49 protein-coding genes are annotated in these 57,024 nt (G+C 63.8%); 26 read left to right on the forward strand and 23 right to left on the reverse strand.

What is annotated here, in order from left to right:
* The first annotated feature begins 207 nt into the window (after nucleotides 1–207).
* From J2Y63_RS26145 to J2Y63_RS26175, 7 genes are all read left to right on the forward strand, one after another.
* Nucleotides 208–1,179 carry a septal ring lytic transglycosylase RlpA family protein gene (locus J2Y63_RS26145; RefSeq protein WP_435268504.1) on the forward strand — a complete coding sequence of 324 codons (972 nt, stop codon included), beginning with the start codon at nucleotides 208–210 and terminating at the stop codon, nucleotides 1,177–1,179.
* Nucleotides 1,180–1,250: 71 nt separating this feature from the next.
* Nucleotides 1,251–2,414, forward strand: a complete 1,164-nt coding sequence (locus J2Y63_RS26150) for a D-alanyl-D-alanine carboxypeptidase family protein (protein ID WP_435268468.1) — start codon at nucleotides 1,251–1,253, stop codon at nucleotides 2,412–2,414.
* A 109-nt stretch (nucleotides 2,415–2,523) separates the two neighbouring features.
* On the forward strand, nucleotides 2,524–3,207 hold the full coding sequence (gene tmk, locus J2Y63_RS26155; RefSeq protein WP_435268469.1) for a dTMP kinase: 684 nt from the start codon (nucleotides 2,524–2,526) through the stop codon (nucleotides 3,205–3,207).
* Nucleotides 3,204–4,235: a DNA polymerase III subunit delta' gene (locus J2Y63_RS26160; protein WP_435268470.1), complete on the forward strand. Its 1,032-nt coding sequence runs from the start codon at nucleotides 3,204–3,206 to the stop codon at nucleotides 4,233–4,235. Before tmk ends, J2Y63_RS26160 begins: the two co-directional genes overlap by 4 nt.
* 77 nt (nucleotides 4,236–4,312) lie before the next feature.
* Nucleotides 4,313–5,863 carry a methionine--tRNA ligase gene (gene metG, locus J2Y63_RS26165; RefSeq protein ID WP_435268471.1) on the forward strand — a complete coding sequence of 517 codons (1,551 nt, stop codon included), beginning with the start codon at nucleotides 4,313–4,315 and terminating at the stop codon, nucleotides 5,861–5,863.
* Between the two features lie 7 nt (nucleotides 5,864–5,870).
* Entirely contained in the window at nucleotides 5,871–6,650 is a 780-nt protein-coding gene (locus J2Y63_RS26170) for a TatD family hydrolase (protein ID WP_435268472.1), read from the forward strand.
* A 2-nt stretch (nucleotides 6,651–6,652) separates the two neighbouring features.
* A complete protein-coding gene (locus J2Y63_RS26175) occupies nucleotides 6,653–7,480 on the forward strand; it encodes an MBL fold metallo-hydrolase (protein WP_435268473.1) in 828 nt (275 codons plus the stop codon).
* Here the strand turns inward: J2Y63_RS26175 and J2Y63_RS26180 are convergent.
* The gene (locus tag J2Y63_RS26180) at nucleotides 7,468–8,412 is read right to left on the reverse strand and encodes a phosphoribosylaminoimidazolesuccinocarboxamide synthase (RefSeq protein WP_435268505.1); all 945 of its coding nucleotides are present in this window, start codon (nucleotides 8,410–8,412) and stop codon (nucleotides 7,468–7,470) included. The genes J2Y63_RS26175 and J2Y63_RS26180 overlap by 13 nt on opposite strands.
* Nucleotides 8,413–8,706: 294 nt before the next feature.
* Between J2Y63_RS26180 and J2Y63_RS26185 the strand changes: the two genes are divergently transcribed.
* Together J2Y63_RS26185 and J2Y63_RS26190 are read left to right on the forward strand one after the other, a co-directional pair.
* Nucleotides 8,707–9,252 carry a GNAT family N-acetyltransferase gene (locus tag J2Y63_RS26185; RefSeq protein ID WP_435268506.1) on the forward strand — a complete coding sequence of 182 codons (546 nt, stop codon included), beginning with the start codon at nucleotides 8,707–8,709 and terminating at the stop codon, nucleotides 9,250–9,252.
* A gap of 186 nt (nucleotides 9,253–9,438) precedes the next feature.
* Nucleotides 9,439–9,861, forward strand: a complete 423-nt coding sequence (locus tag J2Y63_RS26190; RefSeq protein WP_435268474.1) for a DUF4864 domain-containing protein — start codon at nucleotides 9,439–9,441, stop codon at nucleotides 9,859–9,861.
* A gap of 10 nt (nucleotides 9,862–9,871) precedes the next feature.
* On the opposite strand, the gene tgt is transcribed toward J2Y63_RS26190, so the two are convergent.
* The 6 genes from tgt to coaD all read right to left on the reverse strand — a co-directional run bounded on the left by tgt (nucleotide 9,872) and on the right by coaD (nucleotide 14,279).
* Nucleotides 9,872–11,002, reverse strand: coding sequence for a tRNA guanosine(34) transglycosylase Tgt (gene tgt, locus J2Y63_RS26195; protein ID WP_435268475.1), 1,131 nt, complete (start codon nucleotides 11,000–11,002; stop codon nucleotides 9,872–9,874).
* Nucleotides 10,999–12,060, reverse strand: coding sequence for a tRNA preQ1(34) S-adenosylmethionine ribosyltransferase-isomerase QueA (gene queA / locus J2Y63_RS26200; RefSeq protein ID WP_435268476.1), 1,062 nt, complete (start codon nucleotides 12,058–12,060; stop codon nucleotides 10,999–11,001). The genes tgt and queA overlap by 4 nt, the downstream gene beginning before the upstream one ends.
* Before the next feature lie 8 nt (nucleotides 12,061–12,068).
* The gene (locus tag J2Y63_RS26205) at nucleotides 12,069–12,518 is read right to left on the reverse strand and encodes a DMT family transporter (protein WP_256115915.1); all 450 of its coding nucleotides are present in this window, start codon (nucleotides 12,516–12,518) and stop codon (nucleotides 12,069–12,071) included.
* 78 nt (nucleotides 12,519–12,596) lie between these two features.
* A complete protein-coding gene (locus tag J2Y63_RS26210) occupies nucleotides 12,597–13,112 on the reverse strand; it encodes a peptidylprolyl isomerase (RefSeq protein WP_256115916.1) in 516 nt (171 codons plus the stop codon).
* Nucleotides 13,113–13,193: 81 nt separating this feature from the next.
* Nucleotides 13,194–13,754, reverse strand: a complete 561-nt coding sequence (locus tag J2Y63_RS26215) for a peptidylprolyl isomerase (protein ID WP_256115917.1) — start codon at nucleotides 13,752–13,754, stop codon at nucleotides 13,194–13,196.
* A 33-nt stretch (nucleotides 13,755–13,787) separates the two neighbouring features.
* Nucleotides 13,788–14,279 carry a pantetheine-phosphate adenylyltransferase gene (gene coaD / locus J2Y63_RS26220; RefSeq protein ID WP_256115918.1) on the reverse strand — a complete coding sequence of 164 codons (492 nt, stop codon included), beginning with the start codon at nucleotides 14,277–14,279 and terminating at the stop codon, nucleotides 13,788–13,790.
* Nucleotides 14,280–14,527: 248 nt separating this feature from the next.
* Here coaD and J2Y63_RS26225 point away from each other — a divergent pair, with 248 nt between their 5' ends.
* Nucleotides 14,528–14,653: a hypothetical protein gene (locus J2Y63_RS26225; RefSeq protein ID WP_256115919.1), complete on the forward strand. Its 126-nt coding sequence runs from the start codon at nucleotides 14,528–14,530 to the stop codon at nucleotides 14,651–14,653.
* A gap of 9 nt (nucleotides 14,654–14,662) precedes the next feature.
* Nucleotides 14,663–14,809, forward strand: coding sequence for a hypothetical protein (locus J2Y63_RS26230; protein ID WP_435268477.1), 147 nt, complete (start codon nucleotides 14,663–14,665; stop codon nucleotides 14,807–14,809).
* 167 nt (nucleotides 14,810–14,976) lie between these two features.
* Here the strand turns inward: J2Y63_RS26230 and gyrA are convergent, their stop codons facing one another.
* Nucleotides 14,977–17,763, reverse strand: coding sequence for a DNA gyrase subunit A (gene gyrA, locus J2Y63_RS26235; RefSeq protein WP_435268478.1), 2,787 nt, complete (start codon nucleotides 17,761–17,763; stop codon nucleotides 14,977–14,979).
* A gap of 238 nt (nucleotides 17,764–18,001) precedes the next feature.
* Between gyrA and J2Y63_RS26240 the strand changes: the two genes are divergently transcribed.
* Together J2Y63_RS26240 and J2Y63_RS26245 are read left to right on the forward strand one after the other, a co-directional pair.
* Entirely contained in the window at nucleotides 18,002–18,631 is a 630-nt protein-coding gene (locus tag J2Y63_RS26240; RefSeq protein ID WP_256115922.1) for a MarC family protein, read from the forward strand.
* A gap of 62 nt (nucleotides 18,632–18,693) precedes the next feature.
* On the forward strand, nucleotides 18,694–20,448 hold the full coding sequence (locus J2Y63_RS26245) for a hypothetical protein (RefSeq protein ID WP_435268479.1): 1,755 nt from the start codon (nucleotides 18,694–18,696) through the stop codon (nucleotides 20,446–20,448).
* 79 nt (nucleotides 20,449–20,527) lie between these two features.
* On the opposite strand, the gene J2Y63_RS26250 is transcribed toward J2Y63_RS26245, so the two are convergent.
* Nucleotides 20,528–21,052 (reverse strand): single-stranded DNA-binding protein, encoded by a 525-nt coding sequence (locus J2Y63_RS26250; protein WP_256115924.1) that lies wholly within the window; start codon nucleotides 21,050–21,052, stop codon nucleotides 20,528–20,530.
* Between the two features lie 286 nt (nucleotides 21,053–21,338).
* Between J2Y63_RS26250 and uvrA the strand changes: the two genes are divergently transcribed.
* The 3 genes from uvrA to J2Y63_RS26265 are packed head-to-tail and all read left to right on the forward strand — an operon-like array spanning nucleotide 21,339 to nucleotide 25,725.
* Nucleotides 21,339–24,257 (forward strand): excinuclease ABC subunit UvrA, encoded by a 2,919-nt coding sequence (gene uvrA, locus J2Y63_RS26255; RefSeq protein ID WP_435268480.1) that lies wholly within the window; start codon nucleotides 21,339–21,341, stop codon nucleotides 24,255–24,257.
* A 3-nt stretch (nucleotides 24,258–24,260) separates the two neighbouring features.
* Nucleotides 24,261–24,884 carry a glutathione S-transferase family protein gene (locus J2Y63_RS26260; RefSeq protein WP_435268481.1) on the forward strand — a complete coding sequence of 208 codons (624 nt, stop codon included), beginning with the start codon at nucleotides 24,261–24,263 and terminating at the stop codon, nucleotides 24,882–24,884.
* 37 nt (nucleotides 24,885–24,921) lie between these two features.
* Nucleotides 24,922–25,725, forward strand: coding sequence for a DUF72 domain-containing protein (locus J2Y63_RS26265; protein WP_435268482.1), 804 nt, complete (start codon nucleotides 24,922–24,924; stop codon nucleotides 25,723–25,725).
* A gap of 83 nt (nucleotides 25,726–25,808) precedes the next feature.
* Here the strand turns inward: J2Y63_RS26265 and J2Y63_RS26270 are convergent, their stop codons facing one another.
* A complete protein-coding gene (locus J2Y63_RS26270; protein WP_435268483.1) occupies nucleotides 25,809–27,296 on the reverse strand; it encodes an NAD(P)H-hydrate dehydratase in 1,488 nt (495 codons plus the stop codon).
* A 363-nt stretch (nucleotides 27,297–27,659) separates the two neighbouring features.
* On the opposite strand from J2Y63_RS26270, the gene J2Y63_RS26275 reads away from it, so the two are divergent.
* Entirely contained in the window at nucleotides 27,660–27,998 is a 339-nt protein-coding gene (locus J2Y63_RS26275; RefSeq protein WP_003515720.1) for a P-II family nitrogen regulator, read from the forward strand.
* Between the two features lie 60 nt (nucleotides 27,999–28,058).
* Nucleotides 28,059–29,468 (forward strand): type I glutamate--ammonia ligase, encoded by a 1,410-nt coding sequence (gene glnA / locus J2Y63_RS26280; protein ID WP_256115929.1) that lies wholly within the window; start codon nucleotides 28,059–28,061, stop codon nucleotides 29,466–29,468.
* Nucleotides 29,469–29,563: 95 nt separating this feature from the next.
* Here glnA and J2Y63_RS26285 read toward each other — a convergent pair whose 3' ends face one another.
* Both J2Y63_RS26285 and J2Y63_RS26290 read right to left on the reverse strand, forming a co-directional pair.
* On the reverse strand, nucleotides 29,564–30,598 hold the full coding sequence (locus J2Y63_RS26285; protein WP_435268484.1) for a TAXI family TRAP transporter solute-binding subunit: 1,035 nt from the start codon (nucleotides 30,596–30,598) through the stop codon (nucleotides 29,564–29,566).
* 44 nt (nucleotides 30,599–30,642) lie between these two features.
* Nucleotides 30,643–31,839: a hypothetical protein gene (locus tag J2Y63_RS26290; RefSeq protein ID WP_435268485.1), complete on the reverse strand. Its 1,197-nt coding sequence runs from the start codon at nucleotides 31,837–31,839 to the stop codon at nucleotides 30,643–30,645.
* A 155-nt stretch (nucleotides 31,840–31,994) separates the two neighbouring features.
* On the opposite strand from J2Y63_RS26290, the gene hspQ reads away from it, so the two are divergent.
* Complete coding sequence (gene hspQ, locus J2Y63_RS26295) at nucleotides 31,995–32,327, forward strand: heat shock protein HspQ (RefSeq protein WP_256115932.1); 333 nt, start codon at nucleotides 31,995–31,997, stop codon at nucleotides 32,325–32,327.
* Between the two features lie 76 nt (nucleotides 32,328–32,403).
* On the opposite strand, the gene J2Y63_RS26300 is transcribed toward hspQ, so the two are convergent.
* Nucleotides 32,404–33,030 carry an invasion associated locus B family protein gene (locus J2Y63_RS26300; protein WP_256115933.1) on the reverse strand — a complete coding sequence of 209 codons (627 nt, stop codon included), beginning with the start codon at nucleotides 33,028–33,030 and terminating at the stop codon, nucleotides 32,404–32,406.
* 303 nt (nucleotides 33,031–33,333) lie between these two features.
* On the opposite strand from J2Y63_RS26300, the gene J2Y63_RS26305 reads away from it, so the two are divergent.
* Entirely contained in the window at nucleotides 33,334–35,130 is a 1,797-nt protein-coding gene (locus J2Y63_RS26305; RefSeq protein ID WP_435268507.1) for an extracellular solute-binding protein, read from the forward strand.
* A 155-nt stretch (nucleotides 35,131–35,285) separates the two neighbouring features.
* Nucleotides 35,286–35,957 (forward strand): DsbA family oxidoreductase, encoded by a 672-nt coding sequence (locus J2Y63_RS26310; protein WP_435268486.1) that lies wholly within the window; start codon nucleotides 35,286–35,288, stop codon nucleotides 35,955–35,957.
* Between the two features lie 3 nt (nucleotides 35,958–35,960).
* Here J2Y63_RS26310 and mfd read toward each other — a convergent pair whose 3' ends face one another.
* Nucleotides 35,961–39,464, reverse strand: a complete 3,504-nt coding sequence (gene mfd, locus J2Y63_RS26315) for a transcription-repair coupling factor (protein ID WP_435268487.1) — start codon at nucleotides 39,462–39,464, stop codon at nucleotides 35,961–35,963.
* Nucleotides 39,461–39,769, reverse strand: a complete 309-nt coding sequence (locus tag J2Y63_RS26320) for a succinate dehydrogenase assembly factor 2 (protein ID WP_256115936.1) — start codon at nucleotides 39,767–39,769, stop codon at nucleotides 39,461–39,463. Before J2Y63_RS26320 ends, mfd begins: the two co-directional genes overlap by 4 nt.
* Before the next feature lie 108 nt (nucleotides 39,770–39,877).
* On the opposite strand from J2Y63_RS26320, the gene recG reads away from it, so the two are divergent.
* The gene (gene recG, locus J2Y63_RS26325) at nucleotides 39,878–41,983 is read left to right on the forward strand and encodes an ATP-dependent DNA helicase RecG (protein WP_435268488.1); all 2,106 of its coding nucleotides are present in this window, start codon (nucleotides 39,878–39,880) and stop codon (nucleotides 41,981–41,983) included.
* 75 nt (nucleotides 41,984–42,058) lie between these two features.
* Entirely contained in the window at nucleotides 42,059–42,274 is a 216-nt protein-coding gene (locus J2Y63_RS26330; RefSeq protein WP_256115938.1) for a hypothetical protein, read from the forward strand.
* 103 nt (nucleotides 42,275–42,377) lie between these two features.
* On the opposite strand, the gene J2Y63_RS26335 is transcribed toward J2Y63_RS26330, so the two are convergent.
* The 8 genes from J2Y63_RS26335 to J2Y63_RS26370 all read right to left on the reverse strand — a co-directional run bounded on the left by J2Y63_RS26335 (nucleotide 42,378) and on the right by J2Y63_RS26370 (nucleotide 51,794).
* Entirely contained in the window at nucleotides 42,378–43,820 is a 1,443-nt protein-coding gene (locus J2Y63_RS26335) for a M20 family metallopeptidase (protein ID WP_435268489.1), read from the reverse strand.
* Between the two features lie 131 nt (nucleotides 43,821–43,951).
* The gene (locus tag J2Y63_RS26340) at nucleotides 43,952–45,496 is read right to left on the reverse strand and encodes an ABC transporter substrate-binding protein (protein ID WP_435268490.1); all 1,545 of its coding nucleotides are present in this window, start codon (nucleotides 45,494–45,496) and stop codon (nucleotides 43,952–43,954) included.
* Nucleotides 45,497–45,522: 26 nt separating this feature from the next.
* Complete coding sequence (locus tag J2Y63_RS26345) at nucleotides 45,523–46,377, reverse strand: serine hydrolase (RefSeq protein WP_435268491.1); 855 nt, start codon at nucleotides 46,375–46,377, stop codon at nucleotides 45,523–45,525.
* A gap of 13 nt (nucleotides 46,378–46,390) precedes the next feature.
* A complete protein-coding gene (locus J2Y63_RS26350; protein WP_435268492.1) occupies nucleotides 46,391–48,019 on the reverse strand; it encodes an ABC transporter ATP-binding protein in 1,629 nt (542 codons plus the stop codon).
* Nucleotides 48,016–48,834 (reverse strand): ABC transporter permease, encoded by an 819-nt coding sequence (locus J2Y63_RS26355; RefSeq protein WP_435268493.1) that lies wholly within the window; start codon nucleotides 48,832–48,834, stop codon nucleotides 48,016–48,018. Before J2Y63_RS26355 ends, J2Y63_RS26350 begins: the two co-directional genes overlap by 4 nt.
* On the reverse strand, nucleotides 48,831–49,775 hold the full coding sequence (locus J2Y63_RS26360; protein WP_435268494.1) for an ABC transporter permease: 945 nt from the start codon (nucleotides 49,773–49,775) through the stop codon (nucleotides 48,831–48,833). The genes J2Y63_RS26355 and J2Y63_RS26360 overlap by 4 nt, the downstream gene beginning before the upstream one ends.
* A gap of 177 nt (nucleotides 49,776–49,952) precedes the next feature.
* Nucleotides 49,953–50,858 (reverse strand): LysR family transcriptional regulator, encoded by a 906-nt coding sequence (locus J2Y63_RS26365; RefSeq protein WP_256115945.1) that lies wholly within the window; start codon nucleotides 50,856–50,858, stop codon nucleotides 49,953–49,955.
* A 27-nt stretch (nucleotides 50,859–50,885) separates the two neighbouring features.
* Entirely contained in the window at nucleotides 50,886–51,794 is a 909-nt protein-coding gene (locus tag J2Y63_RS26370; RefSeq protein ID WP_435268495.1) for a LysR family transcriptional regulator, read from the reverse strand.
* Nucleotides 51,795–51,904: 110 nt separating this feature from the next.
* On the opposite strand from J2Y63_RS26370, the gene J2Y63_RS26375 reads away from it, so the two are divergent.
* The 3 genes from J2Y63_RS26375 to J2Y63_RS26385 all read left to right on the forward strand — a co-directional run bounded on the left by J2Y63_RS26375 (nucleotide 51,905) and on the right by J2Y63_RS26385 (nucleotide 56,882).
* On the forward strand, nucleotides 51,905–53,251 hold the full coding sequence (locus J2Y63_RS26375) for an MmgE/PrpD family protein (RefSeq protein WP_435268496.1): 1,347 nt from the start codon (nucleotides 51,905–51,907) through the stop codon (nucleotides 53,249–53,251).
* Between the two features lie 87 nt (nucleotides 53,252–53,338).
* On the forward strand, nucleotides 53,339–54,850 hold the full coding sequence (locus J2Y63_RS26380; RefSeq protein WP_435268508.1) for an ATPase domain-containing protein: 1,512 nt from the start codon (nucleotides 53,339–53,341) through the stop codon (nucleotides 54,848–54,850).
* Nucleotides 54,851–54,878: 28 nt separating this feature from the next.
* A complete protein-coding gene (locus J2Y63_RS26385) occupies nucleotides 54,879–56,882 on the forward strand; it encodes an ATP-binding protein (protein ID WP_435268497.1) in 2,004 nt (667 codons plus the stop codon).
* Nucleotides 56,883–57,024 lie beyond the last annotated feature (142 nt).

Below are 57,024 nucleotides of genomic sequence, written 5' to 3' on the forward strand. Positions count from 1 at the left end.
TATGGAAACCATAATTCATCGAAGCTGGCCGCGGGCTTCCTATCCATTCGCAATTTTGCCATGTTATTGGCATGATTAACGTACTGTTATTTACTGAGTGGCATTGACGGCCGGCTTGCAGGGGCAAGGCAGGTTGGCTGGCGCACCGTCGGGGACAATAGCGGCGTGGGACATAAAAACTTCGAGAAGAACGTGACCCGGTTTGGCATGGGCCTGCGGTTGCTGGCTATTCCGCTGGTCTGCGCGGGCCTTGCGGCCTGTGCCACGACGACACCGGCGCCCACCAAGAAGAAGGTGCGCGGCAAGGAATATTTCTCCGAATCCGAATATGGCGTGAAGGCGAGCCCGCGCGTCGTCGAGGACGGGCAGGCCGTGCCGAAGGGCGGCGGCCGCTACCAGCTCGGCAAGGCCTATCAGGTCCGGGGCAAGTGGTACAAGCCGCGCGAAGAGCCCGGTTACAACAAGACCGGCCTCGCATCCTGGTACGGCTCCGCCTTCCACGGTCGCCGGACGGCGAATGGCGAGGTCTACGACCGCTACCATCTTTCCGCCGCGCACCCGACATTCCCGCTGCCGAGTTATGCCCGCGTCACGAACATGGAGAACGGCACGTCGGTCGTCGTTCGTGTCAACGATCGCGGTCCGTTCCATGAAGGCCGGGTGATCGACGTTTCCTCGAAGACTGCCGACCTGCTCGACATGAAGCGCACCGGCACGGCCAAGGTGCGCGTGCAATATGTCGGCAAGGCGCCGCTCGAGGGCAACGACATGCCCTATCTGATGGCTTCTTACGTCACCAAGGGCTCGCGCGTGCCGGCGGTCGATCCGGGCGGCCAGATCGCGACGGGCGTCATGGTGGCCTCCGCCGACGACAGCGCGCTGCCGGGCGTGGGTGAGGGCACGCTTACCGTTCCCGAACAGAGCACGATGACGGCGCTCGCCAAGACGACGCCGACGACGGATGCCTTCCAGGCGATGGAACAGTTCGTCATGCTGCCGGAAATCGGGCCGCTGCCGATGGAACGGCCGAATTTCGTGCCCGACCTTTCGACCGAGCCGAGCTATGCCGCCGCCTATGCGGACGAGCGCGTGCGCGACGCCGCCGGCGCCTTCGACGCCCTCCTGACGATCGACGGAAAACTCACGCCGCTCTCCGCACTCGCCGACAACGCGGGCTGATCGCCCGCGTCCCCGAAGCCGTTTGCGCAATGCAGGCGGCTGTGGGAGTGTGACGACATCCCGGAGTCGCCATGCATCGCCGCCTTTTCGCCGCCGTCGTTTTTTCCCTGTTTTTCATCAGCGTTGCGCACGCCCAGTCCGCGGCGCCGCAAGCCGGCTTCGACGTCAAGGCGAAGCAGGTCTATCTTATAGAGGCGCAAACCGGCACGGTGCTGTTCGCCCGCGCCGAGGACGATGCCGTTCCGGCCGCCTCGCTCGCCAAGCTGATGACCATGGCAACGGTGTTCAAGGCGCTTGCCGAGGGCGGCATCACGCTTGAGACGCAATATCCGGTGACCGAATATGCCTGGCGCACCGGCGGCGCGCCGTCGCGCACCTCCACCATGTTTGCCTCGCTGAAATCGAATGTGCGCGTGGAGGATCTGATCCGCGGCGTCACGGTGCAGTTCGCCAACGATGCCTGCATCATCCTGGGCGAGGGCATTGCCGGCTCGGAGAGCGCGTTCGCCGAACGCATGACGGAGGAGGCGCGGGCGCTCGGGCTGGTGAAATCGAACTTCGCCAATTCCACCGGCCTACCGAACCCGGAAAACCGGGTGACGATGCGCGAGATGGTGCTGCTCGCGCGCCACCTGCAGACGACCTACCCGCAGCACATGCGCTACTATCTCGAACCGGAATTCGAGTGGAACAAGATCAAGCAGCGCAACCGCAATCCGCTGCTGGCGCTGAATATCGGCGTGACGGGCTTCGTCACCGGCTTTTCGGAGGAGGGCGGATATTCGATCGTCGCGGCGGTGAACCGGGATGGCAAGCACCTGCTGCTCGCCATGGGCGGCCTGGAAAACGAAAAGACGCGCATCGAGGAATCCCGCCGCATCATCGAATGGGCGCTCTCTTCCTTTGAACGGCGCACGCTGTTCAAGGAGGGCGAGGCCATTGCGGATGCGAGCGTCTATGGCGGCGATGCCTCGACGGTGCCGCTGGTCGCCGGCGAGCAGGTGGACGTGTTTCTGCCGAAGGACAATTCGCAGCGCCTCGTCGCGCGCGTCGTCTATAGCTGGCCGGTGCGCGCGCCCGTCACGCCGGGGCAGGCGGTCGGCACGCTGAAAATCTGGAACGACAAGCAGCTTTTGCGCGAGGTGCCGGTGAAGACGGCGGGCACGGTGGGCGAGGGCACGCTGCGGGCGCGCGCGCTCGATGCGCTGATCGAACTCTTCTTCTTCTGGATTTGAAAGGGCGAAGCGGGGCGAAAAGCGTTTCGCCGGCCGGAAACATGGGTTAGTAGTGATCCCGAGTCATTCCGGCCTTTGCCGGATATTGCCAGGGAAATGGAAGTAGGATTTGTCTGCCGCACCGGGTTTGTTTGTCACGTTCGAAGGCGGCGAGGGCGCCGGAAAGTCGACGCAGATCCGGCTTCTGGCGGCAGCCTTGCGTGAACGCGGCCTCACCGTGCTGATGACGCGCGAGCCCGGCGGCTCCAAAGGGGCGGAGGCCGTGCGCCATGTTCTGCTTTCCGGGGCCGCGGAACCCTACGGCATTCGCATGGAGGCCGTGCTCTTTGCCGCCGCGCGCAGCGATCATGTCGAGCAGGTCATCCGCCCGGCGCTTGCGGCAGGCACGGTCGTGCTGTGCGACCGCTTCATGGATTCCTCCCGCGTCTACCAGGGCATCACCGGCAATCTGGAGCAACCCTTCATCGAGGCGCTGGAGCGCGTGGCCATCAACGGCGTCGTGCCGGATTGCACGATCATCTTCGACCTGCCGGCCGCCATCGGCCTGGAACGCGCCCGCAAGCGCAGCACCGGGGCGGGCGAGAGTGCCGAGCCCGATCGCTTTGAGAAGGAAGAGCTGGAGACGCATGAAAAACGCCGCGAGGCCTTCCTCGACATCGCCGAGCGCGAGCCGCTGCGCTGCCGCGTGGTGGATGCGACCGAAACGCAGGAGGTGATCGCGGCGCAGGTGCTTTCCATCGTCGAGACCCTGCTGCCGATCACGGCCGAGGGTCGGCCGGAGCATGTCTCGTGAGCGACGAGCGGCCGGGCATTCTCGACGGCGCGGTCCATCCCGCCGAGCAGACGACGCTTTTCGGCCACGCCGAGGCCGAAGCCTTCCTGGCGCGCTCCTACCGCTCCGGCAAGGGGCACCACGCCATCCTGATCGAGGGACCGCAGGGTATCGGCAAGGCGACGCTCGCCTTCCGCTTCGCAAACCACGTTCTGCACCATCCCGAGCCCGCCGAGGCGCCGGAGACCATGGCAGACCCATCGCCCGCAGCCCCCATCACCCGTCAGCTAGCGGCCGGCGCTTCGCACAACCTGCTGCATCTCTCCCGCCCGGTAGACGAGAAAACCGGCAAGATAAAATCGGCCATCACGGTGGACGAGGTGCGCAAGGCCGGCAAATTCCTGGCGCAGACCTCGGGCACCGGCAACTGGCGCATCATCGTCATCGATCCGGCGGACGACCTGAACCGCAACGCTGCGAACGCGATCCTGAAAATCCTGGAAGAGCCGCCCAAACGCTCGCTGTTCCTCGTGCTGACCCACGCGCCCGGAAAACTGCTGCCGACGATCCGCTCGCGCTGCCTGCCGTTGACGCTCTCGCCGCTTTCGGAAAACGACCTTGCCGCCGCGCTGGAAAGCCTCGGCGCAGCACCTTCGGGTCCGCGGGCAGGGGATGTGCTCTCCGCCGCCCGGGGCAGTGTTTCCGAAGCATTGAAGCTGGTGAACTACGGCGGCTTCGACATCGTCGAGGCTTTTCGCACCATCGTCGCAGCCCCGGCGGAGCCGCCGCGCCGCGACGTGCACAAGCTTGCCGACGTGCTTTCGGCGAAGGACAGCGACACGGTCTTCTCCTTCTTCTGCCAGCACGCCACCGATTTCGTGACCGACGCCGCCCGCGCTGCCGCCCTTACCGGCGACATTTCCCGCGCCGACCGCCTCGCCCAGCTCACCTCGCTGCTCAACGAGCGCATCACCCTCGCGCAGGCCTATAATCTCGATCGAAAACAGACGATCATCAGCGTGCTCGACGACATCCGCGCCTCGCTTTAAGTCAACTTGCTGTTTCCCTCTCCGCCCGCATGGTCTAATACCTTGCGGCATTGCACAACCGAAGACAGAACGCACCCATGACCGACACGTCCCGTTTCTACATCACGACCGCCATTTCCTATCCGAACGGCAAGCCGCATATCGGCCATGCCTACGAGCTGATCGCGACGGATGCCATGGCGCGTTACCAGCGGCTCGACGGACGCGACGTGTTCTTTCTGACGGGAACGGACGAACACGGCCAGAAGATGCAGCAGACGGCACGCAAGGAGGGCATTTCCCCGCGGGAGCTTGCCGATCGGAATTCGAAAGAATTCAAAGATATGGCCGTTCTTCTTAATGCGTCGAACGATGATTTCATCCGCACGACCGAAGAGCGCCATTACGAGGCCTGCGCCGAGATCTGGCGCCGCATGGCCGCCAATGGCGACATCTACAAGGACAGCTATGCCGGCTGGTATTCCGTGCGCGACGAGGCCTATTACCAGGAAAACGAGACGGAAAAGCGCGACGACGGCGTGCGTTACGGACCCCAGGGCACGCCTGTCGAATGGGTGGAGGAGGAGAGCTATTTCTTCCGTCTTTCCGCTTACCAGGACAAGCTCCTCAAGCACTATGAGGACAACCCGGACTTCATCGGCCCGGCCGAGCGCCGCAACGAGGTGATCTCCTTCGTGAAGTCCGGCCTCAAGGACCTCTCCATGTCGCGCACGACCTTCGACTGGGGCATTCCGGTGCCGGGCGATCCGGCGCATGTCATGTATGTCTGGGTCGACGCGCTGACCAACTACATTACCGCGACCGGCTACCTGACCGACCCGGAAGGCCCGCTGGCAAAATACTGGCCGGCGAACATCCACATCATCGGCAAGGACATCATCCGCTTCCACGCCGTCTATTGGCCGGCCTTCCTGATGTCGGCCGGCGTGCCGCTGCCCGAACGCGTCTTCGCGCATGGCTTCCTGCTCAACAAGGGCGAGAAGATGTCGAAGTCGCTCGGCAACGTGGTCGATCCGGTCAACCTGGTGAACCATTTCGGCCTCGACCCGATCCGCTACTTCTTCCTGCGCGAAGTCTCTTTCGGCCAGGACGGCAGCTATAGCGAGGAGGGCATCGCGACCCGCATCAATTCCGACCTTGCCAACGGCATCGGCAATCTTGCCAGCCGCTCGCTGTCGATGATCGTGAAGAACTGCGACGGCAAGGTGCCGGAGTGTGGCGAACTCACCGACGCCGATCGTGCGATGCTCGCGTCCGTCGATGCGCTCTATGCGCTGACCCGCGAGGAAATGGGCCGGCAGCAGATCCACAAGGCGCTGGCCGCGATCATCGCCGTCGTCTCGGAGGCCGACCGCTATTTCGCCGGCGAGGCGCCCTGGGCGCTGAAGAAGACCGATCCGGTCCGCATGGGCACCGTGCTGTATGTGACGGCGGAAGTCGTGCGCCAGATCGCGATCCTGCTGCAGCCGTTCATGCCGAAATCCAGCCGCAAGATGCTCGATCTCGTCGCTTCCCCCGTCGAAAAGCGCCATTTCGCGGCGCTCGGCGAGGCCGGCCGTCTTGTCAGCGGCACGCCGCTGGAAGCGCCGACGCCGGTCTTCCCGCGCTACGTGGCGCCCGAGGCCTGACGCGGCGATGCTGATCGACACCCATTGCCATCTGGATTTTCCGGATTTCGAAGCGGAGCGCGACTACATCGTCGCGCGGGCGCACGCGGCCAGCGTGAAGCAGATGATCACGATTTCGACGCGGGTGCGGAAATTCCCGACGATCCTGGCGATCGCCGAAAGATACCCGTCGGTCTTCTGCTCGGTCGGCACGCATCCGCACAATGCGGACGAGGAGCTGGACGTCTCCGTGGCGGAGCTTGTCGAGCTCTCGAAGCATCCGCGTGTCGTGGCGATCGGCGAGGCGGGTCTCGACTATTTCTACGACAACGCGCCGCGCGACGCGCAGGCGACCGGCCTCGTCAACCACATCGCCGCCGCACGCGAGACCGGCCTGCCGCTCGTCATCCACAGCCGCTCGGCGGATGAGGACATGGCGGCGATCCTGACGGCGGAAACGGGGAAGGGCGCCTTCCCCTTCCTGCTGCATTGTTTCTCTTCCGGCCCGGACCTTGCGCGCATCGGCGTCGAACTCGGCGGCTATGTTTCGTTTTCCGGCATCCTGACCTTCCCGAAATCGGAAGAGCTGCGCGAGGTCGCCAAGACCGTGCCGCTGGAGCGCATGCTGGTGGAAACCGACGCGCCCTACCTCGCGCCAAAACCGTTCCGCGGAAAGCGCAACGAGCCGGCTTACGTGGCGCACACTGCCGCCGTGCTCGCCGAGACCATCGGCGTCAGCGCGGAAGAGATCGCCCGCATCACGACCGAAAACGCCTTCCGCGTCTTCTCGAAGATGCCACGGGTGTAGCGGTGGTCTACCGGCGGCGCTTCACCATTCTCGGCTGCGGCTCGTCGCCCGGCGTGCCGCGCATCACCGGCGACTGGGGCGCCTGCGATCCCGCCAACCCGAAGAACCGCCGCACCCGCGCGGCCTTCCTCGTCGAGCAGTTCGGGCCGCTCGGCTGCACCACCGTCGTCATCGATACGGGGCCGGACTTCCGCACGCAGATGATCGCCGCGGGCGTGGAAAACATCGACGCGGTGCTCTACACGCACGCCCATGCCGACCATATCCACGGCATCGACGATATCCGCGGTTTCGTGCTGCTCAATCGCAAGCAGGTGCCGATCTGGGCGGATGCCATCACGATGGAGCGTATCCGCGAGGGTTTCGGCTATTGCCTGAAGACGCCGGCGGGCAGCATGTATCCGCCGATCGTGACGGAGAACCTGATCGAGCCGATGGACTCGCCGGTGACGATAACGGGAGCAGGGGGCTCGATTGTGTTCCAGCCCCTGCTCCAGGTGCACGGCTCGATCCATTCGCTGGGGTTTCGCATCGGTGACATCGCCTATTGCAGCGATATCAGCGACTTTCCGGACGAGACGGTCCCACGGCTGCAAGGCCTCGACGTGCTGATCGTCGATGCGCTGCAATATCGCTTCCATTCGAGCCATCTGTCGCTCAGCCAGGCGCTGGAATGGATCGAACGCCTGAAGCCGGCGCGCGCCATCCTGACCCATATGCATGTGCCGCTCGATTACGACAACGTGCAAAAGGAAACGCCGGCCCATGTGGAACCGGCGTTTGATGGCTTGAGTTTCGAGGTCGAACTCGCCGACGATCAGGCGAAGTAAGGTGCCAGATTGTTGCGGATACGGTCCAGCACCGTCTTTCCGGAAAGATCCGGCACAAAAGTCTTTCCGGTAATCTGTTCAAAGGCCTGGATGTAGACCTTCGAGGTCTGCTCGACCAGGTCGCGCGGGATTTCCGGAATCGGGTCCTTGTAGGGATCGCAGCGCTCGGTGACCCAGGCGCGCACGAAATCCTTGTCGAAGCTCGCCGGGCGGCCGCCCTTGGCAAAACTCTCTTCGTAGCTCTCGGCGATCCAGTAGCGGCTCGAATCCGGCGTGTGGATCTCGTCGGCCAGCACGATGCGGCCGTCCTTGTCCGTGCCGAACTCGTATTTGGTGTCGACGAGGATGAGGCCGCGCTCGGCCGCGCGCGCCTGGCCGCGCGCAAAGAGCGACAGTGCATATCGCGACACCGTTTCCCATTGCTCCGTTGTCAGCAGGCCCTGGGCAAGGATTTCCTCGCCGGAAAGCGGTTCGTCATGCCCGCCGTCAAAGGCCTTGCTGGTGGGCGTGATGATCGGCTCGGGCAGTTTCTCGTTGTCGCGAAGACCGTCCGGCAGCGTGATGCCGTACATCTGGCGTTCGCCCTTGCGGTATTTCGTCAGGATCGAGGTGCTGGTCGTACCGGCGAGATAACCGCGCACGACGACCTCGACCGGCAGGATATCGAGCCGGGTGCCGATGACGACGTTTGGGTCTGGATAGGCCAGCACATGGTTCGGGCAGATGTCGGCGGTTTCCTCGAACCAGTAGCGCGCCGTCTGCGTCAGCACCTGGCCCTTGAAGGGAATGGCCGTCAGGATGACGTCGAAGGCGCTGAGCCGATCCGTCGCGATAATGATGCGGCTGCCATCGGCCAGGTCATAATTCTCGCGGACCTTGCCGTTGTAGCGGTTCGGCAGTTCCGGGATATGGGCGTCGGAGAGAATGCGCAACTCGCTCATCGGTGCAGGCTTTCGCTGTTGGTTCCGTCTGCCGTTTCGCTTAAAGCTGCGAGAGGTGCCGGGTCAAGGCGGAAACGGGTTTCCAGCGTCTTTGGGCGTTTCGGCACACCATTTAGTTCCATAATCTATCTTATCCGATTTATGGATAGGGTCTTCTGGCAGCCCACCATGCCCGCTCCCAGACCACAATCCCACGTTTCAGATGTCGACTATCCCACGCGCTCGAGAGTAGATTGCCTCCAGATTCGGCGCGCCGCCCTTCAACTTTTTCACCGCGATATCCAGATGCCCGACATTCCTCTGCTCGAAACCAATCGCCTCGTCTTGCGCGGCTTTCAAATTGACGACCTCGACGCGACGGCGGCGATGTGGGCCATGCCTGAGGTCGTGCGCTACATAGGCGGAACGCCCTTGTCTCGCGAGCAATCCTGGGCCCGCATGCTCCGCCATATCGGCATGTGGAGCGTCATGGGTTTCGGGTTCTGGGCGATCACGGACAAGGTCTCCGGCCAGCTTATCGGAGAAGCCGGGTTCCATGAGATGCGCAGAGCCCTCACGCCCAGCATCGAGAACACCATGGAAGCCGGCTGGGGACTGATCCCCGATGTCCAGGGCCGCGGCTATGCCAGCGAAGCCCTCGATGCGATGTGGTCCTGGGCGAAGACGAACAAGGCCGGCGTTCCCGTCACCTGCATCATCGACGCGCAGAATGCGGCCTCCATACGCCTAGCCGACCGGCACGGGTTCCGGGCGTTTGCCCGGTCGACATATCAGGGGTCCGAAATCGTGGTCTTCCACAAGGACCGGATTGCTTCATCGGAAAGCGCTTAAAAGCTGCCCTGCCCGCGCCATCACGAATTAGTGATATTATATATTTACTTTAAGTAATTACTATATTATTTTGTTTTAAAAAGAAAAATTCTATAAAATTTCTGCGAAAAGCAGCCGTACGTATCTCATGCGGCTCTTTGCAAGTTCCCGTGCTACTCTAGCTTTCGCCGAAAAGGAGTGTGCGCCATGAAATTGCCTGCCGCCGTGTTCCTTTGCGTTTCCCTCTGTCTCCTTCCGCTGGAAGCCGTGCGGGCCGATGAGCCTGTCGATACGGCGCAAACCGTCATCCAGAGCCAGATCACCGCCTTCTTGAATGACGATGCCAAGACGGCCTATTCCTTCGCCTCGCCGACCATCCGGGGAAAATTCCCGAGCGAAGACGTCTTCTTCGACATGGTGAAGAAGGGCTATGCCCCGGTCTATCGGCCGGGCAATTTCGCCTTCGGCCGCTCCAAGGTGACCGGCGACATGGTGGTGCAGGAGGTGCTGATCTCCGCGCCGGATGGCAAGGACTGGACGGCGCTCTACCAGGTCGTGAAGCAGCCGGACGGCAGCTACAAGATCAACGGCGTGCACATGGTGCGTTCGGCGCCGGGGCCGGAAATCTAAGCCTGAAGCATCAGAGCGGGGCGATGTCGCCCCTCGCCCAGCCTTCCTGCGTCTCCGCCATGAAGTCGGCGAAGCGGCCTTCCTCGATCGCCTTGCGGATGCCGGCCATCAGGTCCTGATAGTAGGCCAGGTTGTTCCAGGTCAGCAGCATGCCGCCGAGCGATTCATTGGCGCGCACGAGATGGTGCAGGTAGGCGCGCGAATAGTCGCGGGCGGCCGGGCAGTTCGATTCCTCGTCGAGCGGGCGCATGTCTTCGGCGTGGCGGGCGTTGCGCAGGTTGATGCGGCCGCGGCGGGTGAAGGCCAGGCCGTGGCGGCCGGAGCGGGTCGGCATCACGCAATCGAACATGTCGATGCCCCGGGCGACCGATTTCAGCATGTCGTCCGGCGTGCCGACGCCCATCAGGTAACGCGGTTTTTCGGTCGGCAGGTGCGGAACGGTCGTGTCGATCATGTCGAGCATGACCTCCTGCGGCTCGCCCACCGCGAGGCCGCCGATGGCGTAGCCCTTGAGGCCGAGGCCGGACAAGGCATCCGCCGAGCGCACGCGCAACTCGGGGATATCACCGCCCTGCACGATGCCGAACATCGCCTTGCCGGGCTGGTCACCGAAGGCCACCTTGCAGCGTTCGGCCCAGCGCAACGACATTTCCATGGCGCGCTCGATTTCCTTCGGCGACGCGGGCAGTGCCACGCATTCGTCGAGCTGCATCTGGATATCGCTGCCGAGCAGGCCCTGGATCTCGATCGATCGTTCTGGCGACATATGGTGCAGCGCGCCGTCGACATGGCTCTTGAAGGTGACGCCCTGCTCGTCGAGCTTGCGCAGGCCCGAGAGCGACATGACCTGGAAACCGCCGCTGTCGGTGAGGATCGGATATTGCCAGCGGATGAGCTCGTGCAGGCCGCCAAGCCGCGCGACGCGCTCGGCGCCCGGGCGCAGCATCAGGTGGTAGGTGTTGCCGAGGATGATGTCGGCGCCGAGGTCGCGCACCTGGTCGAGATACATCGCCTTAACGGTGCCGGCCGTGCCGACGGGCATGAAGGCCGGCGTGCGGATCGTGCCGCGCGGCATGGAGACCTCGCCGCGCCGCGCCTTGCCATCGGTGGCCAGCAGTCTGAACTCAAAGTTTTCGGTCATCGGTCGTTCCGGAAAAGCAGGCTGGAGTCGCCGTAGGAATAGAAGCGGTAGCCGGTCGTGATCGCATGCGCATAGGCGCCGCGCATCGTCTCCAGGCCGGAAAAGGCGGAGACGAGCATGAACAGCGTCGACTTCGGCAGGTGGAAGTTGGTCATCAGCATGTCGGCGGTGCGAAAACGGTAGCCGGGCGTGATGAAGATGCCCGTGGCGCCGGACCAGGGCTTGATCGTGCCATCCGCGTCCGCCGCACTTTCGAGGAGGCGCAGCGACGTCGTGCCGACGGAGACGATGCGCCCGTCCCTCTCCCTGACCGCGTTGAGCGCGTCGGCCGTCTCTTGCGAGACGTAGCCGATCTCCTCGTGCATGACGTGCTCGGTCGTATCGTCAGCCTTGACCGGCAGGAAGGTGCCGGCGCCGACATGCAGCGTCACGAAATGGCGCTCGACGCCGAGCGCGTCGAGCTTTTCGAAGAGCGCATCGGTGAAATGCAGGCCGGCAGTCGGAGCGGCGACGGCGCCCTCCTCGCGAGCGTAGATCGTCTGGTAATCGCGGCGGTCCGCTTCGTCGTCCTCGCGCTTGGACGCGATGTAGGGCGGCAGCGGAATATGGCCGACGGTGGCGATGGCGCGGTCGAGTTCCTGGCCGGAGGCCTCGAAATGCAGCGTGATATCGCCGCCCTCGCCCTTCGCCTCGACGATCGCTGCAAGACTGTCGCCGAATGTGATGCGGTCGCCCAGCTTGATGCGTTTTCCGGGCTTGGCAAAAGCCTTCCAGCGGTCGGCGGCGATGCGCATGTGCAGCGTCGCGGACACTTTCTGGCCGCCGGCACCTTCTCGGTGGCGGATGCCTTCGAGCTGGGCGGGAATGACGCGCGTGTCGTTGAAGACCAGCGCGTCGCCGGCCCTGAGCAGCGACGGCAGATCGCCGACGGTGCGGTCCTCGTAGGGAGGCTCGTTTGCCGGGCGCACGACGAGCAGCCGTGCGGCCTCGCGCGGGCTGACCGGGCGCAGCGCGATGTTGTCTTCCGGCAGATCGAAATCGAAGAGGTCGACGCGCATGGCAGGCCTCAGTACAAACGGATCATCAGCGCGCCGACGACCAAAAGCATGGCGCCGGCGATGCGGCCGACGGACAATTCCCGCACCGCCATGCCGAGAAAGCCGATGCGGTCGAGCAGGATGCCGGCGAGAAGCTGGCCGGAGACGGCAAAGGCCATGACGGCGGCCGCGCCGATGCGCGGCGTCAGGAAGATCGCGGTCGTGACATAGACCGTGCCGAGCGCGCCGCCGGCGACATAGAGCCAGAAGGCCGGACCGCGCCAGTCCGGCGCCCGGCCCTCGAAGGACGAGGTGGCCAGCACCACGATGGCGAGGATGAGCGCGCCGGACAGAAACGAGACGCAGGCCGCCGCAACCGGCATGCCCAGCCCGCGGCCGAGCAGCGCATTGATCGGAGCCTGGATAGCGATGCACGCGCCGGCCGCAATGCCGAGCAGCGCCCAGAGAAAAGCAGCCATGTCGAGTGTCTCTTGAAAAGCGCACAAAGAAAAACCGCGCCCGCCGGGGCGAGCGCGGTCGAAATCGAACGTTGTCTATCAGGCAGTCGCGTCGGCGGCAACCTTCATCGAAACGATGGTATCGGGATCGCGCACGGGCTCGCCGCGCTTGATCTTGTCGATATTGTCCATGCCTTCGATGACCTGGCCCCAGACGGAATACTGCTTGTTGAGCCAGGGGGCATCCGTGAAGCAGATGAAGAACTGCGCGTTGGCGGAGTTCGGCATCTGGCTGCGGGCCATCGAGCACGTGCCGCGCACATGGTTCGTGTTGGAGAATTCGGCCTTCAGGTCCGGCTTTTCCGAGCCGCCCATGCCGGCGCGGGCCGGGTTGAAGTCCTTGCCGCCGGTCTTGCCGTACTGCACGTCGCCGGTCTGCGCCATGAAGTCCTCGATGACGCGGTGGAACACGACGCCGTCATAGGCGCCTTCGCGCGTCAGTTCCTTGATGCGCGCCACATGTCCCGGAGCGAGATCCGGAAGAAGCTGGATGACCACCTTGCCCTTGGTGGTTTCCATGATGATGGTGTTTTCCGGATCCTTGATCTCGGCCATGGTCTTTCTCCTTCAGAAGCGTGTTGCGCAAAAGTGTGAAGCGATTTTGCGATTACAACAGGCAGAAAATAAAAGGTGGAATTATTTGCCGACCGTAACCTTGACCATGCGATCAGGGTCGGTCACGGAACCGTTGTTGGCGTCGTCGCCGCGTTTGATCTTGTCGACGTTTTCCATGCCCGAGACCACCTTGCCGACGACCGTATACTGGCCGTTCAGGAAGTCGCCAGGCGCGAACATGATGAAGAACTGCGAGTTGGCGGAGTTCGGGTCCTGCGACCGCGCCATGCCGACCGTGCCGCGCTCGAAGGGCACGTTGGAGAATTCCGCCGGCAGGTCCGCCTGGCTGGAGCCGCCCGTGCCGGCCGCCTGCGCCTGGTAGCCGTCGGCCAGATCGCCGTACTGCACGTCGCCGGTCTGCGCCATGAAGCCTTCGATCACGCGGTGAAAAGCGACGTTGTCGTATTCACCGGCAGCGGCCAGCGCCTTCATGCGCTCGACATGCTTCGGCGCGACCTGCGAATTGAGTTCGATGACGACCGGGCCGTCCTTCAGCTGGATCGTGAGGAAATCGGCGGCCTGGGCAAGGGTTGCGCCCGCGAGGAAAAGGGCTCCTGCAAAGGCGAGACGAAGGATTTTCATGATAGCTCCCTTGAGAGTTCAGGGTGATTGCGCTCAGCCCTTGCGGGCTTTCAGAGCCTGGAAGACGGGCACCGGCACGAAGGCACTGACATCGCCGCCCATGGCCGCGATCTGGCGGACCAATGTGGCGGTAATGGGCCGCGAGGCAACGCCCGCCGGCAGAAAGATCGTCTGCACGTCCGGCGCCATCTGGCGGTTCATGCCGGCCATCTGCATTTCATAATCAAGATCGGTGCCATCGCGCAGGCCCCGGATCAACAGGTGCGCACCATGCGTGCGGGCCGCATCGACGACGAGGTTCGAGAAGGAAACGACGCTGACATCCCCTGCCCGCGCCGGCATCGCCTCGGTGATCGACTGGCGGATGAGGTCCGAGCGCTCCTCGAAGGAGAAGATCGGCGTCTTGCCGGGGTGGATGCCGATCGCGACGATGACCTTGGGCGCCACGTTCAGCGCCTGCACCAGCACGTCGATATGGCCGTTCGTGATCGGATCGAAAGAGCCAGGGTAGAAGGCGACTGTCATCGGCAGGGTCCCGTTTGCCGCCTTTTGTCATGGACCGCCCGTTTTCGCAAGGGCGCAGCCCGTCGCATCCCGAACTGTCCCCTGCAAGAACGTGAACCCGGTATGAATGGCCCGTTCAAGACCATTTCAGGCAGAGCATGTCTAAATGACAGCATCGGGGTCTGGAACAAAGGTCGCGCTCGCGCATTCTCCAGACCGAACACAGCGAAACAAGTAATGCGTTTCCTTAGGCTTGAAGGAACACAAAAATGGCACTCGCTCTACTCTGCATGACGATGTTCATCGCGCTTACCGCAGCGACGATCCACGCGCTGCGCGAAGAGGATCGCCCGGCCGCCGATAAGCTCGCCGCTCGCGGCAAGTGGCTGCGCTGAGGACCTGTGATGGCTGCGCTCACAATCCTTTCCACCATCTTCATCGCCACCGTCTTCACCTTCGATTTCGCCTGCACCATCCATGAACTCAAACGGGATCGTGCGGAAATGAAGGCGGTAAAGGTGAAAACAGAAGCAGGCGGCTTTGGCGTCTAGCACGCCCCCCTATGGCGCCCGCGCGTTCGACGCGCAAATAACGCCATAGCACGTATGTCGCCGTAACGCGGGTGGCCTTCCCTCCGGGCCGCCCGCACCAAATGAAAAGCCGGACGGTCGTTCCCTGCCCGTCCGGCTTTTTCCATTTCTACAAGGGTGCGAGGGGCTTATTCCTCGCTGGGTGCTGCCGCATCCCCGCCGTCGATCTCGCCTTCGATCTCGACATCCACCGCTTCCACATCGTCCTCGCCTTCCGGCTCGCTGATACGCTCGACCGACACCACCTTCTCGTCCTTGGCGGTCGAGAAGATCGTGACGCCTTTCGTCGCGCGGCTGGCGATGCGGATGCCGTCGACCGGCACGCGGATCAACTGGCCGCCGTCGGAGACGAGCATGAGCTGGTCCTTGTCCTCGACCGGGAAGGCGGCGACGAGTTCGCCGATCTCGTTGGTCTTCGACGTATCCGTGGCGCGAATGCCCTTGCCGCCGCGGCCGGAGGTGCGGAAGTCGTAGGAGGACGACCGCTTGCCGAAACCCTTCTGCGAGATGGTCAAAACGAACTGTTCGCGGGCGCGGAGCTCCTGGTAGCGCTCTTCCGGAAGATCGCCGACCTCGCCGACATCCTCGCCGACCAGCGCGATATCCTCCTCGTCGACGCCGCTCGCGCGGCGTTCGGCTGCGGAGCGCTTCAGATAGGCGGCGCGTTCCCACGGCTCGGCATTCACATGGCTGACGATCGTCATGGAGATGATCCGGTCGCCGGCGCCCAGCGAGATGCCGCGCACGCCGACCGAGTTGCGGCCGGCGAAGACGCGCACGTCATCGACCGGGAAACGGATGCACTGGCCGAGCGCGGTCGTCAGCAGCACGTCGTCGTTTTCGGTGCAGGTCTCGACGTTGAGGATCTCGTCGCCCTCTTCCTCGAGCTTCATCGCGATCTTGCCGTTGCGGTTGACCTGGACGAAGTCCGACAGCTTGTTGCGGCGAACCGTGCCGCGGGTCGTCGTGAACATCACGTCGAGGTTTTCCCACGTCGTTTCGTCCTCGGGCAGCGGCATGATGGTCGTGATGCGTTCGCCGGATTCGATCGGCAGCATGTTGATGAGCGCCTTGCCCTTCGACTGCGGCGTGCCGATCGGCAGGCGCCAGACCTTCTCCTTGTAGACGATGCCACGCGAGGAGAAGAACAGAACGGGCGTATGGGTGTTGGCGACGAAGAGGCGGGTCGCGAAATCCTCGTCCTTCATGGCCATGCCGGAGCGGCCCTTGCCGCCGCGGCGCTGCGCACGATAGGTGGCGAGCGGCACGCGCTTGACGTAGCCGGCATGCGACACGGTCACGACCATGTCCTCGCGGGCGATGAGATCCTCGTCGTCCATGTCCGGACCGCCTTCGAGGATCTCGGTACGGCGCGGCGTGCCGAACTCGTCGCGCACGGAGGCGAGTTCGTTCTTGACGATGTCCATCATGCGCACGCGTGACGACAGGATATCGAGGTAATCCTTGATTTCCTCGCCGATCTTGTTGAGTTCCTCGTCGATTTCCTCACGGCCAAGCGCCGTCAGGCGGGCAAGGCGCAATTCGAGGATCGCGCGGGCCTGCTCTTCCGAGAGGTTGTAGGTGAGGTCCTCGTTGATGCGGTGGCGCGGGTCGTCGATGAGCTTGATCAGCACGTCGACGTCCTTGGCCGGCCAGCGGCGCTCCATCAACTGCTCGCGCGCCGTCTGCGGATCGGGCGCGCGGCGGATGAGGCCAATCACCTCGTCGATATTGGCGACGGCGATGGCGAGGCCCACCAAGACATGGGCGCGGTCGCGCGCCTTGCGCAGCAGGTATTTCGTGCGGCGGCTGACAACTTCCTCGCGGAAGGAGACGAAGGCGCGCAGCATGTCGAGCAGCGTCATCAGCTCCGGCTTGCCGCCGTTCAGCGCCACCATGTTGCAGCCGAAGGAGGTCTGCAAAGGCGTATAGCGGTAGAGCTGGTTGAGGATGACTTCAGCATTGGCATCGCGCTTCAGTTCGATGACGACGCGGTAGCCCTGGCGGTCGGATTCGTCGCGAAGGTCCGAAATGCCCTCGATGCGCTTGTCGCGCACCAGTTCGGCCATCTTCTCGATCATCGACGACTTGTTCACCTGGAAGGGAACTTCCGTGACGATGATCTGCTCGCGATCGCCGCGCATCGGCTCGATATGGGCGCGGCCGCGCATGATGACGGAGCCGCGGCCGGTCTCGTAGGCCTGGCGGATGCCGGCGCGGCCGAGGATCAGCGCGCCCGTCGGGAAGTCAGGCCCCGGAATGTGCTGCATCAGGTCCAGCAGCTCGATCGCCGGATTGTCGATCAGCGCGATACAGCCGTTGATGACTTCGGAGAGGTTGTGCGGCGGAATGTTCGTCGCCATGCCGACGGCGATGCCGCCTGCCCCGTTGACCAGCAGGTTCGGGAACTTTGCCGGCACGACGACCGGCTCGCTCATCGTGCCGTCGTAGTTGTCGCGGAAGTTGACGGTTTCCTTGTCGAGGTCGTCGAGCAGCGAATGCGCTGCCTTTTCCAGGCGGCATTCCGTGTAACGCTGGGCTGCCGGCGGGTCGCCGTCGATGGAGCCGAAGTTGCCCTGGCCGTCGATCAGCGGCAGGCGGAGCGACCAGTCCTGCGCCATGCGGGCAAGCGCGTCGTAGATCGCCGAGTCGCCGTGCGGATGGTATTTACCCATCACGTCACCGGTGACGCGGGCCGACTTGACGTATTTCTTGTTCCAGTCGACGCCCATCTCGCTCATCGAGTAGAGGATACGCCGGTGCACGGGCTTCAGGCCGTCGCGCACATCGGGCAGCGCGCGGGACACGATGACGCTCATGGCGTAGTCGAGATACGACCGCTGCATTTCCTCGATGATGGAAATAGGCTCAATGCCGGGTGGGTTTTTGCCGCCGGGTGTCGATTGCTCTGTCAATTTTGATCACGATCGTTGTTCAGAATCAGTCTTGTTTTATAGCCTACCGGCGCCTGCCGCGCCAATTTTGCAGAGGGTTTTGAACAGGCTTTTGCGAGGTAAATCCGGTAATTTGCGCATTTTCGTGGCATCGCCGTCGCAAGGCTGCGACCGCCCTTCCCTTGCGGGCCGCCCTCACCTAACAATAGGCCCACAAGGCCGGGAAAATCGGCCGCGCAACGGCGAGGGGAACGCCTTCATGCTCACTGTCGATCTTCTGGTCAATGCGATCACGACCCTGCTCGTGACCATCGACCCGCCGGGTCTCGCGCCGATCTTTCTGGGGCTGACCGTCGGCATGACGCGGCCGCAGCGCAAGCAGGTGGCGCTGCGCGGCTCGCTCATCGCCTTCTGCATCCTCGCCGTCTTCGCGCTGACGGGTGCCGGCGTGCTGTCACTACTCGGCATATCGATCGGCGCCTTCCGCATCGCGGGCGGCCTGCTCCTGTTCTGGATCGCCTTCGAGATGATCTTCGAGCGCCGCAACGAGCGCAAGGAAAAGACCAGCGAAGTGGCGATCACCCGCGACCACATCCACAACATCGCCGTCTTCCCGCTGGCATTGCCGCTGATTGCCGGCCCCGGCGCCATCTCAGCGACGATCCTGCTCTCCGGCTCCTTCCCCTCCGCGCTCGAACGCACGGCGCTGATCGGCGTGCTGGCGCTCTGCCTCGTCATCCTCTTCCTGTCGCTCGTCATCGCCGAACGCATCGACCGGTTCCTCGGCGCAACCGGCCGCGCGATCCTCACGCGCCTGCTCGGCGTGATCCTGGCGGCGCTGGCGGTGCAGTTCGTGGTGGACGGCGTGAAATCGGCCTTTGCCGGGTAAAAGCCAGCCTGGCTCAAGCGTCGCTGCCTAGCGTTGCGGCAACTTGAACCAGGGCCCTCCATATGATTCCCGCACCCCATGTGAATGCGTCTCCCATCACGATCGACCAGCTGACCTCCAGAACGTTCACCTTCCGTGCGGAGCCGAGGGGCGAGGAGATCACCGACCGGTTCATCTTCCAGAAAAACGGCTTCATCGCCGGCTACAGCCATCCCAACGAATCCTTCTGGCGTCTGAACGGCGAGACGGTGGAAATCGTCGACAAGCTCGGCAAGGCGACCTGCGTCATGCTTCCGGTGGCCGATGGCACCGGCCGGCTGGCCTTCTCCGGCAATTTCCTCAATCCGAACGGGGATTATGCCAAGACCGAGATCCTTCACACGCTGGAGGAAAACGCCTCCGACCTCCATACGCATATCCAGAGCTTCGACCTCTTCGATACGCTGGTCGCGCGCCGCTGCAACGATCCGCTGCAGGTCTTCCGCGCCGTCGAGGCGAAATGCGGCATTGCCGGCTTTGCGACGCGTCGCCATGCGGTCGAGATGGCCATGTTCGGCCGCCGCACCTACGGCCTGGACGACATCTACGCCGCCCTCATCGCCGAAGCGACCCTGACGGAGACGCAGGCCGAAAGCACGCGCCTGCTGGAGCTCGAAGAAGAGTGGGACATGCTCTTCCCGATCCAGGAAGTCGTCGCGCGCGTCGATGCCCACGACATCATCATCTCCGACATGTACCTGCCCTACGCCTTCGTCAGCCGCATCCTCAAGGAGAAATGCGGCCTGGACAACAAGCTGTACCTCAGCAACTACGGCAAGCACCACCGCGTCATCTGGCCGAGCATCCTGGCGGAACATACGATCCGCACGCATTTCGGCGACAACATCCACGCGGATATCGTCGGCGCCGCCGCCGCCGGCATCAACCCGACGCTGGTCAGCATCTCGAAATGGGACCGCACGGAAGAGATTCTGCACAGCGCGGGCCTCGCGCCCTACGCCCATGCGCTGCGGGAAACGCGGCTCAAGACCTTCCATCGCGATCCCGCCATCCACAACGTGCTGAAGGCGCAGGCGGCGGTCAACATTCCACTCATGGTCGTCGGCGCCTTCTGGGCGCTGCATTGCGCCGAACGTTTCGGCGCGGACAAGATCCTGGCGGCGTCGCGCGATTGCAACCTGTGGCACCAGATGCTGGCCTCGACCCATTTCGCCCGCGCCGGCATGCCGCCGGTTTCCTATTTCCAGGTGTCGCGCACGCTGTGCTACGACAAGTCGACCGAATACGAGGCCTATCTGCGCGGCCGGCTCGGCGCGCGGACCCTGCTGATCGACGTCGTGGGAACCGGCAATTCGCTGACCCATCTCATCGATCGCCTGGAGCTTCAGGACAGGCTGCGGCCCAGCATCCTGGTGACTGATCCGACCGTTTCGCCGGACGAAACTAAATACGATACCCTTGTGCGGCGGGATTTCTTCCAGTACCGCGTGTTCCTGGAGGGCCTGAACGCCTCGCTCGACGGCTCAGCCGTCGCCGCGCATGCCGAGAACGGCTCGGTCACGATCACCGCCCAGCCGAACGAATTCGACATCGACATGCATCAGGCGATCATCGCGTCGCGCGCCGTCTTCGAGCAGTTCCTGGGCAGCCTTGAGCGCTTCACGCCGCCGCGCGAAAAGCCGGCGCCGGCCATGCTGCAGGCGGCAGCGGAAGCGCTGATCGAACTCCTGCCGGCCCACGCACCAAAACTGCAGACGATCCATCGCGAACAGCTGAGCAATCTCGCGCGGGGAAGCCTGCGCAACGTTGCAAGCTAAAAAACGCGGACGGCGGCTTTGGGTGTGCCCCAAAGCCGCCGTCATCATCTATCCGGTGTTCCCGGAACGGCCAGCGTTCTCAGAACGGAATGTCGTCATCCATGTCGCGCGAGAGCGGCGAACCGCTCGAACGGTTGCCGCCGGAAGCGCCGCTGCCACTGCCGCCACCCGAAGACGGGCGCGAACCGTAATCGTCGTAGCTCTGCGCGCCGCCGAAGTCGCTGCCGCCCCGGCTTGCGCCGCCGCCTTCACCGCGGCCGTCCAGCATGGTCAGCGTCGAGTTGAAGCCCTGCAGCACGATTTCCGTCGAATAGCGGTCGTTGCCGGTCTGGTCCTGCCACTTGCGGGTTTGCAGCGCGCCCTCGATATAGAGCTTGGCGCCCTTCTTCACATATTGTTCGATGACCTTGCAGAGCGGTTCGCTGAAGACGACAACCGTGTGCCATTCGGTCTTCTCGCGGCGCTCGCCGCTGTTGCGGTCCTTCCAGGATTCGGAGGTGGCGATGCGCAGGTTGGCGATCGGCCGACCGTCCTGCGTGCGCCGGATTTCCGGGTCCGCCCCGACGTTCCCGATCAAGATCACCTTGTTGACGCTTCCAGCCATACCCGTCTTTCCCGTTTCGCTCCGGGCCTCGGCCCGACATCACTTCACACCATGAATGCGGCATCTTACCGGCTGTCGTCTGCCAGCGCCGCCCCGCATAAGTGGTAATCCACAGATCAATTGCGAATTTTTGTTCTTTTTTTGTTCTAATAATTCCCTACACTCTTGTCAACCGAATCGGAAACGGGCACGGAATCTTCTGATCGCGCATGGACAGGCCCAAACCTATCCCTACATAGGGGCCAACCCCTATTAGAACGCGCAACGATTTCTGACGCTGGATACCATGAGCGAACTCAAGACAATTTCCATCCGCGGCGCACGCGAACACAATCTCAAGGGCATCGATCTCGACCTGCCCCGCAACAAGCTGATCGTCATGACCGGGCTTTCGGGCTCGGGAAAGTCGTCGCTCGCCTTCGACACGATCTATGCCGAGGGCCAGCGCCGCTATGTCGAAAGCCTCTCGGCCTATGCGCGCCAGTTCCTGGAGATGATGCAGAAGCCGGACGTCGACCAGATCGACGGGCTTTCGCCGGCCATCTCCATCGAGCAGAAGACGACCTCGAAGAACCCGCGCTCGACCGTCGGCACGGTCACCGAGATCTACGACTACATGCGTCTCTTGTTTGCGCGCGTCGGTATTCCCTATTCGCCGGCGACAGGGCTGCCGATCGAGAGCCAGACGGTCAGCCAGATGGTCGACCGCGTGCTGGAATTCGGCGAAGGCACGCGCCTCTACATCCTCGCGCCCGTCGTGCGCGGCCGCAAGGGCGAGTACAAGAAGGAACTCGCCGAGCTGATGAAGAAGGGCTTCCAGCGCGTCAAGGTCGACGGCCAGTTCTACGAGATCGCCGACGTGCCGGCGCTCGACAAGAAATATAAGCATGACATCGACGTGGTGGTCGACCGCGTCGTCGTGCGGCCGGACCTTGCCGCGCGCCTGGCGGACAGCCTCGAAACCAGCCTCAAACTCGCCGACGGCCTTGCGATCGCGGAATTCGCCGACAAGCCGCTGCCGGTCGAGGAAACCTCCGCCGGCGGCTCCGCCAACAAGTCGCTGAACGAGACGCATGAGCGCGTGCTGTTTTCGGAAAAATTCGCCTGCCCGGTTTCCGGCTTCACCATCTCGGAAATCGAGCCGCGGCTCTTCTCTTTCAACAATCCCTTCGGCGCCTGCCCGACCTGCGACGGCCTCGGCAGCCAGCAGAAGATCGACCCGGACCTGATCGTGCCGGAAACGGAGCGCACGCTGCGCGACGGCGCCGTGGCGCCGTGGGCAAAATCCTCCTCGCCCTACTACAACCAGACGCTGGAAGCGCTCGGCGCCGCCTATGGCTTCAAGCTCTCCAACCGCTGGTCGGAACTGTCGGAAGAGGCACAGGACGCCATCCTGCACGGCACGAAGGAGAAGATCGAGTTCAACTACAAGGACGGCGCGCGCTCCTACAAGACGGTAAAGACCTTCGAAGGCATCGTGCCGAACCTCGAACGCCGCTGGAAGGAAACGGATTCCGCCTGGTCGCGCGAAGAGATCGAGCGCTACATGTCCGCCGCCCCCTGCCCGGCCTGCAACGGTTTTCGCCTGAAGCCCGAGGCGCTGGCGGTGAAGATCAACAAGCTGCATATCGGCGAAGTCACGCAGATGTCGATCCGCGTCGCGCGCGACTGGTTCGATGTGCTGCCGGAAAACCTGAACACCAAGCAGAACGAAATCGCGGTGCGCATCCTCAAGGAAATCCGCGAGCGCCTGCGCTTCCTCAACGATGTCGGCCTCGAATATCTCTCGCTCTCGCGCAATTCCGGCACGCTGTCCGGCGGTGAGAGCCAGCGTATCCGGCTCGCCTCGCAGATCGGCTCGGGCCTAACGGGCGTGCTCTACGTGCTGGACGAGCCCTCGATCGGCCTGCACCAGCGCGACAATGCCCGCCTGCTCGATACGCTGCGACATCTGCGCGATATCGGAAACACCGTCATCGTCGTCGAACATGATGAGGACGCGATCCTGACGGCGGACTATGTGGTCGATATCGGCCCGGCCGCCGGCATCCATGGCGGCGAGGTCATCGCCCAGGGCACGCCCGGAGAAGTGATCGCCAATCCCGCCTCGCTCACCGGCAAATATCTCTCCGGCGAGCTCTCGGTCGCCATTCCGGGCGAGCGCCGCAAGCCGAAGAAGAAAAAGGAAATCAAGGTCGTCGGCGCGAAAGCCAACAACCTGAAGAATGTCACGGCTGCCATTCCGCTCGGCGTCTTCACGGCGGTCACCGGCGTTTCCGGCGGCGGCAAGTCGACCTTCCTGATCGAGACGCTCTACAAATCCGCGGCGCGGCGCATCATGGGCGCGCGCGAAATCCCCGCCGAACACGAGCGCATCGACGGTTTCGAATTCATCGACAAGGTCATCGATATCGACCAGTCGCCGATCGGCCGCACGCCGCGCTCGAACCCGGCCACCTATACCGGCGCCTTCACGCCCATCCGCGACTGGTTTTCCGGCCTGCCGGAGGCGAAAGCGCGCGGCTACCAGCCGGGCCGCTTCTCGTTCAACGTCAAGGGCGGGCGCTGCGAAGCCTGCCAGGGCGACGGCGTCATCAAGATCGAGATGCACTTCCTGCCGGACGTCTACGTCACCTGCGACGTCTGCCACGGCAAGCGCTACAACCGCGAGACGCTCGACGTGACCTTCAAGGGCAAGTCGATCGCCGACGTGCTGGACATGACGGTGGAGGAAGGCGTCGAGTTCTTCGCAGCCGTGCCCGCCGTGCGCGACAAGCTCGTCACGCTGAACCAGGTCGGCCTCGGCTATATCAAGGTCGGCCAGCAGGCGAACACGCTGTCCGGCGGCGAGGCGCAGCGCGTCAAGCTCGCCAAGGAACTCTCCAAGCGGTCGACCGGCCGCACGCTTTACATCCTCGACGAACCGACCACCGGCCTGCACTTCCATGACGTGGCAAAGCTGCTCGAAGTGCTGCACGAACTGGTCAACCAGGGCAATTCGGTCGTGGTCATCGAGCACAATCTGGAAGTCATCAAGACCGCCGACTGGGTCATCGACTTCGGACCCGAGGGCGGCGACGGCGGCGGAGAGGTGATCGCGGAAGGCACGCCGGAGGATATCGTCAAGGTGAAGCGCTCCTATACCGGCCATTTCCTCAAGGAACTGCTGGAGCGCCGGCCGATGAAAAAGGCGGCGGCGGAGTAACGGATGATCCTGATCGGCCAGTACGACTCGTCCTATGTGCGCCGCGTGGGCATCGCCCTGCGGCTCTACGGCTTGCCGTTCGAGCACCGGCCCTGGTCGGTGTTCAGCGAGGGCGAGAAGGTGCAGGCGCTCAACCCGCTGATGCGCGTGCCGACGCTGGTGCTCGACGACGGCGACGTGGTGGCCGACAGCAATTCCATCCTCGACCATCTCGACAGCCTCGTGCCGCCGGAAAGGCGCCTGCTGCCGCCGGCCGGGCCGGAGCGGCGGCAGGTGCTGAAGATCATGACCTTCGCCACCGGTTTTGCCGACAAGAGCGTCAGCCTGTTCTACGAGCTGCACCTGCACGAAACGCCGTCCGCCTATTTCGTCGAGCGCTGCCGCTCGCAGATCGCCACCGTGCTGGCGGCGCTGGAGGCCGAGCGCGCTGCGAGGCCGGGCGACTTCTGGTTCGGCCGCATCACCCATGCCGACATCGCCGTCGCCTGCGCCTGGCGGCATGTGAGCGAGGCCCATCCCGGCCTCATCGATCCGGCGGCCTATCCGGCGCTTTCCGCCCATTGCGCCGGCATGGAGGCCCTGCCGGTGTTCCAGGAAATTTCGCAAGCCTTCATCGCGCCCGCTTGAGGCGCGCCGCCATCCCGTCTGTCGAGGAGAGCAAGACATGAGCACATCCGGCACCATTCGCACCGGCATCGGCGGCTGGACCTTCGATCCGTGGGAAGGCACCTTCTATCCGGAAAAGCTGACGAAGAAGCGGCAGCTCGAATTCGCCAGCCGTGAACTGAGGGCGATCGAGGTCAACGGCACCTATTACGGCTCGCAAAAGCCGGAAACCTTCGCCAAATGGGCCTCCGAAGTGCCGGACGGTTTTATCTTCTCGCTGAAGGCCAGCCGCTTCACGACCAACCGCAAGGTGCTGGCCGACGGCAGCGAATCCGTCGAAAAGTTCCTGACCCAGGGGCTAACCGAACTCGGCGATCATCTCGGCCCGATCCTCTGGCAATTCCCCCCGACGAAGAAATTCGAGCCGGAGGATTTCGAGGGCTTTTTGAAGCTCCTGCCGGAAAAGCTGGACGGCCTTACGCTGAAACATGCCTTGGAAGTGCGCAACGACACGTTCCTGGTGCCGGAATTCGCAGCCCTTGCCCGCAAGTACAAGACGGCGATCGTCTATGCGCAGCACGAGGACTATCCGGAGATCGCCGACGTGACGGCCGATTTCGTCTATGCGCGCCTGCAAAAAGGCTCCGACGACATCAAGACCTGTTATCCGCCAAAGGCGCTCGACGAATGGGCGGCAAGGCTGAAGGAATGGGCCTCCGGCGGCGAGCCGGACGATCTGCCGAAGATCGACCCAGACACCAAGCCCGCCAAGAAAGCCCGCGACGTCTTCGCCTTCTTCATCACCTCCGGTAAGGTGAACGCACCAAACGGCGCGCGTGAACTTCAGAAGCTAACCGGCTGAGGTTTTTGCGTAATTTCATGTAGGCGGCGGCTTGATCGGTCCCGGTCGGAAAATTCGAGTCTTCTCGACCGCACCAAAAACCCTCAAGCAACCGGCCAAGGTTGAATGGCGCCGGGCAAATCCTCCGCCGTCAGCCCCTCGCCGGCAATGCGGCCGGCTTCGCCGTGGCGCCAGACGGCGCTGGCGGCGGCTTCGAAGGCGGGCATGCCCTGGGTCAGGTGCGCACCGACCATGCCGGCGAGCACGTCGCCGGAACCGGCGGTTGCCAACCAGGGCGGCGCGTTCTCGTTGACGAGCACGCGACCGTCCGGTGCGGCGATCACGGTGTCGGCGCCCTTGAGGATGACGGCGCCGTTGCTGCGGCTCGCCGCCTTTTGGGCACGTTCGATCTTCGACAGGGTCTTGTCCGCCGCAAGGTCCGGGAAAAGCCGGGCGAACTCGCCGTCATGCGGCGTCAGCACGAGCCTTGGCCGCCCGCCGGCGAAGAGGGAAAAGAGGACGGCCGGATCGTCGCGGAAGGCGCTGATGCCGTCGGCGTCCAGCACGAGATGGCGATCCCGTTCCGCAAGCAGTTTTACGTAGGCTCTTGTCTTCCCGGCATCGCCGAAGCCGGGGCCGAGCACGAAGGTTTTCAGGCGCTCGTCGTCGAGCAATGCGGCAAGATCGGCCTCGTTGTCGATGGCCTTTAGCATCACCGCCGTCAGGTGCGCGGCGTTGGCCGGCAACGCATCACGGGGCGAGAGCAGCGTGACCAGGCCCGCGCCGGCGCGGAGGCCGGCCATGGCGGAGAGACGCGCAGCACCGGTTGCCGTCGCCGGGCCGGAGAAGACTGCCAGGTGACCACGGACATATTTGTGTGTGGCGCCGGTCTGCGGCGGCAAAGCGAGGCGCCAGATCGCGGGCGTGTTCACCCGCATATGGTCGGCATGCCGGGCAAGGATGCGCCCGGGAATGCCGATATCGAAGACCTCCAGCGCGCCGGCCAGGGTTTTGCCGGGCAGGAGCAGGTGGCCGGGCTTACGGCACATAAAGGTGACGGTGGCGGCGGCCTCGAAGGCCACGCCCCTCACCTGCCCCGTCCGGCCATCGACGCCGGACGGCAGGTCAACCGCCAGCACGGGAAGCACGGCCCTGCGGACCGCCTCGATGGTTTTTGCGACCTCGTCCGGCACATCGCGCGCCAGGCCGGCGCCGAAGAGCGCGTCGATCACCACGTCGCCAGGCTGGGGCGCGTAGCTCGAGAGCGGCGCGACCGGGCCGTGGAAGCCCGCGAAGGCGGTTGCGGCATCGCCTTTCAGGGCGCCGGGGTCTCCAAGAGCATAGACCGCGACGCAAGCACCTGCCTCCTGCAAGGCGCGCGCCGCGACATAGCCGTCGCCGCCATTGTTGCCGGGGCCGCAGAGCACCGCGAAACGCAAAGCGTCGGGAAAACGGCGAAGCGCCGTCGCGGCGACGGCGTGGCCCGCCCGCTCCATCAGGCCGTAGCTCGAAAGGCCCGAGGCAGCGGCGTCCTGGTCAATATGGCCCATATTGGCGGGCGTGATGATAAGCGTGTCGATTTCCTGGTGCATGCCCCACCATGCCCGCAAAGGCATGATCGAGACAAGCGGGACGATCGGCGCAGCGTAAAGCCTATTTTTTCATCATATGCATATTCGATATGCTCAAATTTGCAGCTTCGCGCCCCGAGATGGTGAGGCATGCCCCTCACGCGGACTGGACGGCACAGAAAGTGACAAATTTTAGGCAGAATTCGCTAGCCCTTTTGCGCGGAAAGCCGCATCATCCCGGCGTGATGACGAGCGGGATCACGAAAGAAACGGATTTCATCCGATTTGGCAGACATTCCGCATCAAGTTGGCATGCTACGTGCATTTGAAGTGGTCAGCAGGCGCAATCCTGCGCAAACGGGAGAAGCGGAGAGACATTTTCTCATGAAAAAGATCGAAGCGATCATCAAGCCTTTCAAGCTCGATGAGGTGAAGGAAGCCCTTCAGGAAGTTGGCCTGCAGGGGATTACCGTCACCGAGGCGAAAGGCTTTGGACGCCAAAAGGGGCACACGGAACTTTACCGTGGCGCCGAATACGTCGTCGATTTTCTGCCCAAGGTGAAGGTCGAAGTCGTGCTGGCGGACGAAAACGCGGAGGCCGTCATCGAGGCCATCCGCAATGCGGCCCAGACCGGCCGTATCGGCGATGGCAAGATCTTTGTCTCCAACGTCGAAGAAGTCATCCGCATCCGCACCGGTGAAACCGGCGTCGACGCCATCTAATCCCGCCTTGCCGTTCGGCCAAGGCTTCCACCTCGTCATCACACACAGGGACTATAAAAAATGACGACTGCCAATGATATCCTCAAGCAAATCAAGGAAAACGACGTCAAGTTCGTCGACCTGCGCTTTACCGATCCCAAGGGTAAGATGCATCACGTCACGATGGACGTCGGCGTCGTCGACGAAGACATGTTCGCCGATGGCGTCATGTTCGACGGCTCCTCGATCGGCGGCTGGAAGGCGATCAACGAGTCCGACATGGTGCTGATGCCGGATACGGCAACGGTTCACATGGACCCGTTCTTCGCGCAGTCCACCATGGTCATCATGTGCGACATCCTCGACCCGGTCTCGGGCGAATCCTACAACCGCGACCCGCGCGGCACGGCCAAGAAGGCTGAAGCCTACCTCAAGGCCTCGGGCATCGGCGACACGGTCTATGCCGGCCCGGAACCGGAATTCTTCGTGTTCGACGACGTCAAGTACAAGGCCGACCCGTACAACACGGGCTTCAAGCTCGACTCGTCCGAACTGCCGTCGAACGACGACACCGACTACGAGACCGGCAACCTCGGCCATCGCCCGCGCGTCAAGGGCGGCTACTTCCCGGTTCCCCCGGTCGATTCCTGCCAGGACATGCGTTCCGAAATGCTGACGGTGCTCACCGAGATGGGCGTCACCGTCGAAAAGCAGCACCATGAAGTGGCTGCCGCCCAGCACGAGCTCGGCGTCAAGTTCGACACGCTAGTTCGCAGCGCCGACAAGGTCCAGATCTACAAGTACGTCGTGCACCAGGTCGCCAATGCCTATGGCAAGACGGCAACCTTCATGCCGAAGCCCATCTTCGGCGACAACGGCTCGGGCATGCACGTCCACCTGTCGATCTGGAAGGACTCCAAGCCACAGTTCGCCGGCGACGAATATGCCGGCCTGTCGGAATCCTGCCTCTACTTCATCGGCGGCATCATCAAGCATGCCAAGGCGATCAACGCCTTCACCAACCCGACGACGAACTCCTACAAGCGTCTCGTCCCGGGCTATGAAGCGCCGGTCCTGCTCGCCTACTCGGCCCGCAACCGCTCGGCTTCGTGCCGCATTCCGTTCGGCACCGGTCCGAAGTCCAAGCGCGTCGAAATCCGCTTCCCCGACCCGCTGGGCAACCCGTATCTCGGCTTCGCCTCCATGCTGATGGCCGGCCTCGACGGCATCAAGAACAAGATCCATCCCGGCAAGGCCATGGACAAGGATCTCTACGACCTGCCGCCGAAGGAACTGAAGAAGATCCCGACGGTCTGCGGCTCGCTCCGCGAAGCGCTGGAAAGCCTCGACAAGGATCGCAAGTTCCTCACCGCCGGCGGCGTGTTCGATGACGACCAGATCGATTCCTACATCGAACTGAAGATGGTCGAAGTCATGCGCTACGAAATGACGCCGCACCCGGTCGAGTTCGACATGTACTACTCCGCCTGATCGGCCCAGGAATTCCTCCCGTCCTCGGACGGGAGGGTTTTCAAATGAAAAACCCGGCCATTGGCCGGGTTTTTTGTTGCCGTATCGTCGAAAAATTACGGCTGAAGCCGCTGCTTGAGCAGGTTGAGATACTCTTCGTTGCTGTCGTCGCCGCCGCTTGTGGAGGTTGCGGCACCCGCCTTGCAGGCGGGCTTGTAGTCGAGCGCCATACCGGCCTTGACGCAGACGCCGACCTGCCAGCCCGGCGGCAGCGCCGTCAGGTCCACCGTCTTCCATTTCGGGTGGCCGGTCGTCTTCAGCTTGTCGAGCCCGGAAACGATCAGGTTGGAGAAATCCGCCACCGTCTTGCAGCTATCGCGGTGATAGGCGTTGCGCTTGGTGTCGTAGTCATAGGTCATCATCACGGCCTTGACCGCGATCAGGTCGACCGGTTGGTCCTGGAAGGCATAGGTGCCGGCATCGATGCGCGAGGGCGTGTAGGTCGCCAGCAGCGGCGCCTCGGTGATCGGCACGAGATGGAATTTCGCCTTGTCGATCGTGTTGCCGGAGAAGAGCGAAGCGGGGGCGCCCGCCACATAGAAGAAGGCGTCGATTTCGCCGGAAAGCAGCTTTGGCAGCGCCTCCTCCGGGTTGATGTCCATGCGCTGGCCGGCCTTCACCTGCAAGATGTCCATGATCAGCGTGGCAGTGAGGAAGGTGCCGGAATCCTTCTTGCCGACGGCGACCTTCCGGCCGGCAAGATCCTTCATGCTGCCGATATCCTTGCGGGCGAGCACATGGATCTCCTCATTATAAAGCGGGAACATGATGCGCACGCCCTTTACCGCCTTCTGCACCTCGGGGTCGTTCGCCTCGAAGGTTTTCAGGTATTCGAGCACGTCGCTCTGCACGATGCCGAACTGCGTGTTGCGGCGGTTGCGCACGCCCACGAAATTTTCCAGCGAGCCGGCGCTTTCCACGACATTGAGCTTCAGGCCGCATTCGGCGCCGAGGGCTGCGATGTCGCGACCGACCTTGATATAGGTGCCCTGCGCGCCGCCGGTCATGATGTTGCGCTCGAATTCCTGTGCCGAGGCCCCGCCAACAAAAAGTGCAAGGCCAAGGGCTGCCGCCAGAACGGATCGCTTCATCGAAAATCTCCTTCCCAAATCCGACGGTCGCGCCGCCGCATGAATTAGCAATCGCTGTCGAGGTCACGCATCAGGTTGCGCAGCGCCAGCACCGGCACGCGCTTCAGGGCGCTGTCGAGCGCCTTGGTCACGCATTCGCCGGAGACCAGCGTTTGTTCGAGCTGTTCGCGCTGGGTGCTGCTCAGGCGGTCGAGGCCGGGCGTGTTGTCGATCGCCAGCGCGACCAGCACGGCGCTGCGCGGATTGCGCACCTGCGTCGGCTTCTTGTTGTCGAGCACCGGCTTGTCGCCACCGTCGTCCGGCTTGCCCGGAACGGTGACCGAGCGCGCGGCAGTCTCAAGCGCGCTGATCCGCGAGGTCAGGGATGCGTTGCCCGCCTTGAGCGCCGCGATCTCCTTGTCTTTCCGGGCAATTTCGTCGCGCAGCGCCGGCAGGTCGGTCGTCTCGATCGCATCCTTGGCACGCTGCGCCGCTTCGAGTTCACGGCGAAGCGCTGCTTCGGCCTCCTGGCGTTGCGCCTCGGCGCTCTTCGTCGTGTTTTGCTCGCTGCGGGCCTCGGCCAGCGCCTTCTCCAGCCGGGCAACCTCGTCGCGCAGCGCCGGCAGGTCGGTGGTCTGGATCGTGTCCTTGGCGCGCTGCGCCTCTTCGAGTTCACGACGGAGCGCCGCTTCGGCCTCCTGGCGTTGCGCCTCGGCACCTTGCGTCGTGCTCTGCTGGCTGCGGGCCTCGGCCAACGCTTTTTCAAGCCGGGCGATATCGTCCCTGCGCAGCGAAAGCTGGCGATCGCGATCGCGGACCGTTTCCTCCGCGCGCTTCTTCAACGCCTCGGCATCGGCGACGAGCTGAGAGGCCAATTCCAGCTGGTTCTTGAGTTCGGGCACTTCCTGGTTCAGCCGCACGTTTTCAGCCAGGGCCGCGGCGGCATCGGATGTGCCGGAATTCTTGCGCAGGGTCTCGATCTGGCGCTTGAGGCTGCCATTCTCCTCAGTGAGCGCCTGCGCCTTCTGGCTGCTGTCCTCGACCTGGGCGACGCGGGCATCGAGTTCCCGGGCGAGGTCGCTGATGCGCTGGTCGCGCTGTTCGATTTCGTTCGTGGGAACGGCGCCGTCCATCATCCGGAACGCGCCGTAGCCGCCGGCCGCTCCCAATGCCAGGCTCACCACCGAGGCAAACAGGATGCCGCCTATGCCGCCGCCGCTTGCCGCCGTTCCGCCACTGCTCCTGCCCCACTGATTGTTCATGCCATCCGACCCGCCTGAGACGTTGACTTTCGAGGTACGCTGAAACGGCTGGAGGCGCAAGCGCCGCAAGCCTCTGCATGAAGGACGTATGACGAGGTCTAACTATTGATGTTTTGGCGTAATTACCCAAATATGGGAAGAAAGGTAGGTACGCCATGAAGATGCGTAACGCAAAATTTGCCATCGGCGATATCGTCCGCCACCGGGTCTTCCCCTTCCGTGGCGTGATCTTCGATGTCGACCCCGAATTCGCCAACACCGAAGAGTGGTGGAACGCTATTCCGGCTGAAATACGCCCGTCGCGCGATCAGCCCTTCTATCACCTGTTCGCGGAGAACGAGGATACGGAATACGTCGCCTATGTCTCCGAGCAGAACCTCGTGCCGGACGAAAGCGGCAAGCCGATCCGCCACCCGCAGGTCCGCGCGCTGATGGACGTGGAACAGGGGCATTATCGCTGGAAAGAGGAAAGCGGCATCTTCCACTAGCCGCTTGCGACCAGCATGAAAGCAATAAAAAACCCGGCCATTGGCCGGGTTTTTCGTGTCTGGTGAAGCGAAACGCTTACTGGCTCTTGGCAGCCTTCTGGGCGTCTTCGAGCTTCTTGCGGGCTTCCTCGGCCTTCTTCTGCATTTCTTCCTGTAGCAGGCGCTGGCGCTCTTCGAGCTGCGACTGTTCGATCGGCTCGCCGTCGAACACGCCGGTGAAGCCTTCGAGCGAGATCTTGATCGGGTTCGGCGCGCGCTGGAAGTTGACCGAGGTCAGGACCAGTTCGCCGCCCTTCTTGAGGCTGGCGATCATCTGGTCCGTCAGCGGCACTTCGGCGACGCACTTGTCGGGCATGCAGATGGCGTAGTCGAGCTTGAGGCCCTTGCCGCCGTCGATCTGCATCTGGACACCCGGGATCACCAGGCGCGCGCTCGGCACGGAGACCTGCATGATCTTGCGGTTCGTCTTGCCGGCGACCGTGATGAGGCCGACGGCCGTGATGAGCTGACCGCTATTGGCCGTCAGCAGGTTCTGTACGATGCAGACGTCGTTGTCTTCCTGCTTGGTGCAGACCTTGAACCAGCCCTTCGGCGGCAGGGCCTGCTGCTGCGCAAGCGATGCGGACGGCACAGCCGCCACGGCAACGGAAGCAGCAAAGGCGGAAAGCACGGTCCGCTTGATGAGGTGCGATGTGAAGATCATAACGATTTCGGTCTCCTGAAAATCCGGTGCCGGAGCGAAAAAGCCCCTCCTGGACCCGTCGTGGGTCACTCTCGGGCGATTTGGTCAGCCGTGCGCTCTCCTGTCGGCGAATTGAGGCATTTGCATGACCCGCTTCGGGGAACCCTGTTACAATGGGCGGCGCCGGATATCCAGCTTTTCTTGCGAAAATCCTGCCTGCTTTCGATTTACAGCACCCGCCACGCTGCCGTCCCCATTTGCAGGAGTATAATGGGCGAGAATCATCCGTATCGCAACGAGGAGACACCCTTGCGACCACTCCTGATGGCCCTTGCGGCCTCGCTGCTCGGCCTCACCGCGCCCCTCGGCCACGCCGCCCCCCTGCACGGCATCGCCATGCACGGCGACCCGGCCCTTCCCCCGGACTACAAGCATTTCAGCTATGTCAATCCGGACGTGAAGAAGGGCGGGCGCATCGCCTATGGCGTCGTCGGCACCTTCGACAGCCTGAACCCCTTCATTCTCAAGAGCATGCGCACGACGGCGCGCGGCATGTGGGATCCGGAATTCGGCAATCTCGTCTACGAATCGCTGATGGTGCGCTCGCGCGACGAGGCCTTCACCATGTATGGCCTGCTCGCCGAAAGCGTGGAATGGGACGACGACCGGAGCTTCATCGAATTCCACATCAACCCGAAGGCGCGTTGGGCGGATGGTCAGCCGGTCACCCCCGAGGACGTGATCTTCACCTTCGAGCTCATGCGCGACAAGGGCCGCGCGCCGTTCAGCATCCGCCTGAATACGGTGGAGAAGCTGGAAAAAACCGGCGAGCATAGCGTCCGCTTCACCTTCAACGACAAGGGTGATCGCGAGGCGCCCCTGCTGATCGCCTTCTCGCCGATCCTGCCGAAGCACGCGATCGACGTGGAGACGTTCGACCGGTCGTCGCTCGCTCTACCGCTCGGCTCCGGCCCCTACAAGGTCAAGGCTGTAAAACCGGGCGAACGCATCGTCTATGAGCGGGATCAGAGCTATTGGGGCAAGGACATCCCCTCCAAGGTCGGCTTCGACAATTACGACGAGATCTCCGTCGAGTATTTCCTGCAGGACAATTCGCTGTTCGAGGCCTTCAAGAAGGGTGTGATCGACGTCTACCAGGAAGGCAACCCGACGAAGTGGGCGCGCGGCTACGATTTTCCCGCCGTGCAGTCCGGCACGGTCATCAAGGACGCCGTGAAATCGAAGCTTCCGCCCGTCATGTTCGGCTTTGTCTTCAACACGCGCAGGCCCGTCTTCCAGAACGCGGAACTGCGCAAGGCGCTCTCGCTCGCCTTCGATTTCGAATGGGTCAACCGCACCCTGTTTGAAAACGCCTACACGCGCACGGAAAGTTTCTGGCAAAACTCCGAGCTGTCGTCGCTCAATGTGCCGATCGATGCGCGCGAGCGTGAGATCATCGGCGAGGCGGCGAGCCGAATCGATCCCGCCGTGCTCGCCGGAACCTACCGATTGCCGGTAACCGACGGCTCGGGCCGCGACCGCGCGGTGCTCCGCCAGGCGATGGACCATTTCAAGAAGGCGGGCTATTCGATCCAGAACGGCCGCATGGTCGGCGCGTCCGGCGAGCCGCTCGCCTTTGAAATCATGACGCAGAACGCCGACCAGGAGAAGCTCGCGCTCGCCTACCAGCGCTTCCTGGCGGCCCTCGGCGTGCGCGTCAGCCTCCGGACCGTCGACGATTCGCAGTACCAGAGCCGCAGTCAGACCTTCGACTACGACGTCATCATGAAGGCGTTCCTGTCGTCCTTGTCGCCCGGTCTCGAACAGGTGCGGCGTTGGGGCACGGATGCGCGCGATCGCGAGGGCAGCGAGAATTTCGCCGGTGTCGCAGACCCCGACCTCGACCGTGTCATGACCGCAATCCTCTCCGCCCGCTCGGCGGAGGATTTCCGCTCGGCCGTTCGCCTGCAGGACAGGATGCTGCTTTCCGGCAACTATATCGTTCCGCTCTATCACCTCAGCGAGCAATGGATCGCCCGCAACAAGCACATAGGGCGGCCGGAGATGACGCCGCTCTGGGGCTTCCAGCTTCCCGCATGGTGGGACGAGAGGGCGCAATAAAGAGGGTATCCCCAGAATTGGGGTTACCTCGAGGTAACCAGTTGAAAGCCGTGGCCGGTAAGCTTATCTCGGCGGTAACGTTGAAGTGACGGCGCAATGCCTTGAAAGGATTGCGTCGCAGCCGGAAGCTTCCGGCGTCTCGAAAGGAAACCCGGATGGAAGCGATCACGATCGACGTCGTCTCTGACGTCGTCTGCCCCTGGTGCTACCTCGGCAAGAAACGGCTCGAACAGGCGATCGAGAACGTCAAGGACGAGCTTGCCGTCGCCGTGACGTTCCGTCCCTACCAGCTCAATCCGGACCTGCCGCCCGAAGGCGTCGACCACAAGAAGCATCTCGCCGAAAAGCTCGGCGGGATCGACGCCGTCGACCGTGCGCACCAGATGCTGACGGACCTCGGCCATGCGGCCGGCATCGACTTCGATTTCCCCGCGGTGAAGATCAGCCCGAACACGCTCGACGCGCACCGACTGCTGCGCTGGGCGATGATCGAAGGCCCGCTCGTGCAGGAGCGCGCGGCGATCGCGCTCTTCAAGGCCTATTTCGAGGAAGGCCGCAATGTCGGCGACCGCGCCGTGCTGCTCGATATTGCCGAAGCCTCCGGCATGGACCGCGCGGTGGTGACCGCCCTGTTTTCCGCCGGCGCCGACGTCGATTCCGTCAAGGAAGAGATCGGCATGGCGCGCGACATGGGCGTCACCGGCGTGCCCTGCTTCATCATCGACAACAAATATGCCGTGATGGGCGCGCAGTCCCCCGACGTGCTGGTCAATGCCTTCCGCGAGATCGCGACGATGAAGGCGCAGGAGCGCAACGGCGCGGCGTAAGCCTTATTTCGCCAAGCCGGCAAGCTGCGTCATCACCTGAGCGGCGCCCGTCAGCCGCTTTTCCGGGGTCGGATAGTCGCGGGCAAGGAAAACGCTGTGGTCCGGCCGGATTTTCGCGAGCGTGCCCTGCTTCGCGATGTAGCCGACTAGGGCTGCCGGGTTGGGGAACTGCTTGTTGCGGAACTGCACGACGACACCCTTCGGGCCGGCATCCAGCTTCTCGACATTCGCCGTGCGGCAGAGCGACTTGATGTAGACGATCTTCAGCAGATGCTGCACCTCGATCGGCAGCGGACCGAAGCGGTCGATGAGTTCTGCGCCGAAGGCATCGATATCGCCGAGTTCGTTGATCTCGCCGAGACGGCGATAGAGGCCGAGGCGCAGATGCAGGTCCGGCACGTAATCGTCCGGGATCATGACCGGCGTGCCGACGGAAATCTGCGGCGACCAGCCGCTGTCCGCCACTTCCTCATCGCCCTTGATCTCGGCCACCGCCTCTTCCAGCATCTGCTGGTAGAGCTCGAAACCGACCTCCTTGATATGGCCGGACTGTTCCTCGCCGAGCAGGTTGCCGGCGCCGCGGATGTCGAGGTCGTGGCTCGCAAGCTGGAAGCCGGCGCCGAGCGTATCGAGCGATTGCAGCACCTTGAGACGGCGTTCCGCCATCCCCGTCAGAGTACGGTTGACCGGCAGCGTCAGAAGCGCGAAGGCGCGCACCTTCGAGCGGCCGACACGGCCGCGCAGCTGGTAGAGCTGGGCGAGGCCGAACATGTCGGCGCGGTGGATGATCATCGTGTTCGCCGTCGGCACGTCGAGACCGGATTCGACGATGGTCGTCGAGAGCAGCACGTCGTAGCGGCCCTCGTAGAAGGCGTTCATGATGTCTTCGAGCTCGGTGGCCGGCATCTGGCCATGCGCGACGGCGACCTTTAGCTCGGGCACGTCCTGGCGCAGGAAATCGTGGATTTCCGAAAGGTCGCTGAGCCGCGGGCAGACGTAAAAACTCTGGCCGCCGCGATAGTGCTCGCGCATCAGCGTCTCGCGGATCACTAAGGGATCGAAGGGCGAGATGAAGGTGCGCACGGCCATGCGGTCGACCGGCGGCGTGGTGATCAGCGAGAGTTCGCGCACACCCGTCATGGCGAGCTGCAAGGTGCGCGGGATCGGCGTCGCCGAGAGCGTCAGCACATGCACGTCGCTCTTCAGCTCCTTCAGCCGCTCCTTGTGCTTCACACCGAAATGCTGCTCCTCGTCGATGATCAGCAGGCCAAGATTGGCGAATTTGATCGACGAGCCAAGCAGCGCATGGGTGCCGACGACGATATCCGTCTTGCCCTCGGTCAGCTCCTTCTTCGTCAGCGCCAGTTCCTTCGAGCCGACAAGGCGGGAAGCCTGCTGCACGCGGATCGGCAGGCCGCGGAAACGGTCCGAAAACGTCTTGAAATGCTGGCGGGACAGCAGCGTGGTCGGCACGACGACCGCGACCTGCACACCGTTCATCGCCGCGATGAAGGCGGCGCGCAGCGCCACCTCCGTCTTGCCGAAGCCGACGTCGCCGCAGACGAGGCGGTCCATCGGCCGGCCGGCGCCGAGGTCCTCGCGCACCGCGTCGATGGCGCTCGCCTGGTCGTCGGTCTCGTCATAGGGGAAGCGGGCGGCGAATTCGTCATAGACGCCCTCGGGCGCCGCCAGCACCGGCGCATGGCGCACGAGGCGCGCGGCGGCGATCTGGATGAGGCCGTTCGCCATGTCGAGCAGGCGTTTTTTCAGCTTGGCCTTGCGCGCCTGCCAGGCGACGCCGCCGAGCTTGTCGAGCATCGCATCGCTGCCCTCGCCGCCGTAGCGGGAGAGCAGGTCGATGTTTTCGACCGGCAGGAAGAGCTTTGCCTCATCCGCATAAACCAGTTCGAGGCAGGCATGCGGCGCGCCGGCCGCCTCGATAGTGCGCAGGCCGACGAAACGGCCAATGCCGTGTTCGGCATGCACGACGATCGAGCCTTCGTCGAGCCCGGCAACCTCGGTGATGAAATCCGCGCCGCGCTTGCGCCGTTTCGAGCGCCGCACCATGCGGTCGCCCAGAATGTCCTGCTCGCCGATGACGACGATGTCGCCGGTCTCGAAACCGCTTTCCAGGCTGAGAACGGCAGACCCCGCCTCGCCCGGCTTCAGCTTGCCGAGATCCGCAAATTTCTCGACCGGCACGACATTGCCGAGGCCGTGTTCGGAAAGCACCTGCAACAGGCGGTCGAGCGAACCTTCCGACCAGCCCGTCACCAGCACCTTCGCGCCGGACGCCCGCTTGTCGGCGATATGTTTCATCGCCTGGTCGAAGACGTTGACGCGCTCGCCCTCGGCATCCTCACTGCCCGATGGCCGCGCCCAGCGCATGCCCGGCCGCGCCACAATGCTCTCGACGTGGCGCGCCTCGCCCTCGTGTTCGTTGAAGGGCGACAGGCGGATGGCGTTGCGCGCGTCGAGTTCCTGCGCAAAACGCTCACCATCAAGATAGAGCTGGCCCGGCGGCACCGGCTTGTAGGGCGTCGCCTGCGCCACCTGCCCCTTGCCGGGCGTCGCGGATGCCATGCGGGCATCGTAATAATCCCGCACCAGGCGCGCGCGCTCGATGGCCGATTCCCGCACCGTATGGTCCGTGACGATGCGAAACCCTTGCAGGTAGTCGAAGGCCGTTTCCAGCCCGTCGTAGAACAGCGCCAGCCAGTGCTCCATGCCTGGATAACGCCGGCCCTCGGAGACCGCCTGGTACAGCGCGTCGTCGCGCGTCGCAGCACCGAAGGCCGCGAGATAATGCTTGCGGAAATGCGAGATCGTCTCCGGCGTCAGCGTCACCTCGCTCATGGGGTTGAGGCTGAGGCTGCGCGCCTGGCCGGTCGTGCGCTGGCTGGCCGGGTCAAAGGAGCGGATGCTCTCCAGCGTATCGCCGAAGAAATCGAGGCGCAGCGGCTCGCCGCTGCCCGGCACGAAAACATCGAGGATGCCGCCGCGCACGGCATATTCGCCCACCTCGCGCACCGTCGCGACGCGCTCGAAGCCGTTGCGCTCCAGCCGGGCGGCGACGTCGTCCATGCGAATCTGGTTGCCGGGCTTGGCCGAGAAGGCGAGGCTCTCGATGACGTCGCGCGGCGCCGTCTTCTGCAGCATGGCGTTGACGGTGACGAGCACGATCGCCGGATGCGGCATCTTCTGGTGGGCGATCAGCGCCGACAGCGCGGACAGTCTTCGCGCGGACACTTCGGCGCTCGGCGAGACGCGGTCATAGGGCAGACAGTCCCAGCCGGGCAGCGTCAGCACCGGAATATCGGGCGCGACGAAGCCGAGCATCTGTTCGAGATCGGGAATGCGCTGGCCGTCCGACAACACGAAGGCGATCGGGCCGGTCTTGCGGGCAAGGTCGGCCAGGATCAGCGGCTCGATGCCCGACGGCACGGCGCCGATCGTCAGCGGACGGCCGGCCGCCGCGATGCGTTCTGGGGAAAAACCGGGGATCATGCGCGGTCGTCTTTGAAGAGCGGCGAAAAATCGGGGCGATAGGCGGCGATGCGCGGGAAGAGGCCGTCGCGAAACGCGTCGGGCACCGGCTTTTCGCCGGTCACCCATTTCACGAGGTCGTTGTCCTCCTCGGCCATGATGCGCTCCAGCTCGTCGAGCTCGGCCTCGTCGAGGGTCTCGATCTCCGCATCGGCGAAGCTGCCGAGCACCAGGTCCATCTCGCGGATGCCGCGGTGCCAGCAGCGAAACAGGATGCGCTTGCGGCGCGGGTCGATCTCGGCGCTCGAGCGTGTCGTTCCCGTCATGATCGTCCTGCCTTTTCCAACAACCTCAACCATCCGGCGCTTCTATAGACCGGCAAAAGCCACTTGTCAGCCTTGCCAAAGCGTCCTTCTCCGGCGATTTTGCCGGTCATGCGCCCCGCCCTGCTCGATCCGCTCTTCGCACCCCTCTCCTCGCTTCCCGGCATCGGCCCGAAGCTCGGGGACCTGTTCGCGCGCCTGCTGAACCATGAGAGCATCGAGGATTGCCGGGTCATCGACCTCGTCTTCCACTTTCCGCACTCGATCGTCGACCGGCGCAACCAGCCGGGCATCGCCCATGCGCAGCCGGGCGTCATCGTCACGATCACCGGCGAGGTCGACCGCCACCAGCCGCCACCGCCCGGCAAATCGACCCAGCCCTACCGCGTCTTCCTGCATGACGAGACCGGCGAACTGGCGCTGACCTTCTTCCGGGTCAAAGGCAACTGGCTGGAGAAGGCGCTGCCGGTGGACGAGACCGTCGTGGTCAGCGGCAAGGTCGACTGGTTCAACGGCCGCGCGTCGATGGTGCATCCCGACTACATGGTCCGGCTCGGCGAGGCGGACAACCTGCCGCTGGTCGAGCCGGTGCATGGGCTGACCGCCGGGCTCACGTCGCGGGTGCTGCGCAAGGTCGTCGAGGCGGCGATCGCGCGGGTGCCGCACCTGCCGGAATGGATCGAGGCGACTCTGTTGCAGCGGCAGGATTTCCCCTCCGCCTTCGATGCCTTCCACCGCCTGCACGATCCGCGCGACGAGACGGACCTCGATCCGCAAGCCCCGGCCCGCCGCCGGCTTGCCTATGACGAGTTCCTGGCGGGCCAGATTTCGCTCGCCCTGGTGCGCCAGCGCCTGCGCAAGGTCGCCGGCCGGCCCGTCGTTGCGACCGGAAAGCTCAGCCGCCCGGTCATCGACGCCCTGCCCTTTTCGCTGACCAACAGCCAGCAGGCGGCAATCGCCGAGGTGCTGAAGGACATGACCGCCGAACAGCGCATGCTGCGGTTGCTGCAAGGTGACGTCGGCGCGGGCAAGACCGCCGTGGCGCTGATGGCGATGCTGGCGGCGGTCGAATCCGGCGGACAGGCGGTGCTGATGGCGCCGACGGAAATCCTCGCCCGGCAGCATTTTGCGACGCTCTCGCGCATGGCGGCGCCGGCGGGCGTCACCATTGATGTCCTGACCGGCCGCACGAAGGGACGCGAGCGCGAAGCGATTCTCGACCGCATCGCATCCGGCGAAACGCAGATCGTCATCGGCACCCACGCGCTGTTCCAGGACAATGTCGCCTACAAGGACCTCGTGCTCGCCGTCGTCGACGAGCAGCACCGGTTCGGCGTGCACCAGCGCCTGCGGCTGACGGCGAAGGGCATCTCGCCGCATATGCTGGTGATGACGGCGACGCCGATCCCGCGCACGCTGGTGCTCGCCGCCTTCGGCGATATGGACGTCTCGAAGCTCACGGAAAAGCCGGCCGGCCGCAAGCCGATTCAGACCGTCGTGGTGGCGCAGGAGCGCGTTGGCGAGATCGTCGAGCGCCTGCGCGCCGCCCTTGCCGAGGGCAAGAAGGCCTATTGGATCTGCCCGCTGGTGGAAGAATCGGAAGAAAGCGACCTGATGTCCGTCGAGGAGCGGCACGCGACGCTTGCCAGCGTCTTCGGCGACGCGGCGGGGCTCGTGCATGGGCGGATGAGCGGGCCGGAGAAGGATGCCGCCATGCTCGCCTTCAAGAGCGGCGAGACGCGGCTGCTGGTCGCGACGACGGTGGTGGAGGTCGGTGTGGACGTGCCGGATGCGTCCATCATGGTGATCGAGCACGCCGAACGATTCGGCCTCGCCCAGCTTCACCAGCTGCGCGGGCGCGTCGGGCGCGGCGAGGAAGCATCGAGCTGCATCCTGCTCTACAAGGGGCCGCTCAGCGAAAACGGCCGGGCGCGGCTGTCCATCCTGCGCGAGACTGAAGACGGGTTTCGCATCGCCGAGGAGGATTTGAAGCTGCGCGGCGAAGGCGAACTCTTGGGCACTCGCCAGTCCGGCACGCCGGGTTTCTTGGTGGCGAGCCTCGAAGCGCATGGCGACCTGCTGGAGATCGCCCGCAAGGACGCCGCCTATATGCTGGAGCGCGATCCGGAGCTGACGGGCGAACGCGGCGAAGCGATCCGCACGCTGCTCTATCTCTACCGCCGCGACGAGGCGATCCGGTTCCTCAGGGCCGGGTGACCACAAAATCGTGATTTCGCCGATATCGCGCGTGAAGGCATACTGGCTGTGCACCAGCGAAGAAGGAGAAATGCCATGAAGACAGTTCTCGTAGTCGCAGCAGCGTTTGGCCTTTCGGCATCCGCCGCCTTTGCGGATTGCGCCTATCACACCAAGGGCTCGGCCGAAGCGGACGTCGACAGGACGATCACGACGGCAAGCGTCAACACCACCGAAAAACAATCCCGCCTGCCGGCAGAAGCCGATGCGCTGATTCTGGAAGACCAGAAAGACGCGACCGCCGCGAAATAAGGTCGTCCATGACCTGTGCGCATGATCGCGCTGGGTCAGGAGAATTCGACCAGCGCCAAGGCGAGGATGCGCGTCAGCCAACTCGCCTTGGCATTCCGGTTGCCTAATGGCCGGCGCCCGGCATCACCTCCGGCGGGATAGGGCAGACATAGGGTCGGCCGTCCGTCTTTTCCGCCCATTCCGTCTTTGCGGCAGCCAGCAATTGCGGCGACGTCAGCAATGAAAATCCGGTCGTGGCCAGCACCTTGGCGGCATGCGCCATTGCCTTGTGGGCGGCCGGACTCTTGCCCTGCGCCACCACCTGCCAGGTATGCGGGTTGGTGCCAATCGCCCAGGCTGGCGTCCAGCACTGCGCTGTCGGCGTGACCCAGCTGACATCGCCGACATCGGTCGAGCCGGCGCGGAAATGCGACTGGCCTTCGAATTCCCGCAGCCCGAGATGCAGCGGCGTCGAACCATCGATCTTCGCATTGGAAAAGACATCGCCCTTGATCTGGTAGAGGCGAAGGCTGCTCCGGATCGCCTCGTCCGTGAAAGTCTGCTGGATCGAGCGCGCGAAGGAAAGGTCGGCTTCATCGAAGGCGATCGGGCCGAGCGCCACCATGTTCTCGTGCATGGCGGTTTCCAGCGTGATGTTGGGCAGGAGATTGGTGGATGCCGTATCGAATACGGTCTCCACCCGGGTCTCCGTCATCATGGCAGCCCCCTGCGCCACCTTCTCCACACGCGCCGCCAGATCGAGCGCCAGGCGCATTTCCGGCGCGCGGATGAGATACAGCACCTCGGCCTGTGCCTGCACGACATTCGCCGCCCGCCCGCCGGTATCGGTGATGGCATAGTGCACGCGGCAATCCTGCGGCATGTGTTCGCGCAGGAAATTGACGCCGACATTCATCAGCTCGACGGCATCAAGCGCGGACCGGCCGAGATGCGCGGCGTTCGCGGCATGGGCGGCGATGCCTTTGAAACGATAGTAATATTCGAGCACGGCGAGATTGTTGGTCGAGCGAACGCCGTTGAAGGGTGCGGGATGCCAGGTCAACGCCGCATCGACATCCGCAAACAGCCCCGCGCGCACCATGAAGGTCTTGCCGGAGCCGCCCTCCTCGCCGGGGCAGCCGTAGTAGCGCACCGTGCCCGGCAGGCCGCTGTCCTTCAGGTGCCGCGAGAGCGCGATGGCCGCCATCAGCGAACCGACGCCGAGCAGATTGTGACCGCAGCCATGGCCGGTGCCGCCCGAGGCAAGCGGCCGCGGCTCGGCGAGGCCCGCGGCCTGGCTCATCCCGGCCAGCGCATCGAACTCGCCGAGAAAGGCGATGACGGGCTTGCCGCTGCCGAACTCCCCGATGAACGCCGTGTCCATGCCCGCCACGCCGCGCCGCACGGCAAAGCCGTTGTCTTCGAGAGCCTCCGCCAGCAGCGCCGAAGACCGCCGCTCTTCGAATTTCAGCTCGGCATGATCCCAGATGCTGTCGCTCAACGCCGCGAAATCCGGCCTCATGCTGTCGATTGCCGCGGCAATCTTCGTCAGGGCGTCGCTGTCCATGGCATGTCCTCGTTTATGCTTGCAGGCCCTCGAAGGGCGCAGAAATCCCGCCGGCGTCGTGTCGCCGGGGTCGATGTTGATCGATGATGGAAAAGCCGCGCCGGGGTCCGCTGCCGGCGCGGCATCGGGGCTCAGTCCTCGACGGACACTTCCCAAAGGCGTGTGTTGGACTGCCAGACGGGCTGGCCCTTTAGCTTCTTCGTGGCGCCCCAGACGTCGACCATGTCATAGAGGAAGATGCCGGGCATTTCCTTGAGCATCAGTTCATGAAACTCGTCGAAGATCTTCTGGCGCTTGGCAGAATCGGCTTCGACATAGGCGGCCTTCATCAGTTCGACAGCCTTGGGGTCGTCCCACATCAGCGAGGCGTTCTTGTCCTTGTCGCCGACATAGAAGGCGTACATCAGCGCCGGGTCGAGGCGCGGCGCGACCGACTGCGAGATCACCTGGTAGTTGCCGGAACGGCGGCGGTCGACCTGCGTCGCGTAATCGAGCACCTCGATCTCCACGTTGAGGCCGATCTGCTGCATCATCGCCTGCGCCATGACGGCGACCGGGAAGCTCGGCACGTTGCCGCGCTTGTTGGCGATGATCGAGATCGGCTCGCCGTTATAGCCCGCATCCGCCAGTTCCTTCTTGGCGGCTTCGAGGTCGTAGGGCAGACGCTTCTTCTGGATATCGTCGAAATAGACGGAGTCCTGCGAGACCATAGAACCGTTCGCCTCGCCGGTGCCGTTGGAGGCGGCCGCGACGAGTTCGTCGAGATCGAGCGCCATCGCCATGGCGCGACGCACGCCGGGCTTGCTCAGCACCTTGTCGCGGGTCTGGATGTAGAACAGGTTCTTGCCGTTGTTGCGCGAGACGATGAGCTGCGTCTTGTCGCTCGACTTGAATTCCGGAATAAGGTCCGGCGAAATTTCAGCCGTGTCGAGAACGCCCGACTGAAGGCCGGCCTTCACCGTCGAGGCGTCCGGAATGACCATGAACTTGATGCCATCGGCAAGCGGCCGCTTGGAGCCGACCATGCCATCCGGCTTTCCATCATTTTCCGGCGACACATAATCCGCGAACTTGGCGAGGTGGATGTACTCGCCCTTCTTCCACTGGTCCCACTGGAACGGGCCGGTGCCGATCGGCTTGTCGAAGCTGCCATCGGCGGCAAGCGAATCGGGCGAGATCATGCCGGTATAGCCGCATTCCGGGCGCGACATCAGGCCGAGGAAAACGGCCGAGGGTTTGGCGAGCGTGATCGCGACCGTCGACGCATCGACCGCCTTGACGCCGGTGACGGCGGCGGCACCGCCTTCGGCGAAATCGGACAGGCAGGTCCATTTCGTTTCCGGTTTGAGGTAGCGCGTCCAGTTCCACACCACGTCGTCCGCCGTCAACGGCTTGCCGTTGTGGAACTTCACGTCGGTGCGCAGCTTGAACGTATAGGTGAGGCCGTCCGCCGACGTCTCGAAGCTCTTGGCGAGCAGCGGCTTGACTTCGCCGCTGTTGTTATAGCCGACGAGCCCCTCGACGATGTGCAGGATCACGCCGTCGGTGTTGCCGTCGCGGTTGACGCCGGGATTGTTGCTGCGCAGGTCGGAGCTCTGCGCGACGGTGATGTCGCGCGCGGCGGCGGCATGGGCCAAGGCAAGCAGGGCGGTGCCTGCCAGAAGAAGCGTTTTCATTGTTCTACCCTCTTTTCTCTTGTTGATCATTGGGGCTGGAATTCATCCCAGCAGGCGCGCGAGAGCCTGCCGATGGTTTCCAGCGATATCGTGTAGCCCGGCGTGCCGTCGGGCATGGCCTGCGGCACTTCATCGGTGAAGGCGCAGAGGATGTAGAAAGGGTTTCCGTCGCGATAGACGATGCCGCAGTTCATGCGGCCGCGCTTGCCCGTGCCGCCCTTGTGGGCGACGACCGCGCCGAAAGGCAGCCGGGAGGGGATCGCGTAGCGCAGGATCTGGTTCTTCAGGGTTTGCAGCGCATAGGCACACAGCGCCTGCGAGCATCCCAACAGACGGGAACTCTCCTCCGACGCCTGTCCGTCGAGGATCGCCTGCAACAGGAATGCCTGGTCGCGTGCGGTCGTGGTGGTGACGGAGGCCAGCGCGTGATCCGGCGAGAGCGCAAGCGGCGGAATGAGGAAGCGGTGATGCGTGCCGGCCATGCCGATCGCCTTGCAATAGCCGTCGACCTCTTCCAGCGTCAGCCGCTCGAACACCATCTTGGTGCAGACATTGTCGCTCAGCACCATCATGCCGGTGATGGCGTCGCGCAGTGAAATGACGATGCCGGGCGTCAGGTAGCGGAACATGCCGCTCGCCACCTCCTCGGCATAGCGCGCCTCGTAGGTGATCTTTTCGTCGAGATCGAGCCGGCCATCCTCGGCCGCCTTCAGCGCCGCCATCATGATCGATGTCTTGCGGGTGCTGGCGGACGGCGTCTCCTCGTCGGCGCCACGCTCATAGGTCTCGCCCGTCAGGAGGTTGCGCGCCAGGAAGCGCGTCACGAAGGGCTGGGCGTCGCAAATGGCGGTGAGCCGTTCGGCCGCGCCTCCAGAATTCATCAGCCTGTCCACGTCAGTTCTCCAGGCGCCATTTGAGGGACACGCCGCCCCGCGCGTTTTGGTCGAGGGCGGGAATGGCCGAGAGGAGACGGCGCGTATAGGCCTCCTTCGGGCTGTCGAAAATCGTGTCGCGGTCGCCCTCTTCGATGATGCGGCCGTCCTGCATCACGACGACGCGGTCGGCGACCTGCTCGACGACACCGAGATCGTGGCTGATGAACAGGCACGAGAAGCCGTAGCGTTTTTGCAGGTCGGAGAAGAGCGCGAGCACCTGCGCCCGCACCGTCACGTCGAGCGCGGAGACCGGCTCGTCGGCGATCAGGAAGCGCGGACGACGCGCAATAGCGCGAGCGATCGCCACGCGCTGGCGCTGGCCGCCGGAGAGTTCATGCGGGTAGCGGCTGGCATAATCGGCATTGAGGCCGACCTCCTCCAGCGTCTCCAGCGCGCGTTTGCGTTTTGCGGCTGCATCGAGGCCCGGCACCAGCCGCAACGCCTCCTCGACCAGCGCCAGGATCGTCATGCGCGGATCGAGCGAGGAATAGGGATCCTGGAACACCATCTGGCAGTTGAGGCGGTAATCCTGCCAGTCCTCGTCGCGCGAGCGGCCCTGGAACTGGATGCGGCCGCCGCTTTCCTTCACCAGTCCGGCAATGGTGCGGCCAAGCGTGGTCTTGCCGGAGCCCGAACCGCCTACGAGCGCCACAACCTCGCCTTCGTGGATGTCGATGCTGACGCCATGCAGCGCCCGCTTGGCCGCGGCTTTCTTCAGAAGCGACTTGCGGCCGGCATAATCGACGACGATGTCGCGGGCCGAAACCATCGGAGCCTTCGCCGTGTCGATCGACCGCGGTTCGCCGCGGAACGGCAGCGAGGAGAGCAGTTTCTTCGTATAGGGATGCTGCGGCGCCTCCAGCAGGTCTTCGGTACGCCCCTGCTCGACGATCGCGCCCTTTTCCATCACGACGATGCGGCTCGTGTAACGCGCCACCATCGGCAGGTCGTGGCTGATCAGCAGGACGGCTGTGCCTTCGGCGCGCGTCAGTTCGACCATCAGTTCCATGACGTCGCGCTGGATGACCGCATCGAGCGCCGTGGTCGGCTCGTCCGCGATCAGCAGAGCAGGCTTCAGCAGCATGACGGAGGCCAGCATGATGCGCTGGCGCATGCCGCCGGAGAACTCGTGCGGATAGGAGGCGAGCGCGCCTTCCGGATCGCGGATGCCGACCCGGCGTAGCATCTCCAGGATTCGCGCACGGCGTTCATCCGGCGACAGTCTCGTGTGCAGGATCAGGCCCTCCTCGAGCTGGCGGCCGATCGTCATGGACGGGTTGAGCGACGTCATCGGCTCCTGGAAGACGACGCCGACTTCGGCGCCGCGCAGGCGCCGCAAATCCCTGTCCTTCATCGTCAGCATGTCGCGGCCCTTGTAGCGGACCGCTCCGCCGACGACCTTGATGGCCGGGGGCAGCAGCGAGATGATCGCGCGCGTCGCGAGCGTCTTGCCCGATCCACTTTCGCCGACGATGCCGAAGATTTCACCGGCGGCGATGTCGAAGGAGATGTCGTTGACCACCTTGTGGCCGGACCGGGCGACCTTCAGCGTGAGGCCGCGAACCGTCAGAAGCGTGTCCACCGTCATTTCAGACCTCTCATGCGCGGGTCGAGCCTGTCGCGAAGGGCATCGCCCAGAAGATTGATGCCGAGCAGCGTCAGGGCGATGCAGAGGCCGGGAAACAGGCCGAGCCAGACGGCTTGCTCGATGAACGGCCGGCCGGCGGCCAGCATGTTGCCCCAGGTGGGTGCCGGCGGCGGTACGCCGAGGCCGAGGAAGGAGAGCGCGCTTTCAGAGAGGATCGCCCAGCCGAACATCGAGGTCGCAAGCACGGTGATCGGCGCCAGGCAATTCGGCAGAATGTGGCGGAACATCGTGAAGAGCTCGCCATTGCCCATCACCCGCGAGGCCTCGACGAATTCGCGTTCGCGCAGCGATAGTACCGCGCCGCGCACCACGCGGGCCATGGAGGGCGTATAGGCGATGCCGAGCGCGAAAATGATGCCGTATTGGTTGGCGCCGAAGACGGCGAGCAGGCCGAGTGCCAGCAGGATGCCTGGAAAGGCCAGCAGCGCATTGTTGACCGCCATGATGACGCCATCCACCCAGCCGCGGGCATAGCCGCTGACGAGGCCGATGAGCGTGCCGCAGATCGTCGCGAAACCGACGGTCAGCACCCCGATCCACACGCTGGCGCGCGCGCCGATCATCAGGCGGCTGAGCACGTCGCGGCCGAACTCGTCGGTGCCGAGCAGGTGCGCGTCGCTCGGCGCGGCAAGCCTTGCCGTAAAGGACAGCTTCATCGGATCGAACGGCGTCCAGACGAGGCCGATGGCGGCGGTGATGAGCAGGACGGCGATCAGCGTGCCGCCGATGAGCCCGTTGAGAGAGACCTTTTTCATTCGGCAACAACCCGCGGATCGAAGAGGGGGTACAGCAGGTCGACGACGAGGTTGACGAGCACGTAGGACAGCGACACGAAGAGCAGGCAGCCCTGGATGACCGGGTAATCGCGGGCGAAGATGCTATCGACCATCAGCCGGCCGAGGCCCGGAATGGTGAACACCGTCTCGATGACGGCGATGCCACCGAGAAGATTGCCGAGGATCAGGCCGATCATCGTCCAGGTTGGGCCGAAGGCGTTCTTGAACGCATGCCGCCACAGCACAGCGCTTTCGGAAAGTCCCTTGGCGCGGGCATGGGTAATATAATCGAGGCGCAGCACTTCCAGCGTCGAGGCGCGCGCCATGCGGATCAGCACGCCCATTTCGTGGATGACCAGCGTCATCACCGGCAGCACGAGATAGAGCAAGCCGCCGACGACGTTGTCGCCGATCGAGACGTAGCCGAGCACCGGAAGCCAGCCGAGCTTGAGGCCGAAGAACAGCAGCAGAAGAAGACCGAGCCAGAAGGTCGGGATCGACAGAAGCACGGTCGCCGTGCCGACCAGCGCCAGGTCCGTCAAACTGTTCTGGCGCCAGGCGGCGATCACGCCGGCCGGCACGGCGATGAGGCTCGCGAGCAGCACGGCGACCACGACGATCTCGGCGCTGACGAGGAAGCGCGAGACCACCAGCGGCAGCACCGCCTCGTCGTTGACGATCGACCGGCCGAAATCGCCATGCAGGACGTTGCCGGCCCAGATCAGGAACTGCTGCGGCATCGACTTGTCGAGGCCGAGTTCGACGCGCATGGCCGCGATCTGGTCGGGCTGCGCCATATCGCCGAGCATGAGGGCTGCGGGATCACCGGGAATGAAGCGGATCAGCGCGAAGACCGCGATCGATACAAGCACGATTGTCGGAAGCGCCATCACAAGGCGATTGAGGATAAAACGTAACATGGGTTCCCCACGATTGGCGGCCGGACTTGCATCCGCCGTCATCGGTTTCGTTGCCTAAGACTATGAGGGAATGAGAAAAGACGCGCAATATTATGCGTTTTCGTCATATGTTTATGCAGACTTTGGAAGGAACGCCGGCGGGGAAAACCTCAGCGCCGAAAGGTCATGCGATTGATTTCACTCGCCTCTTTGGGAGAGCTGGATCTGTCTCTTCAAGGCATCGCTCAGCCCTTGCGCCGCGATGGACAGCGGCACGCCGTCCGCACGCGCCAGGCCGAATTCCTGCGTCGCCGTCGGTATGAAGGGTCGTTGCACGAGGTTCAGGTGCCGGTAGAGATTCGCATAGAAGCTGCTGATGATCGTGATGCCCAGCCCATGCGCGACGTAGGAGCAGGCCGAGCTGTTGGTGTGGGTCTCGATCTTCACCATCTGCTTCACCCCTGCCCGCTTGAAGGCCTGGTCGAGCGCCATGCGGTTCGGTCTCTGCTTGCCGATCAGGATCAGCGGCACGTTCTTGAGGTGCTTGATGGTGATTTCATCAAGCTCGGCGAGCGGGTGGTCCTTCGGAAGGACGCAGACGCTCTGGCCGCTCGCAACCTTGTCGACCACGATGCCTGGCCCCGTTTCGCCCTCCATGCGCAGGAAGCCGAGGTCGATGACCCGGTCGCCGACCAGCTTGCTGATCAGTGTCGTCGTCTCGAAGAAGGTCTCGATGCGCACGCCCGGAAAGTCGCGCACATAGTCGATCAGCATGGCGGGCGCAAAGTTCTCCCACATGCTGCTCGGCAGCGCGATGCGGACGATTTCCGGGCCGGAGGCGCCGCTGCGCAGGTCTTCGGCGTGGCCGGACATGCGCTCGACGGCGAGCAGCACGTTTTCCGCATCGCGCCCGAGCACCACCGCCTCCGGTGTCGGAATCAGCCGCCCCTTGTCGCGGGCAAAAAGCGTGATGGCGAGATCGCTTTCGAGCTGTTGCAGCATACGGCTCACGCCCGACTGGCTGAGGCCCATGGCCTTGGCGGTCGCAATCGTCGAGCCGGTCGCGAGCAGCGTGCGCAGGACTTCGAGCAAGCGGATGTTCATGGCGACGGCACCTTCGGCTTGTGCATATCAGGCCGCCCAGCCGGCAATGTTTTGCAGGAAAAGGCCGGCCGTCTTGGGCAGCGGGTGTTTTTCACCGCTGATCAGGCAATAGGTGACCGGCAGCTCCGGCTCAAGGTCGATGAAGCGCAGCGGCAGGTTGGCAAATTCCCGGGCGATCAGATCGCCGACCAGCGCGATGCCGAGCCCTTCCGCGGCCAGCGCGCAGGCACTCGCCACCGAATGCGCTTCCAGAAGCGGCCGCTGCCTGAGACCATGTTGATAGAACAGTGCTTCAAGCTGGTGTCGAACCGGCCGTTCCCGGTTGAGCACGATCAGGTCCTGCCCCTTCAGATCCGAAATCGAAAGCGATGCGCGATCGGCAAAGGGATGATCCGTATGGAGCGCGCAGACGACGCGGGACGGCAGGAGCCTTTCCTGCCGCAAGGCGGGCGTTGCAAACGGCAGGCGCGCGAAACCGATATCCGCTTCGCCATCGGCGACCATGCGCTCGATTGCCAGATAGCTTCCCGACGCGATCTCCACCCGCATCGGGCCGTTTGCCGACAGGAAGGCGCGGATCATCTTCGGCACCGCCGTCGAGGATAGGCTTGCGGGGAAAGCGAGCCTCAGCAGCATGTCGCGCGAGCGGCCGTTTTCCAGCTCGATCGCCGCGGTCTTCAGCGCGCGCAGCCGGTCTGAAATGGCGCGGATCTCCGGTCCCAGCTGCAAGCCTTCGCGCGTCGGCGACAGGCGGTTCTTGTCCCGGTCGAACAGGCGCACGCCGAGATAGTCTTCGAGCTGCTGGAGCAGGCGGCTGGCATTGGACTGCGAAATGCCGATCTCGGCAGCAGCCGCAATAGTCGAGCCGGTCGCGGCAATGGCGTCATAGGCTTCGATATGCTTCAGGCTGATCGCCGCATTCTCCGCTTTCGCCATGAACACCCCAATTCCTCGATAGACCTACCGCAAAACCGCATAAGATTGTGGCTTGCTGAAAAGTCGAACACTTTCGCCCGCGAACCAAGCCTAGCGAGAGACATTCGTCAATGACCAGCCTTCTTCCCGAAATCGCGCGCCGCCTTTCGCTGCGAACCACATTTTCCGAGATCGCGATGGAACGTGCCCGCGATGCCGTCATCGACACGCTCGGCTGCATGATCGCCGGCGCTAGCGATCCGGCCGTGCAGGCCGTTGCCGGTGCCTTTGGTGGCGAGCTGTCCGCTAGCGGCAATCATTGGCTCGTCATCGGCGGCGCAGCACCCTCCTCGCTGGCCGCCCTGGTGAATGGGACGGCGGCGCATGCGCTGGACTTCGACGACAATTTCCACCCCGCCCGGGCGCATGCCTCCGCCGTCCTCGTCCCGGCCCTCCTTGCCGTGGCGGGAGCAGGCCACGCCACCAGCGGCCGGCGCTTTCTGGAAGCCTACCTGACCGGACTGGAAGCCCAGGCCGCCGTCGGCTTCGGCGTCAATCCCTCGCATTACAACAGAGGCTGGCACGGCACGTCGACCGTCGGTACGATCGGCGCTGCCGCGGGCGTCGCCCGCCTGCTGGGCGCCGGTATCGAGCAGACCGCCCAGGCGATGAGCCTCGCAACCTCGATAGCCTGCGGCCCCAAGGGCCAATTCGGCACGCCGGCCAAACCGCTTCATGCCGGCATAGCCGCGCGCAACGCCGTCGAGGCCGCCCGCCTTGCGCTTGCCGGCAGCGCCGGCCGGCTCGATATTCTGGAGAGACCGCAAGGTTTTCTCGATCTCTTCGGCGGCGACGAACCGCGAGGCTGGGCAGATTGGCATCCGGAGGACGCGCATGTCATCGAGACACGCGGCCTCGTCACCAAACGCCATCCTTGCTGCGCCTCGACCCATCGGGCAATCGACGCGCTTCTCGACCTGAAGCATGAGCACAATCTGACAGCGGCGGACATCGTGCGCATCGAAACGAAGGTCGGACTCTCCGCCATACGCAACCTTGTCTATCGCGAGCCGGAGAACGGCATGCAGGCCCGATTCTCGATGCACTATTGCCTGGCGACGGCTTTGGTGAATGACGGGCTCAGCCTGAAGGATTTCGAACCTTCCGCCCTGCATCGCCCACAGATCCAGGCGCTAATGAGCCGGATCGAAATGACATCCTACACGGCGGAAGAGGAACGCGGCCACGAGCGCCTGCCCCACCACGTCACCGTCACCTTGAAAGATGGAACCGTCCTGCGCCACGCGCGCCTGCATGCCAAAGGCTCGCGCGAGGATGCGCTGGACGCGGATCAAAGGCGGCGAAAGTTTGCGGACTGCCTGGAATGGGGCGGGTATGATGCAGACGACCACCTTTACGATCGACTTCTTGCGCTACCAAGCCTGTCGTCGATGAACGAGGCACTCCCGTCAATGTAACCAAAATTGGACATTCGTGCTGCCTCGCCGCTGTTGCCATGTGACGGTCCGGCTCTATGTATCGCCCGACGCGATAGAGGAAGATGCATGGGCGAAACCACACAAACAAAGGCACTTACGGGCGTTGAAGGGCTTGACGATGTCCTGGCCGGCGGCCTGACGCGCCGTCACGTTTTTCTTCTCGAAGGATCGCCCGGCACGGGCAAGACAACGATTGCGCTGCAATTTCTGCAGGAGGGCGCGGCGCGTGGAGAGAAGTGTCTCTACATCACGCTGTCCGAGACCGAGGAAGAACTGCGCGACAGCGCGGCCTCGCACGGCATGGTCATCGCGGATGCAATCAAGATCTTCGAACTCGTGCCGCCGGAAAGCCTGCTGGACGAAGACCAGCGCCAAAGCCTGCTCTACTCCTCTGATCTGGAGCTTGGCGAAACGACAAAGATGATTTTCGAGGCTTTCGAGACCCTGCAACCGAACCGGGTGGTGCTCGACAGCCTCTCCGAAATCAGGCTTCTGGCACAAAGTTCGCTGCGCTATCGCCGGCAGATCCTGGCCCTGAAACACTTCTTCTCGAAGACTGGCGCCACCGTCCTGCTGCTCGACGACATGACCGCGGATAACCTCGACAAGACTGTCCATAGCATCGTGCATGGCGTAATCCATCTGGAGCAGCTCGCACCCAACTACGGCTCTGAAAGACGTCGCTTGCGGGTGACGAAATACCGTGGGCAGGCCTTTCGCGGGGGATACCATGATTTCGTCATCAAGACCGGCGGCGTGGCCGTTTTCCCGCGGCTGCGCGCGGTAGAACATCGGGCGAGCTTCGAGCGCGATACGCTGAAAAGCGGCATTGTTCAGTTCGACCAGTTGCTTGGCGGCGGCATTCAGCGCGGATCAAGCACGCTCCTCATCGGCCCGGCAGGCACGGGCAAGAGCCTCTTTACACTGCAATTCGTCAAGGCTGCCGTGCAACGGGGAGAAAAGGCGGCAATCTTCATCTTCGACGAAGAGCTGGGACTGCTGTTCTCCCGCACGAAGGCCATGGACCTTGATCTGGAAGAGTACCAGCGGGATGGGCTGATCCATATCGAGCAGCTCGATGCCGCCGAGCTGTCGCCCGGGGAATTCACCCAACGCGTCCGCGACCGCGTCGCGAGTTTCGATGCGAAGACGGTCGTCATCGACAGCGTCAACGGCTACCAGGCATCAATGCCGGAAGAAAATGCGCTCATTCTCCACATGCACGAGCTGCTGCAATACCTCAATCGCCAGGGCACCAACACGTTCGTCACGGTCGCCCAACACGGCCTCGTCGGGGACATGAAATCGCCGGTGGATGTGACCTATCTTGCCGATACCGTTATTCTTTTGCGCTATTTCGAAGCGCTTGGAAAAGTCAGGCGCGCGGTCTCGGTTATCAAGAAGCGCACCGGCTGGCACGAAGATACCATCCGTGAATTCCGCATCGGCAATACCGGGCTGGTGTTGGGCGAACCGCTTTCCGGCTTCCAGGGGGTTTTGCGCGGCGTGCCGACCTTCGTCGGCGAAAGACAGCCGTTGCTGACATCCGCAAAAGAGGGCCAGGACGATTCCCAGTAGACACGCCTTCGCCCTTATCCACGCCCCGATGGGACGCGATGCCCAGATCGCCGCCTCGCTCCTGGTCGAAGCCGGAATCCCGTCGAAGACGGCTGGCGATCTCCAAACCTTCATCGACGCGCTCAATGAAGACACCGCCTTCGTGATTATCACCGAAGAGGCGCTTCGCTCATCCGACCTTCGGCAGATTTCAAGCTGGATAGAGACGCAGCCAAGCTGGTCTGACCTCCCCTTCATCATCCTCACGCATCGCGGCGGGGGGCCGGAGCGCAACCCTGCCGCCGCAAGGGTTTTGGAGACGTTGGGCAATGTGAGTTTCATCGAACGGCCGTTCCACGCCACGACATTCGTGAGCGTCGCGCGCTCGGCGCTGCGCGGTCGCCGGCGGCAATATGAGGCCCGGCTGTGCATCGAAGCCCTGGACGAAGGGGAAAGACGGCTTCAGACCGCCCTGGAAGCGGGCCGGCTGGGTGCCTGGGAGCTCGACCTCGCCACCTCCGCCTTGACGACGTCGCCGACCTGCCGCGCCGTCTTCGGGCGCGATCCGGAGGAGACGTTCAGCTATGCGCAACTCCTCGCCGGCATTCACCCGGACGACCTGGAGCGAATGAAAGCCGCGGTAAAGGCGACCATCGAGACGGGAGCGGATTACGCGATCGAGTATCGCACGATCTGGCCGGATGGCTCCGCGCATTGGGCGGAAATCAGGGCGCAGCTCTACCGGGATCGAAGCGGCAAAGCCGTAAAAATGGTCGGCGTGTCCTCTGATATCACCGCCCGGATGCGATCGGAGGAACACCAGCGCCAGCTTAACGAAGTGCTCGAGGAGCGGGTGGCGGAGCGCACGGCCGAGCTGCACGAAGCCCATGCGGTCGTGATGGCCGAAGTGGCACAGCGCGAACATGCCGAAGAACAGCTCCGGCAGGCCCAGAAGATGGAGGCAATCGGCCAGCTGACAGGCGGCGTCGCGCACGATTTCAACAATCTGCTGATGGCCGTGCTGGCCAATCTGGAATTGCTGCGAAAACACACCGGCGACAATCCGAATGCCATCAGGCTGATCGACGGCGCCCTCCAGGGCGCCAGGCGTGGCGCATCCTTGACGCAGCGGCTTCTCGCCTTCGCCCGCCGCCAGGACCTTCACATCGGTTCGGTCGATCTCGGCAGACTGGTGCGGGAAATGGCCGACCTGATGAAGCGCTCCGTGGGCACCAGCGTCGTCATCGAAACCGCCATTCCCGACGACCTTGATCCGGTGCTCGCCGATTCCAACCAACTGGAACTGGCCTTGCTCAACCTCGTCGTCAATGCGCGCGATGCCATGCCGGACGGCGGCACCATCCGCATCGGCCTGACCGAGCAAGAGCTGGCGCACCGGGAAGACGAGCTCGCGCCGGGGCGCTACGGCGTTCTGTCGGTGACCGACCAGGGCCATGGCATGGATGAGGAAACGTTGCAGAAGGCGATCGAGCCGTTCTTCTCGACGAAGGAACTCGGCAAGGGCACGGGGCTGGGATTGTCGATGATCCACGGCCTGGCGCTACAGCTGAAGGGCCGATTGCGGCTGATCAGTTCGCCTGGAAAAGGCACGACCGCCGAACTCTGGGTTCCCGTCTCGAAACAAGCGCCCGCCCAGCCCAGCGAACCGGCGCCCTCCCCGCAAGGCCGCAACTCCGGCCCCAAGCGCATCCTGCTGGTGGATGACGATTTCCTGATCGCCATGAGTTCGGTCGACATGCTGGCCGACCTCGGCCATGAGGTCGTGGAAGCGCATTCCGGCAGGGACGCGCTCGAACGGCTGAAGCAGGACGGCCCCATCGATCTCCTGATAACGGACTATTCCATGCCGGAGATGAACGGCGGCGAACTCGCAAAGGCCGCGCGCGCCCTGTTCCCGGACCTGCCCATCCTGATCGCGTCGGGATATTCCGAACTGCCGGCCGAGCTTGGCTTCGAAGTCGCGCGCCTTGGAAAACCTTACACGCAACAGCAGCTCGCGCTGGAAATCTCCAAGGTCCTCGATACCGCATAGGACAATGCCGAAGCGGCGCGGGCGGGGCCCGGGGGGGGGCCCCGCCCCCCGGGGGCCGGGGGGTGGGGGGGGCGGGGTTTTGAGATAAATAGGCGCGCGGCGTAGGCCCCCGTTGCCAGAGAACGGAGGGCGGGGGGTGGTA

The organism is Shinella sp. BE166 (assembly GCF_051201095.1).
GTDB classification, from domain to species: Bacteria; Pseudomonadota; Alphaproteobacteria; order Rhizobiales; family Rhizobiaceae; genus Shinella; species Shinella lacus.

Coding starts and splice junctions, on each gene's coding strand:
- recG (WP_435268488.1), top strand. CDS start 39,878: ATGCGCCCCGCCCTGCTCGATCCGCTCTTCGCACCCCTCTCCTCGCTT.
- J2Y63_RS26385 (WP_435268497.1), top strand. CDS start 54,879: ATGGGACGCGATGCCCAGATCGCCGCCTCGCTCCTGGTCGAAGCCGGA.
- J2Y63_RS26270 (WP_435268483.1), bottom strand. CDS start 27,296: ATGCACCAGGAAATCGACACGCTTATCATCACGCCCGCCAATATGGGC.
- J2Y63_RS26310 (WP_435268486.1), top strand. CDS start 35,286: ATGGAAGCGATCACGATCGACGTCGTCTCTGACGTCGTCTGCCCCTGG.
- J2Y63_RS26355 (WP_435268493.1), bottom strand. CDS start 48,834: ATGAAAAAGGTCTCTCTCAACGGGCTCATCGGCGGCACGCTGATCGCC.
- J2Y63_RS26150 (WP_435268468.1), top strand. CDS start 1,251: ATGCATCGCCGCCTTTTCGCCGCCGTCGTTTTTTCCCTGTTTTTCATC.
- J2Y63_RS26305 (WP_435268507.1), top strand. CDS start 33,334: ATGGCCCTTGCGGCCTCGCTGCTCGGCCTCACCGCGCCCCTCGGCCAC.
- J2Y63_RS26190 (WP_435268474.1), top strand. CDS start 9,439: ATGAAATTGCCTGCCGCCGTGTTCCTTTGCGTTTCCCTCTGTCTCCTT.
- J2Y63_RS26360 (WP_435268494.1), bottom strand. CDS start 49,775: ATGTTACGTTTTATCCTCAATCGCCTTGTGATGGCGCTTCCGACAATC.
- mfd (WP_435268487.1), bottom strand. CDS start 39,464: ATGATCCCCGGTTTTTCCCCAGAACGCATCGCGGCGGCCGGCCGTCCG.
- uvrA (WP_435268480.1), top strand. CDS start 21,339: ATGAGCGAACTCAAGACAATTTCCATCCGCGGCGCACGCGAACACAAT.
- J2Y63_RS26370 (WP_435268495.1), bottom strand. CDS start 51,794: ATGGCGAAAGCGGAGAATGCGGCGATCAGCCTGAAGCATATCGAAGCC.
- J2Y63_RS26170 (WP_435268472.1), top strand. CDS start 5,871: ATGCTGATCGACACCCATTGCCATCTGGATTTTCCGGATTTCGAAGCG.
- tgt (WP_435268475.1), bottom strand. CDS start 11,002: ATGACCGAAAACTTTGAGTTCAGACTGCTGGCCACCGATGGCAAGGCG.
- J2Y63_RS26320 (WP_256115936.1), bottom strand. CDS start 39,769: ATGACGGGAACGACACGCTCGAGCGCCGAGATCGACCCGCGCCGCAAG.
- J2Y63_RS26365 (WP_256115945.1), bottom strand. CDS start 50,858: ATGAACATCCGCTTGCTCGAAGTCCTGCGCACGCTGCTCGCGACCGGC.
- hspQ (WP_256115932.1), top strand. CDS start 31,995: ATGAAGATGCGTAACGCAAAATTTGCCATCGGCGATATCGTCCGCCAC.
- glnA (WP_256115929.1), top strand. CDS start 28,059: ATGACGACTGCCAATGATATCCTCAAGCAAATCAAGGAAAACGACGTC.
- J2Y63_RS26335 (WP_435268489.1), bottom strand. CDS start 43,820: ATGGACAGCGACGCCCTGACGAAGATTGCCGCGGCAATCGACAGCATG.
- J2Y63_RS26380 (WP_435268508.1), top strand. CDS start 53,339: ATGGGCGAAACCACACAAACAAAGGCACTTACGGGCGTTGAAGGGCTT.
- J2Y63_RS26240 (WP_256115922.1), top strand. CDS start 18,002: ATGCTCACTGTCGATCTTCTGGTCAATGCGATCACGACCCTGCTCGTG.
- J2Y63_RS26185 (WP_435268506.1), top strand. CDS start 8,707: ATGCCCGACATTCCTCTGCTCGAAACCAATCGCCTCGTCTTGCGCGGC.
- J2Y63_RS26205 (WP_256115915.1), bottom strand. CDS start 12,518: ATGGCTGCTTTTCTCTGGGCGCTGCTCGGCATTGCGGCCGGCGCGTGC.
- queA (WP_435268476.1), bottom strand. CDS start 12,060: ATGCGCGTCGACCTCTTCGATTTCGATCTGCCGGAAGACAACATCGCG.
- J2Y63_RS26275 (WP_003515720.1), top strand. CDS start 27,660: ATGAAAAAGATCGAAGCGATCATCAAGCCTTTCAAGCTCGATGAGGTG.
- J2Y63_RS26285 (WP_435268484.1), bottom strand. CDS start 30,598: ATGAAGCGATCCGTTCTGGCGGCAGCCCTTGGCCTTGCACTTTTTGTT.
- J2Y63_RS26145 (WP_435268504.1), top strand. CDS start 208: ATGGGCCTGCGGTTGCTGGCTATTCCGCTGGTCTGCGCGGGCCTTGCG.
- J2Y63_RS26225 (WP_256115919.1), top strand. CDS start 14,528: ATGGCACTCGCTCTACTCTGCATGACGATGTTCATCGCGCTTACCGCA.
- J2Y63_RS26340 (WP_435268490.1), bottom strand. CDS start 45,496: ATGAAAACGCTTCTTCTGGCAGGCACCGCCCTGCTTGCCTTGGCCCAT.
- J2Y63_RS26265 (WP_435268482.1), top strand. CDS start 24,922: ATGAGCACATCCGGCACCATTCGCACCGGCATCGGCGGCTGGACCTTC.
- coaD (WP_256115918.1), bottom strand. CDS start 14,279: ATGACAGTCGCCTTCTACCCTGGCTCTTTCGATCCGATCACGAACGGC.
- J2Y63_RS26345 (WP_435268491.1), bottom strand. CDS start 46,377: ATGAATTCTGGAGGCGCGGCCGAACGGCTCACCGCCATTTGCGACGCC.
- J2Y63_RS26245 (WP_435268479.1), top strand. CDS start 18,694: ATGATTCCCGCACCCCATGTGAATGCGTCTCCCATCACGATCGACCAG.
- J2Y63_RS26350 (WP_435268492.1), bottom strand. CDS start 48,019: ATGACGGTGGACACGCTTCTGACGGTTCGCGGCCTCACGCTGAAGGTC.
- J2Y63_RS26330 (WP_256115938.1), top strand. CDS start 42,059: ATGAAGACAGTTCTCGTAGTCGCAGCAGCGTTTGGCCTTTCGGCATCC.
- metG (WP_435268471.1), top strand. CDS start 4,313: ATGACCGACACGTCCCGTTTCTACATCACGACCGCCATTTCCTATCCG.
- J2Y63_RS26300 (WP_256115933.1), bottom strand. CDS start 33,030: ATGATCTTCACATCGCACCTCATCAAGCGGACCGTGCTTTCCGCCTTT.
- J2Y63_RS26210 (WP_256115916.1), bottom strand. CDS start 13,112: ATGGCCGAGATCAAGGATCCGGAAAACACCATCATCATGGAAACCACC.
- J2Y63_RS26260 (WP_435268481.1), top strand. CDS start 24,261: ATGATCCTGATCGGCCAGTACGACTCGTCCTATGTGCGCCGCGTGGGC.
- J2Y63_RS26290 (WP_435268485.1), bottom strand. CDS start 31,839: ATGAACAATCAGTGGGGCAGGAGCAGTGGCGGAACGGCGGCAAGCGGC.
- J2Y63_RS26215 (WP_256115917.1), bottom strand. CDS start 13,754: ATGAAAATCCTTCGTCTCGCCTTTGCAGGAGCCCTTTTCCTCGCGGGC.
- J2Y63_RS26250 (WP_256115924.1), bottom strand. CDS start 21,052: ATGGCTGGAAGCGTCAACAAGGTGATCTTGATCGGGAACGTCGGGGCG.
- J2Y63_RS26375 (WP_435268496.1), top strand. CDS start 51,905: ATGACCAGCCTTCTTCCCGAAATCGCGCGCCGCCTTTCGCTGCGAACC.
- J2Y63_RS26230 (WP_435268477.1), top strand. CDS start 14,663: ATGGCTGCGCTCACAATCCTTTCCACCATCTTCATCGCCACCGTCTTC.